Consider the following 54,988-nt stretch of genomic DNA (forward strand, 5'->3'; position numbering starts at 1 on the left):
GGTGGGTTCGACGGCGCTGGCCCCGGTGACGGGCAGCGAGATCCTGTCGACGCCGATCCCGCCCGCGCCCGGCGCCGGGGCCTTCCGCGCCTCGATGGCGACGAGTTCGAACCTGCGCGTCCAGGCCGGCGCCTTCTCCAGCCAGGCCAACGCCCAGCAGGCGGCCCAGCGCCTCGCCGCGGCCGGTTCGGCCTCGATCGAGCCGTTGCAGCGGGCCGACGGGATGACGCTCTACCGGGTGATCCTGCCGGCGCCGGCGGACGAGGCGGGCGCCTACGCCCTGCGCGACCGGGTGGCCGAGTTCGGCTTCGCCGACGCCCGGGTCGTGCGGACCTTCTAGCCCCGCTGGACTTCCGCGCCGAACCGGCCAATTTGGCCCTCGTGGCGCGCGGTCGGTTCATCACGTTCGAAGGCGGCGAGGGGGCCGGGAAGTCCACCCAGGTCCAGCGGCTTGCCGCACGCCTGAAGGCCGGGGGCCGCGAGGTCGTCACGACGCGCGAGCCCGGCGGCTCGCCCGGCGCCGAGAGCATCCGCGACCTGGTGCTTCGCGGGTCGGCCGACCGCTGGAGCCCGGTCACCGAGACGCTGCTGATGTACGCCGCGCGGCGCGATCACATCGAGCGCGTGATCGCCCCGGCGCTGGCGCGCGGCGCCTGGGTGATCTGCGACCGCTTCGCCGACTCCACGCGGGCCTACCAGGGCGGCGCGGGCGACGTGGACGCCGGGCTCATCACGGCGCTGGAGACGCATATCCTCGACGGCGTGCATCCCAACCTGACGCTGGTGTTCGACCTGCCCGTCGACGTGGGGCTGGAGCGGGCGCATGTGCGGGCCGGCGCGGAGATGCGCTTCGAGTCCAAGGGCGCGGCCTTCCACGAGCGGCTGCGCAAGGCGTTCCTCGCCATCGCCGCCCGCGAGCCGGACCGGTGCGCGGTGATCGACGCGACGGGCGCGATGGACGCCGTCGAGGCCGCCGTCTGGGCGGCGGTGGCCGGGCGGCTGGCCGTCCATGGCTGAGATCGAGGTCCCGCACCCGCGCGAGGTGTTCGAACTGCAGGGGCAATACGTCGCCGAGGAGGCGTTCGAGGCGGCCCGCGGACGCGGCCGGCTGCATCACGCCTGGCTGCTGACCGGCCCCGAGGGCGTGGGCAAGGCCACCTTCGCCTATCGCGCCGCGCGCCGCCTGCTGGGCGCGCCGGCCGACCCGGACCTGGGCGTGCTGGGGACCGATCCGGACCATCCCGTGGCCCGCCAGGTCGCCGCGCGCAGCCATCCCGACCTGATGGTGCTGGAGCGCGAGGGGCCGGACGGCAAGGCGCGCAAGGTCATCCCGGTGGACGACGCCCGCAAGCTCGCCGAGTTCTTCTCGAAGTCGCCCGCCAGCGCGCCGCACCGGGTGGCGATCGTCGACGCCGCCGACGACCTCAACGTCAATTCCGCCAACGCCATCCTGAAGACGCTGGAGGAGCCGCCGCCGCGGGGCGTGCTCCTGATGGTCTCGCACGCGCCGGGCCGCCTCCTGCCGACGATCCGCTCGCGGTGCCGCCGGCTCGCCTTCCAGCCGCTGGGCGTTGAGGCCGCCGCCGATTTCGTGCGCGCCCGCACCGGCGCGAACGACGAAGACGCGCTGCGCCTCGCCACCATGGCCGACGGCGCGCCGGGCCGGGCGCTGCAACTCGCCGCCGGACAGGCGCTCGCCATGGACGACGCCGCGCGCGACCTCCTGGCCGACCTGCCGCGCGTGGACGAGACCCGGGCGCTGTCGCTGGCGGAAGGCTTCCGCGGCGGGGAGGGGCCGGCGAAGTTCGCGCTGCTGTTCGAGCGCCTGTCGGACCGCGTGCATGCGCTGGCGCGGGACCGGGCGGCGCAGGGGTTCGGCGCGCTTGATCGATGGGCCGGGGCGTGGGAGACGCTCCAGCGCCTGCCGCGCGAGGTCGAGGCGCTCAACCTCGACCGCGCCGACGCCCTCTTCACCGCGCTCGCCGAGCTCCGCCAGGCCGCAGCTCAGGCGTGACATCCCGCCGATGCTGATCGACAGCCACGTCAACCTGCACGCCCCGCAATTCGACGAGGACCGCGACGCGGTGATCGCCCGCGCCCGCGAGGCCGGCGTCGGACTGATGGTCAACATCTGCGACCGCGTGTCGAACTTCGCCGCCGTGCGCGCGCTCGCCGACCAGCCGGACATCTGGTGTACCGTCGGCACGCACCCCCACGAGGCCAAGGAGGACCCGGACCTCGCGGCCGCGACGCTCGTCCGGCTGGCGGCCGACCCGCGCGTGGTCGGCATCGGCGAGTGCGGCCTCGACTTCCACTACGACCTCAGCCCCCGCGACATCCAGGCCAGCGTCTTCCGCCGGCACGTCCATGCGGCCCGCGAGACGGGCCTGCCGCTCGTCGTCCACACCCGCGAGGCCGACGACGCGATGGCTGAGATTCTGGAGGCGGAGTACGCGGCCGGCCCGTTCCGGCTCCTGATGCACTGCTACACCTCCGGCGCCGACCTCGCGCGGCGCGCGGCGGCGCTGGGCGCCTGGTTCTCGGTCTCGGGCATCGCCACCTTCAAGGCGGCCGAGGACGTGCGCCAGGTGATCCGCGAGATGCCGGCCGACCGGATCATCGTCGAGACCGACTGCCCCTACCTCGCGCCCGTGCCGCACCGGGGCCGCCGCAACGAGCCGGCCTACGTCGGCCACGTGCTGGCCAGGCTGGCCGAGGTGCGCGGCTGGTCGCCCGACGAGGCCGACCGGCGCACGACCGACGCCTTCTTCGCCCTCTTCGAGCGGATTCCGCGGCCATGAGCGGGACGCTGGAGTTCACGATCCTCGGCTGCGGCTCGTCCGGCGGCGTGCCGCGCGCGGACGGCGACTGGGGCATCTGCGACCCGGCCGAGCCGAAGAACTTCCGCACCCGCTGCTCGCTGCTGGTGAGGCGGGTGGGCGAGGGGGCCCAGACGACGGCGCTGGTGGACGCTTCACCCGAGCTGCGCATCCAGACCGCCCGGGCCGGCGTGACGCGCTGCGATGCGGTGCTGCTGACCCACGATCATGCCGACCAGGTGCATGGGCTGGACGACGTGCGCGCCTTCTACCTGCGCCAGCAGGCGCGCATCCCCTGCTGGATGGACGCGGCGACGGACCGGACGATGATGCGCCGGTTCGGCTACATCTTCGAAGGCGAGGGCGGCTATCCGGCGATCTGCGACCGCCACGCCATCCCGGCGCACGGCGTCGACTGGCAGGTGGACGGGCCCTCGGGCGTCATCCCCGTCCGCACCTTCGACCAGGACCACGGCGGCGTGAGGTCCGTCGGATACCGCTTTGGAAACGTGGCCTATTCCAGCGACGTGGTGGGGCTCGACGACGCGGCGTTCGCGGCGCTCGAAGGCCTCGACGTCTGGATCGTGGACGCCCTGCGCCGCCGGCCGCACCCGACGCACGCGCATCTGGACCGCGCGCTGGAGTGGATCGGACGCGCGAAGCCGCGCCGCGCGATCCTCACCAACATGCACATCGACATGGATTTCGCGCAGCTCACGGCGGAACTGCCGGCCGGCGTCGAGCCGGCCTACGACGGCATGACCTTCCGCCACGCGCTCGGGGACGAGAACGCGTGATTTCCCGGGGACTTAAGATCGGTTTCCTCGCGTCCGGGAACGGCTCCAGCGCCGAAGCCATCACGCGGGCCATCGCCGACGGCGGCCTGAACGCCGAAGCGCGGCTGCTGGTCAGCAACAAGAAGGACTGCGCCGCCTTCGCCTGGGCGGCCGCCGCCGGCGTGCCGACCCTCTGCATCCCCACGGCAGCCGATCCCGACGCGGCCGACGCGCGCCTGGAGGCCGCGCTCGCGGACCACGGCGTCGACGTGGTGGTCCTGTCGGGATACCTGCGCCGGCTGGGGCCGAAGACGCTCGCCCGCTACGCCGGGCGGCTGCTCAACATCCATCCGGGCCCCCTGCCGCAGTTCGGCGGGGAGGGCATGTACGGCGCGCGCGTACACCGCGCGGTGATCGCCGCGGGCGTTCCACAAAGCGCCATCGTCGTGCATGCGGTGGACGAGATCTACGACCACGGGCCCGAGCTCGCGCGCACGGCCGTGCCCGTGGCGCCCGGCGACACCGCCGGGACGCTGGAGGCGCGCGTCAAGGCGCTGGAGCCCGCGTTCTTCGTCGCGACGCTCCGCCGGATCGCCGCCGGCGAGCTCGCGCTCCCGTCGCCAGGAGATATGAAGACATGATGGCAAGACGGGGATTCATCGCCGGTTCTGCGGCCATGGCGGCCGGGCCGGCGGGCGCCGCCCAGCCGATGTACGGCCTGATCGGCAAGATGCTGACCAAGCCCGGCCAGCGCGACGCGCTGATCGGGCTGCTGGCCGAGGCGACCGGCGCCATGCCGGGCTGCCTGAGCTACATCGTGGCCGCCGACGCCCAGGACGCCGACGCGATCTGGATCACCGAGGTGTGGGACAGTCCGGCCAGCCACCAGGCCTCGCTGAAGCTCCCCGGCGTGCAGGCCGCCATCGCCAGGGCGAGGCCGCTCATCGCCGGCTTCGGCGAACGCTTCGAGACGATCCCGATGGGCGGCGTGGGCCTGACCCCGAAATCGGCCTAGCATAATTTCCGATAATCTTCCTTAGGCGAAAAACGTCTGTTTAGATTCGCCCAGGCCGCGATCGGCCAGAGGGTCGAGGTCGTGGACTTCCCCGACGGGCGACTGGAGGTCCGCTACAAGGGCCGGAGCATGCCTACCGGACCTTCGACAAGCTGCAGCGCGTCACCGAAACGGCCGTGCTGGAGAACAAGCGGCTCGGAGGCCTCCTCACCCTGATCCGCCAGAGCCAGGAAGCCGAACCGCCAGGTCAACGCACCCGCAAAGGCCCCAGGCGCCGTGATCAGACCGGCCACATGTTCAGCGTTGGGTGAATTGGCTTGGATCGTGAAGCTTCAGCTCACCAAAAGGTTCGATATGTCCGCCCGAGGTCATAAGTTCTGACCAGCTCTGCTGCTGAATCGACTTCGCTTCGCCACCACATTTTGGGCACGAGTAGACCCCGACGGGAGGCTTATAGTTCTTGCGGAACGCTGCAAATGAAAGTCTGGTAGATTGGGCCTTCTGCCACCTGACGACCCTCACAGGTCTTAGGTCGGTTCGCGCCAACGCTGCGGAAATGCGTTCGCAAGCTGCACTGATCCTTTCGGCGTCTTCCAGCTTCCACTCGTGAGCGGACAGCTCCCCAACAACGAGTTCTTTTCGCTCAACGGAGGTGAGCGAGATGAGCCCATCTATCGCCATGTCGGTGTCACCGCTGAAGATGGCATGGGGGAATTTCGATCCGCAGCGCCGGCATTTTAGGGTCAGGACATAACCCTCAACCTTCCGACGATTGCGAAAAGACCCAATCCACTCCTTCGCGAATTCCGCCTGTTGCTCGACCCGAGATGGGATCACATCGGGACCTTGGTCGAAGATCCCGACAAGCTCCGATGCCGGAAGCCCCATCTGCATTTTGTAGGCTGACAGGCCCTGTCCCATGTCCCGCGCCATCCCTGATGGCCAGACGTTGAGGCTCGCGCCGTAGCAGAACGGAATCAGGCCCTTGGGTTCGAGCGCCCGGCGTCGGACAGTGCTCAGAGCTTCGAAAAAATCGCCTTCGTCGGCCGTGAAAGTCTCACCGCGTACTCGGCAGGTAATCCGGCAATTCTGGCCGATATTTTCGGTAACGAGCTGAATTTGCTCGTCATCATCGCTGCCAATCACGAAGACTAAATGTTCCGCCACTGGAACCTCCCGACCGAGAGGCCGCAACTTAGGCGATGTCGCGGACCGAGTGCCAGTTCCGATCGCGCGGCGTCTCTACGTGCCTCGCGCGCCTGCCGGCGCGCATCGGAAAACCCACCGTCATCGTCTTCCGTGCGCCGGCCGGGCGGTCGGCTGCTGCGCTGCGGGAAGGCTGCGCGCCCGCCCTTCGGCCGACCCGAGCCCCCTGCCCTGACATCTCTAACTGGCACCCAACGCGACATCTCTAACCGGTGTAGACAAGCCACGGTTGAAGAGGGCCGCCTTCTCCGTCCCAGCGCCTCAGGATACCGCCCCCACTTCGATCAGGCGCTTCGCCGTCTCCACGACGGTTTCGCGCGCCGGACGCGGTCTCCAGCCCAGGAGGCGCTGGGCCTTGGCGGAATTGAACGCGTGGCGGCGGCCGAGCGTGGGCACGATGCCGCGCAGCGCCGGGTCGCGCCTCGCCGCCAGCCGCACCAGGAAGCTCGGCAGCGTGCGTTTCGGCGTCCGGCTCGCGAACGGCTCCGGCAGGCCGGCGCGCAGCGCCCGGGCCATCTCGGCCATGGTCAGGTACTCGCTGCACGCGATGAACCGCTGGCCCGCGGCCTCCGGCGTCGTCATGGCGCGGATGTGGGCGTCGGCCAGGTCGCGCACGTCGACCACGCTGAAGCCCACCTTCGGCACGCCCGGCATCGTCCCGCCGAACAGCCGGCCCACCACCATCACCGAGCCCGGGTTGTCGGCCGTCAGCACGGGGCCGAAGATCGCGCTGGGCAGCACGGTCACGAACCCGGTCGCGCCGCCGTTCGCGGCCATGAAATCCCAGGCGGCGCGTTCGGCGACGATCTTCGAGCGCCGGTACGGCGTGCCGTCGGGGTCGCCGAGGTCGGTCCACAGCGTCTCGTCGCTGAAGCTGTCGGGACCCTGGAGCCGCGGCGCGCAGGCGGCCGTGGACGAGGTCATCACCACCCGCTTCACGCCGCCCGCCACCGCCGCGCGCAGCACCCGGAGCGTCCCGTCCCGGGCCGGCGGGATCAGGGTCGCGTCGGTGGGTTCGCCCCGCCCCAGCGGCGAGGCCACGTGCAGGACGTGGGCGCAGCCGGCCACGGCGGCGTCCCAGCCGGCGTCGTCGGTGAGGTCGGCGACGGCGAACGTCAGCCGCCCGCCCGGCTCCACCTGGGTCCGCACCGCGGCCCGCACGGCGTCGGCCTTGCCGAGGTCGCGCACCGTCGTGCGCACGTCGTAGCCCCGCTTCAGCAGTTCCACGATCACCCAGCCGGCCACGAAGCCTGTGCCGCCCGTCACCAGGACCGTCTCGGCCATCGCCCGCTCCTTCGTTGCGGGGCCCTGTCTAGCGGCCGCGGGACCGTGCGATAATCCTCAGCAAATCGTTTGGCTTGCTGAGCATATGTGAACAATGACGAGCCCGTCGCTTCCCGAGCTCAGCGCGCTGGCCGCCGTGGCCACGCACCGCAGCTTCCGCGCCGCCGCCGCCGAGCTGGGCGTCTCGTCCTCCTCGCTCAGCCACGCGGTGGCCAGCGTCGAGCGCCGGCTGGGCGTCCGCCTCTTCAACCGCACCACGCGCAGCGTCTCGCTCACCGAAGCCGGCGAGGATTTCCTGGCCCGCATCCGCCCGGCGCTGCGCGACATCGCCGCCGCCGTCGAGACGGTGAACCGCTTCCGCGAGACGCCCACCGGCACGCTGCGCCTCAACGCCTCGCTGGGCGGCGCCGAGCGGATCCTGCCGGCCGTGCTGGGCTTCCTCGACGCCAACCCCGACATGCGCGTGGACCTTGCGGTGGACGGCCGGCTGGTCGACATCGTGGCCGAAGGCTTCGACGCCGGGGTGCGGGGCGGCGGTGCCGTGCCGCAGGACATGGTCGCCCTGCCCTTCGGCCAGACCGAGCGCTACCTGGTGGTGGGCAGCCCCGCCTACTTCGCATCGCACGGGCGGCCGCTGACGCCGGCCGACCTGCTGCGGCACAGTTGCATCCGCGTGCGGATGCCCAGCGGCGTGCTCCTGCCATGGGCGTTCGAGCAGCGCGGCGAGGAGATCAAGATCGAGCCGCCCGGCCGCCTGATCGTCGGCAGCCCCGATCTGGCCGTGCAGGCCGCCGTGGCCGGCGCCGGCGTCGCCTATGCGATCGAGCGCGCCATGACGGCCGAGCTGGAGAGCGGGCGCCTGGAGCCCGTGCTGGAGGCCTGGACGCCGCCCTTCCCCGGCGTCTCGCTCTACTACCCGCGCCAGCGCCTGCCCTCGGCGGGCCTCGCGGCCTTCATCGCGCACTTCAAGGCCACCCGCCGGCGCGCCTAGCCGAACACCGCCGCCGCGATCCAGAAGATGCCGGCCCAGAGGCCGACCGACGCCGTCGCGCCGAGGAGAAGGCCGTAGCCGCGCGGCAGGGGCCGCGTTTCCGTTTCGATCCGGGGCGCGGCCTCGAACGCCCGTCCCCGGTGATACGCTGCTCCGCCCATGGGTCCCTCTCCATGGTAGTGGACAGCCCGAACGCTAGCTGGATTCGCCTCTGACGCGAGTCCGGCGTTCCAGTCCCGCTTGCGTAAGGCGCGAGGAAGGCGGCGGTTCCACTCTTGTGGAATTGCGTCCCGGCGCCCACATGTTACATAATTACTGGATGCTTCCGGAGCCGCCCATGCGCCTCGCCCTCCTCGCTGCAGCCGCCCTGCTCGCCGCCGCGCCGGCCGCCTTCTGCGCGCCCGCGTCGGTGGACGTGAGCCTCTCGCCCGAGATGCAGAAGAAGTTCGACAAGACCTACGGCCAGCGCGAGGCCGACCTGCTCACGGCCGACCTCAAGGCCTCCGTCGAGAAGGCGCTCGCCCGGACCGGCGCCTACGACGGGGCCCGCATCGCACTGACCCTCGTCGGCGCGACGCCGAACCGGCCCACGTTCAAGCAACTGGGCGACACGCCGGGCCTCTCGATGGAGAGCTTCGGCGTCGGCGGCGCGGCCATCGAGGGCCAGATCGTCGCCGCCGACGGCGCGACGACGCCGGTGAGCTACCGCTGGTACGAGACCGACATCCGCCAGGCCCACGCCAACTGGGTGTGGACCGACGCCACCTGGACCTTCGACCGCTTCGCCCGCAAGCTGGCCCGCGGCGAACAGGTCGCCGAGCGCTAGGTCGCGCCTCGTACGCTTGCGCCATCGAGCGGCGCGCGGTCTGATCGAGCTCCCATGACCCGCCCTGCCCCGCCGGCCGACCTGCCGCCCATCGAGCGCCTGCTCGCCATCATGGCGCGCCTGCGCGACCGCGAGGACGGCTGCGAGTGGGACCAGGCGCAGACCTTCGCCACCATCGCGCCCTACACGGTGGAGGAAGCCTACGAGGTCGCCGACGCCATCGAGCGGGGCGACCTCTCCGACCTGAAGGACGAACTGGGCGACCTCCTCCTGCAGGTGGTCTTCCATTCGCGCATGGCCGAGGAACAGGGCGCGTTCGATTTCGAAGACGTGGCGCGTGCGATCAACGACAAGATGGTCCGCCGCCACCCGCACGTGTTCGGCGACGAGAGCTACGAGAGCCTGGAGCACCAGAAGGCGGGCTGGGAGGCGTTGAAGGCGGCCGAGCGCGCCGGGAAGGGCCGCGACGCCAGCCTGCTCGACGACGTGCCCCTGGGCCTGCCGGGCCTCACGCGCGCGGTGAAGCTCTCCAGGCGCGCCGCCAAAGTCGGCTTCGTCTGGCCGACCGTGCAGGACGTCGTGAAGAAGCTGCACGAGGAGGTCGGCGAGATGCTGGCCGAGATCGAGGCCGGCGACCTGGAGAAGGCCCGCCACGAGATCGGCGACGTGCTCTTCGTCGTCGCCAACCTGGCCCGCACGCTCGACGTCGATCCGGAGGAGGCCGTCCGCTATACCAACGCCAAGTTCGTCCGCCGCTTCAAATACGTCGAGGCGGAACTTGCCAAGCGCGGCAAGACCCCCGACCAGTCCGACCTCGCCGAAATGGACGCCCTCTGGGAAGAGGTGAAGGCCAAGGAGCGGGCCGGCCTCACAACCTGAAGGTCACAGGTTCGATTCCTGTTTCCGCACCCAAATCATCACCGCTCATCCCCGCGCATGCGGGGACCCAGACTTTCTTAGCAGCGCCACCGCGGCCGCGGGCTCGCTCAGGACACCCGAGGAAGTGAAGCCTGGGTCCCCGCATGCGCGGGGATGAGCGGAGTGTGGGATGGGACGCTAACGCCCGCCCACCGTCGCCTGGGGGTAGAGCTGTTCGAACTGCCCCAGCGCCTGGGCCGTCAGGCTGACGGAGAGGCGCACGCCGCCGTCTTCGCCCGCTTCACGCTCGATGACGCGGCCGTGGGCGTAGAGCCAGGCGATGGCGGCGCCTTCGCCGGGCGGGGTCACGACGTCCACCGGCGGGGCTTCATCGACCAGGGCGGCGACGGCGGCCAGCAAGGCCTCGCACCCCTCCCCCGTCACCGCCGAGACCACGACGGCCGGCGGATGGGCCCTGCGGGCGTCGCGGCTCACCTCGTCGCGCTCGTCGGCAGGCAACAGGTCGGCCTTGTTCCAGACCTCCAGGATGCGGCGCTCGTCCATGTCGATGCCGAGCTGGCCCAGCACGGCGCGGACGTCCTCGGCCTGCTCGCGGGTCTCGTGGCTGGCGATGTCGCGCACGTGCAGCACCACGTCGGCCTCGCGCACCTCCTCCAGCGTGGCGCGGAAGGCCTCGACCAGTTCGTGCGGCAGGTCGGAGATGAAGCCCACGGTGTCGGACAGCATCGCCGGGCGACCGTCGGGCAGCTTGAGCTGGCGGATGGTGGGATCCAGGGTGGCGAACAGCATGTCCTGCGCCACCACCTCGGCGTGGGTCAGCCGGTTGAAGAGCGTGGACTTGCCGGCGTTGGTGTAGCCGACCAGGGCCACCGCCGGGAACGGAATGCGCCGCCGCGCCGAGCGGGCGAGCGTGCGGGTGCGGCGCACCTCCTCCAACTCGCGCTTCAGCTTGCCGATCTTGTCGGCGATCAGCCGCCGGTCGGTCTCGATCTGGGTTTCGCCCGGGCCACCCATGACGCCGAAGCCGCCGCGCTGGCGCTCCAGGTGGGTCCAGGTGCGCACGAGCCGCGAGCGCTCGTAGGTCAGGCGTGCGAGCTCGACCTGCAACCGGCCTTCGCGGGTGCGGGCGCGGCGGGCGAAGATCTCCAGGATCAGGCCGGTGCGGTCGATGACCTTGGCTTCCCACGCCTTCTCCAGGTTCCGCTGCTGCACCGGCGTCAGCGCGTCGTCGACGATGACGACGTCGGCCTCGGCGGCGCGCACGCGGGCGGCGATCTCCTCGACCTTGCCGGCCCCGAACAGGGTGGCCGGCGTCAGCCTGCGCAGGGTCGCGACGAGGGTCTCGCGGACCTCCAGGTCGAGGGCGAGCGCGAGGCCGGCCGCCTCTTCGAGGCGCGCCTCAGGGTCGCGCGCGCCAGCACGCCCTTCCCGGTCGGGATGGACGACGATGGCGCCCTGGACGGGCGCCTCGCGGTCAACGAATTTGGAAGCGCTCAATCGGCCTCGTCGTCGGCCGGCTCATAAAGCTGCACGGGCTGGGCCGGCATGATGGTGGAGATGGCGTGCTTGTAGACGAGCTGGGATTGCCCGTCCCTGCGCAGCAGGACGCAGAAATTGTCGAACCAGCTCACCACGCCCTGCAACTTGACCCCGTTCACCAGGAAGATGGTGAGGGGGGTCTTGGACTTCCGCACGCTGTTGAGGAAGGTGTCCTGCAGGTTCTGTTTCTTGTCGCTCACGGGCTTTCCGCCTTTTCGTTGTTGTTCGGGCGGCCTTCCGCCCACACACGAGTCCACGCTAGGCGCCAAACGGCGGCGCTTGCAATCGCACTCGCCTCGTCAGATCGCGGTCGCCCTGGCGCGCTCGATATAGAGGCGGCGGAGCTTCGTGGCCACTGGCCCGACGCGTCCGTCGCCCACCGGATGGCCGTCCACCTTCACCACGGGCAGCACGAGCGTGCCCGCGCCGGTGATGAAGGCCTCCTTCGCCTGCGCCGCCTCCTGCGGGGTGAAGGGCCGCTCGTCGACCTTCAGGCCGGCCTCGCGGGCGACGTCGATGAGCGACAGCCGCGTCACGCCGCGCAGGATGTTGGCCTGGGTGTCGCGGGTGCGCAGGGTCCCCTCGGCGTCGAGGATCCAGGCGTTGGACGAGGCGCCCTCGGTGACGAGGCCGAGCTCGTCCACGAACCAGGCCTCGACCGCGCCGGCCTCGCGCGCCTTCTGCTTGGCCAGCGCATTGGGCAGCAGGCCGACCGTCTTGATGTCGCAGCGGCCCCAGCGGTTCTCCGGCGTCGTGATCACGGCCACGCCCGCGGCGGCGCGGGCCTCGGTGGCGGCGCGGTCCACGCGGCTCACCGTCACGATCACGGCCGGCGGCACGGGATCGGTCGGGAAGGCGTGGTCGCGCCTGGCCACGCCGCGGCTGACCTGGAGGTAGACCAGCCCCTCGCGGATGCGGTTCCTCCGCACGGTCTCGCGCAGCACGGCCGTCAGCGCCGCGCGGCTCATCGGCATGTCGATGCGCAGCTCGGACAGGCTGCGTTCCAGGCGGGCGAAGTGCCCCTCCGGATCGGCCAGCTTCCCGTCGAACAGCGCCCAGACCTCGTAGACCGCGTCGGCCAACTGGTAGCCGCGGTCCTCGATGTGGACCACGGCCTGGCTCTTCGGCACGAAGCGGCCGTTCACGTACGCGATGCGGCTCATCTCACCCCTCCCCGCAAGGGCAGGGCAATCGCATATGGATGCGGGCGGCCGAAAGGCCGTCAGTCAAACCGCAGAGATCGCGGAGATACGCGGAGGATTCCGGTGGATCCACGACCCTCTCTGCGTGTCTCTGCGATCTCTGCGGTTCATGAATCGGTCGGACGAGCCGCCCACAGGCCATATGCGATTGCCCTGCCCGCAAGGGAGAGGGGAACGTATTGTGCAGCACAGCACGCCGACGAAGCCGCTTGCCCATCACAGCTCCTCGGATTCGAGCGCGCGGGCGCCGGAAAGGCCCAGCGACTTCAGCTTCCGGTGCAGGGCGGAGCGCTCCATGCCGATGAAGGCCGCGGTGCGCGAGATGTTGCCCGAGAAGCGGAGCATCTGGGCGTTGAGGTACTCGCGCTCGAACACCTCGCGGGCCTCGCGCAGGGGCAGCGCGATGATGCGCTCGGCCCCCATCGCGCCGGCCTGGTCGTTCACCGCGGCTTCCGGCGGCAGCATGTCGGCGGTGATCGGATCGGCCGGCGCGCCGGACGCCAGGATCAGCATCCGCTCCACGTTGTTGCGCAACTGGCGCAGGTTGCCCGGCCAGGCGCGGACCTGAAGCATGGCCAGCGCATCGTCCGACAGCCGCCGCCGCGCCAGCCCCGAGGCCTCGCAGATGCGCTGGATGAAGTCCTCGATCAGCTCCGGGATGTCCTCGCGCCGTTCGGCGAGGCCCGGCACGTTCACCGGCACCACGTTCAGGCGATGGAACAGGTCCTCGCGGAAGCGGCCGGCGGAGATCTCCTCGCGCAGGTCCCGCGACGTCGACGAGATCACGCGGACGTCCACCTGCACGTCCTGGTCGCCGCCCACGCGGCGGAAGCGTTGCTCGACCAGCACCCGCAGGATGCGGCCCTGCGTCTCGCGCGGCATGTCGGCGGCTTCGTCGAGGTAGAGCGTGCCGCCGTGGGCGCGTTCGAACACGCCGATCTTGGCCGGGCGGCCGCCCGCGCCCTCCTCGCCGAACAGTTCGACGTCCATCCGCTCGGGCGTCATGCCGGCGGCGCTGATGGGCACGAACTCGTTGCGGGCGCGGTGGCTCGCGCCATGGATCAGGCGCGCGACCGTTTCCTTGCCCGATCCCGCGGGGCCGGAGATCAGCACGCGGCTGTTGGCGCCGGCCAGCTTGGCGATCATCTGGCGAAGCTGCTGGGCCGCCATCGACTTGCCGATCAGGCCCTCGGGCGTGATCGCCTGGGCGCGCAGGCGGCGGTTCTCGCGGCGAAGGTTCGCCGCCTCCAGCGCGCGCTCGACCACCAGGATCAGGCGGTCCGACTTGAAGGGCTTCTCCAGGAACTCGTAGGCGCCGCGCTTGATGGCGCTGACCGCCGTCTCGATGTTGCCGTGGCCGCTGATCATGATCACCGGCAGGTCGGCGTCGAGCGTCTTGACCAGGTCCAGCAGCTCCAGCCCGTCCATCCCGCCGCCCTGCATCCAGATGTCGAGGATCAGCAGCGCCGGCTTGCGGGCGCGGACCGCCGCCAGCGCGCTCTCCGAATCGTTCGCCGTGCGGACGTCGTAGCCTTCGTCCGTCAGGATGCCCGCGACCAGTTCGCGGATGTCGGCCTCGTCATCGACCACCAGTACGTCAGACGCCATTCTTCACCTCTCTTCCGCGGAGACGGCCGCGGCCGGGGGGGTGGTTGCACGGGCGGCGGGCGCAGCCGGCAGGCGCAGGAGGGCGAGCGCCCCCTGCCCCGTCCGCGCATCGGCCAGCTCCAGCTCGCCGCCGTGGTCTTCCAGGATCCGTTTCACGATCGCGAGGCCCAGGCCGGTGCCCTTCTCGCGGGTCGTCACATAGGGTTCGGTCAGCCGGTCGCGGTCCTTGGCCGGCAGGCCGACGCCGTTGTCCTCGACCTCGATGACGACCGAGGCGTCCTCCACCATCAGCCGCGCCGTGATCCTGCCCTTCAGCTTGGGGGTGCGCGCGCGGCGCCCCTCGATGGCCTCGGCGGCGTTCTTCAGCACGTTGGTCAGCGCCTGGCCGATCATGCGGCCGTCGGCGTAGAGCATCGCATCCGCCGTGGGGTCCTCGAGCACCACCTCGACGTCGGGGCTGGCCACCCGCTGGGCGAAGACCGCGGCGCGCAGCAGCTCGGCGGCCTCCAGCTTGGCGAACTTGGGCGCCGGCATCCGGGCGAAGGCCGAGAACTCGTCCACCATCCGGCCGATGTCGCCCACCTGCCGCACGATGGTGTCGGTGCAGCGGTCGAAGGTCTCCAGTTCCCCCTCGGCGATGTCCTTGCGGTACTTGCGGCGCAGGCGCTCGGCGCTGAGCTGGATGGGCGTCAGCGGGTTCTTGATCTCGTGGGCGATGCGGCGCGCCACGTCGCGCCAGGCGGCGTTGCGCTGGGCGGCGACCAGGCGGGTCACGTCGTCGAAGGTCAGCACCAAGCCGCCCTCGGACTGGCTGGCGCGGACGCGCAGGCGGCGCTGGTCGCGGCCGCGCGCCACGTCGATCTCCTCCTCGGCCTCGCCCGTGCGGGCGGCGGCGGCGAGCTGGGCGAACTCGGGGACCACGTCGGAGAGGCGGCGGCCCCGCCCCTGGTCGCCCGGCAGCGCCAGCAGGATCGCGGCCTGGCGGTTGGCGATCGAGATGCGGCCGTCGGGATCGAGGCCGATCACGCCCGCGCTCACCTCGGTCAGCACCGTCTCGATGAATTGACGCCGCTCCTCGGCCTCGTCGCCGGCGCGCCGCAGCGCCTCCTGCTGCGCCTGGAGGTCGTGGGTCATGCTGTTGAAGGCGCGCGACAGCACGGCGATCTCGTCGGGGTCGGACTCGGCGTCGACGCGCGCCGAGAGGTCGCCGCCGGCCACGCGGCCCGCGGCCTGCACGAGGCGCCCGATCGGGGCCGAGATCGCGTTGGCGGCGCCCAGCCCCAGCCAGACGGCGCCCACCAGCACCAGCATGGCGGTTTCGGCGTAGCTGAGCGCGAAGACGGTCTGGATGCGGGCGCGGTTGCGGGCGACATCGCGGTACGAGGCGAGCTCGGCCTCGGACTCCTTCATGTAGCCCATGATCCCCTGCTGCAGGGGCCGGGTCACATAGAGGTAGACGTCGTTGAAAGCGCGCAGCCTGTAGACGCCGCGCATGACGCCGGTGTCGAAGTTCGGGATGTAGATCTCGCCCTCGTCGGCGGCTTCGTAGGCGGCCTTGGACGGCAGCACGTAGGGCGGCGCGCCCGAGGCCTCGGCGCGGGCGAGGATGCGGCCCTGGCGATCGACGAGGTAGGCGGCGGGGAAGGCGTGGAACGAGGCCAGCGCCTCCAGGTAGTCGCCCGCGCTCTCGGGCTTGGCGACCAGGCTCTGGGCCTCGCGGTTGAGGTCGGCGGCCATCGGGGTCACGTGGTCGCGGATGTAGCCGGTCTGTTCGTCGAGGTAGGACTGGAAGACCGTGGCGGAGTTCTCGACGACGGTCTGCACCCGCTGCGAGAACCACTTCTCGACGCCGCCCGACACGATGAGGCCGTAGAACACCAGCACCACGGCGGCCGGGGCCAGGGCCGCCGCGGCGAACAGGCCCACGAAGCGGACGTGGAGGCGCGCGCCGGCGTCCGAGGAGCGCGCGTCGAGCAGCGCGAAGATCCGCATGCCCACCGAGAGCAGCAGGAAGCCGATCAGGAAGATGTTCAGCACGAGGACGGTCAGGATCACGCCGCTCGCCGGGCCCAGCGGCCCCTTCTCGGGCGGTGAGGCGGCGAGCAGGATGGCGATCCCGGTCAGCGCCGCGGCGAGCCCGTAGCCGACGCCCAGGACCAGCCGCGACTGCAGGACGCTTCGGATGCGACTCAGCAGGGGGTGCCGGAACACGGGATGAGCAAGCAACGCCATCGGCTGGGGAGCCTAGGGGGCTGTGCCTCGAAATCAACACCTATGTTGCCGCTGCGCACGGCGCCGCCTGCGGCTTGACGTCCGGCCGGCGAAGGGCGCGTCTTGCGGCCGATCGAAGTCCGAGCCCCGAGCCTTTCCATGCGTATCCTTCGCGGCCTCCTGGGCTTGCGCAAGCCCCGCGTCCGCCTTCACGCCGCCTCCGCCGCCGAGGTGACGCCGACCCAGGGCCTGATCCAGGTCCACTATGACGTGACGCTCGCCGGCGGCGAGACGGCCGTCCTCGAGGTGTTCGTGGGCGACGGCCCGGAGCCGGCGCTCCGCCGGCCGCTGACCGCGGGCCCCGAGGGATCGATTCGCGACTGGTTCGCCCTCCACGGCCACCTGTTGCCGAACGGCCCCGCGAGCCTGCGCCTGCGGGTGTTGCAGGGCGACCGCGAAGCCGCGGCCGACGCCGTGACGGTGCAGGTGTCGAACGTGGGCGATCTCGCCGCCTGGGTCAGGTCGCGCCTCGAATCGCGCGGGACGCCGCTCATCGTGGCCGACGCCTGCGACAGCACGCTCTACGACTACGCGGACGCCTCCGCGACCGCCTGGTTCGACCGCACGCCGGAAGAGATCGAGGCGCACCTTGCGGCCCTCGCGCGGTCCGGCGCCGCCGACGCGGACGAGATCGCCGGCCTCAGGCGCTTCGCGGAGAACGGCTACGTCGCCCTGCCCGGCGCCATCGCCGACGAGCATCTCGGGCGGCTGAACGCCGCCCTCGACCACGTCGTCGAGAACAGGGTGAAGGGCTACGCCTGGGGCTCGTCCGAGCGGATCGAGAGCCTCCACGAATCATACCCGGCGATCCGCGAACTCTGGACGCACCCCAGGATCCTGCGGATGCTGGAGCTGATCTTCGGCGCGCCCGCGAGGCCGTGCCAGACGCTCAGCTACATCTTCGGCTCGCAGCAGGAGCACCACCAGGACACGATCCACCTGACGCCCTTCCCGGCCGGCCGGATGTGCGGCGTCTGGACCGCCCTGGAGGACGTGCAGGCCGGCTCCGGCGAGCTGATGGTGTTCCCGAAGAGCCACCGCCTGCCGCGCGTCTACATGGCCGACCACGGCGCGCCGAAAGTCACGGACGGCGACTGGAGCACCTTCGGCGAGGTGATCGTTCCCGCCTGGACCCGGATGATCGAGGAGCAGGGCTTCGCGCCCACGCCCTACCGCGCGAAGGCGGGCGACGTCCTCATCTGGCACGAGAACCTCATGCACGCCGGCGCCCCGCGCACCGACATGGAGAAGTCCCGCCGCTCCATCGTCGGCCACTACTTCGCCGAGGGCGCCATCGCCTACTACGACAGCTCCGGTATGCCCGGCACGACACACCAGGTCTGAAATCCGCTCATTCCGGAGAACGACGGTATCCAGATCGAAAACCCGGAGTCGGATTGGATCGACGCCGCGTTCGTCGCAGTCGAACTTGAGTCACTCCACCTGGGTCCCGGCGTTCGCCGGGATGAGCGGGGGTCAGCGACGACCCCGGGCCATCTCGACGCCCAGGTCGTGGATCTTCTTGCGCAGGGTATTGCGGTTGAGGCCGAGGATCTCGGCGGCGCGCACCTGGTTGCCGCGGGTGGCCGCGAGCGTGAGCTGGATCAGCGGCCGCTCCACCTCCTCCAGCACGCGGTCGTAGAGGCCGGCCGGCGGGATGCCGTCGGGCTGGTCGGCGAAATAGCTGGCGAGCTTCTGCTCCACCAGTTGCGCCAGGGTGGCGGGGCCGTCCTGGCCCTGGACCACGGGCTGCTGGTCGGCCAGCTCCTTCTCGATGATCCGCGCGGTGATCAGGTCCTCGCCGTAGAGGGCGCAGACGCGGCGGACGAGGTTCTCCAGCTCGCGCACGTTGCCGGGCCAGGCGTGGCGCTTCAGGCGCTCCAGCGCGCCCGCGTCGATGGTCTTGGCCGGCAGGCCCTCGCGGTTGGCGCGCAGCAGGAAGGCGCGGGCCAGGTCCGGGATGTCCTCGGCGCGGTCGCGCAGCGGCGGCAGGCGCAGCGGGGCGACGTTCAGGCGGAAGAACAGGTCCTCGCGGAACAGCCCCTGCTGGATCAGGGCGCGCAGGTCGCGGTTGGTGGCGGCGATGATGCGCACGTTGGGCCGGCGGCCGGTCTTCGGGTTCAGCGCCGGCTCGGAGCCGTCGATCACCCGCAGCAGGCGCGTCTGGGCGTCCAGCGGCATGTCGCCGATCTCGTCGAGGAACAGCGTGCCGCCGTCGGCCTCGAACAGCTTGCCGAAGTCGCCCTCCTCCTTGCCGAACAGCTCGCTCTCGACCCGTTCGCGCGGCGTGGCGGCCAGGTTGATCACCACGAACTTGCCGTCGCGGCGGCGGCCCATGTCGTGCAGGGCGCGGGCGACCAGCTCCTTGCCGGTGCCGCTCTCGCCGGTGATCAGCACCGTGAGGTCCGCGCCGACCAGGCGGGCGATCGTGCGGTAGACGTCCTGCATCGGCCCCGAGCGGCCGATCAGCGGCAGGCGGTCGTCGCGGACCGCGCGGGCCTGGGCCTTCGAGGCCTCGGCGTCCGCCGGCTTCGACAGCGCGCGCCGGGCGGCCGAGGTCATGTCGTCCAGGTCGAACGGCTTCGGCACATACTCGAACGCGCCCACCTCGGCGGCGTTGACCGCCGTGATGAGGTTGTTCTGCGCGCTCATCACGATGACCGGCAGCTTCGGCCGCTGCTTCCTGATGCGCGGCAGCACGTCGAACACGTTCTCGTCGGGCATGACGACGTCGGTGACCACGAGGTCGCCCTCGCCGTCCGTCACCCACTTCAGCAGCGTCGTGGCGTTGCCGGTCGCCCGCACCTGATAGCCCAGCCGCGTGAACGCCTGGCTGAGCACCAGCCGGATCGACGAGTCGTCGTCCGCGATCAGGATCTTCTTGGAGGCCGCGTTCATTCGGGAAGATCCTGATGGTTGTCGCCCGAGGCGACGGGGAGCAGCACGCGGAAGATCGTGCGCCCGGGCTCGGATTCGAAGTCGATGAGGCCGCCGTGGCCGGCGACCAGCTTGGCCACCAGCGCCAGGCCCAGGCCCGCGCCCGACGGCTTGGTGGTGACGAACGGCTGGAACAGGCTTTCGCGGATGTGCTCCGGGATGCCCGGGCCGTTGTCCTGGATGCGCACCTCGATGGGCGCGCCGCGCAGGGCCTGGCCGCGGGCCGAGCGCACGCGCACGCCATGGCGATAGGCGGTATGGATCGAGACCTCGCCGCGGCCGTCGCCGCGGGCGTGAGCGGCCTCCGACGCGTTCTTCACGAGATTCAGGAACACCTGGATCAACTGGTCCTCGTCGCCGAGCACGGGCGGCAGCGAGGGGTCGTAGAGCTCCTTCAGGCCCAGGCCGTCGGCGACGCCGTTGGCGGCGAGCGCCCGGACCCGATCCAGGATCTGGTGGATGTTGAGCGAATTGAGCGACGGCAGGGCGTCGTCGGAGAACGCCTCCATCCGGTCGACCAGCCGGCGCACGCGGTCGGTCTCGTCGACGATGAGCTGCGCCAGCGGCGCGTCCTCGGCCTTGGCGCCGGATTTCAGGAGCTGGGCGGCGCCGCGGATACCGGCGAGCGGGTTCTTGATCTCGTGCGCCAGCATGCGGCCCAGGCCCACCAGCGAGCGCAGGCCGGCGGCTTCGTGCGCGCCGCGCTCGGTGCCGAGCCCGGCCTTCACCGACAGCGTCAGCAGCACCGAGCCGTCGCCCAGAGGGGCCGCGGCGCCATCGGCCTCGAACGGCGGCAGGCCGAAGAGGCTGATCTGCACGCCGCGCTCGCGGACGCGGCCGTCCTCCTCGACGGCGCGGTTCAGCAGCGACACCAGCGCCGAGCCCGGCGGCAGCGCCGCGCGGAAGCGGCCCCGGGCCAGCAGGCCCAGCCCCTGGCCGAACAGCGCCTCGGCGGCCTCGTTCACGGCCACCAGCGCGCCGTCGGCGCTGACCACCAGGGCGGGGTCGGGCGAGAGTTCGAAGGCCTGCGCCCTCAGCGCGTCGAGGTCGACGCCTTTCGCCTGCAGTCGCGTGGTTCCGCTCATGCCGCCAGTCTCCGGTCGGGCGATGTCCAGAGAGCTTCGAGCCCCCGTTCGACCGATCGGGCGTCCTCCAGGCGGCACAGGGCCGCACGCGCCTCTCGCCGGGCCGCGGGGTCCGCGGGCCAGGGGGCGTTCTCGATGTAGGCGGCCAGGTGCTTGCGGAAGATCCGCAGGCCCAGGCGCTCGCCGTAGAACTCGATGCTCTCGCTCAGGTGGGCGATCGCGATGCCGAGCCGCGCCGCCGCGTCGGGCGCCTGGAACGGCCGCCCGTCCAGCTCGGCCTCGATCTCGGCGGCGATCCAGGGGCGGCCGTAGACGCCGCGGCCGACCATCACCGCATCGGCGCCGGACGCCTCCAGGGCCGCACGCGCCGAGGCGCCGTCGACGATGTCGCCGTTGGCGATCACCGGCACCGACACCGCCTGCTTCACCGCCCGGATGGCGCCCCAGTCGGCGGCGCCCTTGTAGAACTGGCAGCGGGTGCGGCCGTGGACCGTGACGGCGCTGACGCCGATCTCCTCGGCCCGGGCGGCCAGGTCGGGCGCGTTCAGCGCGCCGTGGTCCCAGCCCAGGCGCATCTTCACGGTCACGGGCACGGCGACCGCCTCGACGGCCGCGGCCATCAGCTCGGCCGCCAGCTCGGGCTCGCGCATCAGGGCCGAGCCGCCATGGCCGCCGGTCACCTCGCGGGCCGGACAGCCGAAGTTGAGGTCGACGATCTCGGCGCCCGCCACCTCGGCCAGGCGCGCGCCCTCGGCCATCGCCCCGGGATCGCGGCCCACGAGCTGGACGACCATCAGCGGCAGGCCCTCGCCCACCGCGGCGCGGCGCACGACATCCGGCCGGCCCTTCGCGAACTCGGCGCAGGCGACCATCTCCGTAGAGACGTAGGACGCGCCCAGGCGGCTCGCCGCCCGGCGGAACGGCAGGTCGGACACGCCGGTCATGGGGGCGATCCAGACCCGGCCGCTGACGCGAACCCCGCCGATGTCGAGCGCACTGCTCATTTCTTAATCAATCCCATCGCACTATTTCTAGGCACAATGCTGCAGCGCCGTAAAGCCCGGAAAGCTGGAACAAATCGCCCCGGTTCCCTAAACCTGCGCCATGAGTTTTTCCGCCGTCGTCGTCGCAGCCGGTGAAGGTCTCCGCGCGGGGCCCGGCGAACCCAAGGCGTGGCGCCTCCTGGGCGGCAAGCCCATCGTGCGCTGGTCGGTCGAGGGCCTGCTGGCCGCGGGCGCCCGGGACATCGTGGTCGTGGTGGCCCGCGATCGGTTGGCCGCCGCCGACGAGGCGCTGGCCGGGCTGGAGGGCTGGAAGGCCGTCACCGGCGGCAGGACGCGGGCCGAGTCCGTGCAGGCCGGCCTCGCCGCCATCGGCGCCAAGGCCGCCCAGCCGGTGCTGATCCACGACGCGGCGCGCCCGTTCGTCACCCGCGCCCATGTCGACCGGCTGCTCGCCGCCCTGGACCTCGCCGACGGCGCGATCCCCACCCTGCCCGTGCCCGACACGCTGAAGCGCGGCGAGGGCGTCGTGGACGAGACGGTCTCCCGCGACGGCCTCTGGCGGGCGCAGACGCCCCAGGCGTTCCGGTCGGACATGCTGAAGGCCGCCTACCGCGGCTGGCCCGCCGGCGAGGAGCCCACCGACGACGCCTCGGTGATGGAGCGCGCCGGCGGCCACGTCGCCATGGTCCCCGGCGATCCCATGCTGATGAAGCTCACCTGGCCGGAGGACTTCATGCTGGCCGAGCAGTTGAGCGCGGGCCGCCGGATCGTACGCATGGGCCAGGGGATTGACGCGCACCGGTTCGGCCCCGGCGACGGGGTGTGGCTGTGCGGCGTCCGCATCCCGCACGACCGGGGCCTGATCGGCCACTCCGACGCCGACTGCGGCCTGCACGCCCTGACCGACGCGGTCCTGGGCGCCATCGCGGACGGCGACATCGGCGAGCACTTCCCGCCGTCCGACCCGCAGTGGAAGGGCGCCTCGTCCGACCGCTTCCTGAGGCACGCGGTGAGCCGGGTTGCGGCCCGCGGCGGCCGGCTGCTGAACGCCGACGTCACCCTGATCTGCGAGCGGCCGAAGATCCGTCCGCACCGCGACGCCATGCGCGAGCGCATCGCCGAACTGCTGGGCCTGCCGGTCGACCGCGTCAGCGTGAAGGCGACCACGACCGAGGGCATGGGCTTCACCGGCCGCGAGGAAGGCCTGATGGCCCAGGCCGTGGTGGCCGTGGAGACGCCGCTGTAGGCGATAGGCTGGATCTCACCACCCGCTCATCCCCGCGCATGCGAGGATGAGCGGTATTGAGGACGGACCCTGGCGGCTGGCGATCCGGAGGAAGGGTCAGCGTCGGCGCGAACCTTCGGGCGCGGAGGGGGCGTCAGCGCCGCATGGATTCAACCACGAACCACACGAACGACACGAACGGGTCGTGGGTGTGCTCAGGGGCGGGCTCATGCTGGATTCGTTCGTGTGGTTCGCGTGGTTCGTGGTTCGAAAACAGGGCGCCTGCGGCGTGCCGGGCGGTTCTCGATAGCGCTCATCGCGGGGGAAGGAAGTCCGGGTCCCCGCATGCGCGGGGATGAGCGGCGTTACGGCAACCACGCGTAGCGGCCCTTCAGGTTGCCGTAGAGGGCGCCGGCGAGGTTCGTGTAGTCGTCGGTCCAGGGCCGGGCCCTGAACGGGTTGGCCTCGGTCCACTTGCCGCTGGCCCGGAAGGCCGCCAGCGCCTGCGGATTGCGCGCCACGATCACCGCATCCTCCGACGACTCCCACGTGCCCTCGGGGTCCTTCTCGGGCGCGCGGTACTGCTGGACCAGCGCATGGCCGCCGGCCGCGCGGGCGACCGCCTGGGCCGGGTTCATCAGGTCGAGGTTGCGGTTGGACAGGTGCAGGATCAGCACGCCGTCGGGCTTCAGCTTGGCGAGGTAGCCCTTGACGGCCTCGACGGTCAGCAGGTGCGCCGGCACCGCGTCGGACGAGAAGGCGTCGATCAGCAGGATGTCGAAGCTGTTCGCAGGCTGTTGGGCGACCGTGAGCCGGGCGTCGCCGATCACGTACTCGATCAGGCTTTTCGCGCAGAGGGTCGTGTAGGTGAAGTTGGCGGCGTCGTTCGAGACCCGCACCACCAGCGGGTCGATCTCGAAGAAGGTCAGGTCGTCGCCGGGGCGGACGTAGGCCGCCACCGAGCCCGTGCCCAGGCCCACCGCCCCGATCCGCAGCCCGGGCGAGGCCGCCTGCCTGGCCGTGAACACCTGACCGATGGGCGTGTTCGGCGTGTAGTAGACCATCGGCCGGCACATGTAGCGCGGGTCCTGCGACTGGGCGCCGTGCAGCGTGGTGCCGTGGGCCAGCATCTTCACTTCGCCGATCGAGGGGACCCAGGTCTGCGAGAGCTTCAGGACCCCGAAGAAGCTGCGCCAGCTCTGCCGCGTGTCGGTGCGGTCGGCGGCGGTCTCGGCGGCGTAGGACAGGATCGCCACGATCGCGAACATGAAGAGCGCGTGGCGGCGCACCATGAAGGCGGCGATCACCGCCAGCGCCAGCAGCGCCTTCATCCCCATGTCGAACAGTTCGGCCGGGTCGAAGTGGCCGATGAGGGCGTCGGTCGTCAGGTGGTTGGTCGCGAAGGTGACGGCGACGGGCGTCAGGATCGCCGCGACGACGCCCACGACGAACATCGTCCAGGTCCAGATCGGGATCCTCTGCAGGTCGCCCCAGGGCCGCGCCAGGCACGAGAGCGCCAGCACGATCGGATACTCCCAGACGTCGTTGAAGATCACCGGCGCCACGAAGGCGTTGAACGCCCCGCCCACCACGCCGCCCAGCGACAGGCAGAGGTAGAACTCGGTGAGGTGCGCCGGATCCGGCCTGCGCGCCACGAGGCGCTGGTGGCACATCAGCGCCGTCAGGAAGAACGCGATCAGGTGGAGGAACAGCAGGATCGCGAAGAAGGTCGACCGGAACGGCAGCACCGCCACGCAAGCCGCCAGCGCCGCGCCTTGCAGCGTGAGCGTCAGCGCCGGCGAGATCGCGGGCTTCTCCTGGAAGGCGATGATGAAGGTGGTGAGGTAGAGCGCCAGCGGCAGCACCCAGAGGAACGGGGCCGAGGCGACGTCGGTCGTGATGTAGGTGGTGACGCCCAGCATCAGGCTGGACGGGATGGCGGCCAGGGCGACCCAGGCGGCGCGCTCGCGCCAGGTGGGCGCCGGCGTCGTCGCCCTCACCTCCTCCACGGCCGTCGCCCGGGCGCGGGAGACCGCGATCGCCAGCGTCCCGATGATCAGGATGAAGAGGCCGTAGCCCGCGCTCCAGCCCAGCCGCTGGCCCACGAGCGGGAACGCCGGCTCCACGACGAGCGGATAGGCGAGCAGCGCGATCAGGCTGCCCAGGTTCGAGGCGGCATAGAGGACGTAGGGCTCCTTGCCCTCCGCCGCGCCGAGGGTGCGCGCGTGCCAGGCCTGCACCAGGGGCGCCGTCGCCGAGAGGATCGCGAACGGCGCCCCGATGGAGAGCGTCAGCACCGCCAGCAGCCACAGGTTCGGATGGTCCGACGACGGCGGCCCGGCCAGCGCATTGACCCTGAGCGGCAGCGCGACGGCCGCGATCACCAGCATGGTCACGTGGACGATGGCCTGGCCGCGCACGGACGGGATGCGCTGGAGCAGGTGGGCGTAGAAGTAGCCGGCGAGGAGGGCGAGCTGGAAGAACGCCTGCGAGGTGTTCCAGACCGAGGGGCTCCCGCCCAGCAGCGGCAGCACCAGCTTGGCCACCATCGGCTGCACCAGGAACACCAGCGCCGCGCTGGAGAAGACCGTCAGCGCGAAGAGCGCCGCCGGCGCCTGCCGGGACCCCGTCGAGGGAGAGGGCGACACGGCGCTGGGCGTGGTCATGGGTCTCGAATCGCCTTGAACGGAACGGCCGGTCGATGCTCTGTGCTGGGGGCCGCGCGGTAAAGGGACGAAGAGACCGATGTTCAACCTGGAGATCGTGACCCTCGCGCGCCTGCTCATCGAGGATTGCCGCGAACGGTCTCTGCGGATCGTGACGGCCGAAAGCTGCACCGGCGGCCTGGTGGCCGGCGCGATCTGCTCGGTCGCGGGCTCGTCCGACGTGTTCGAACGCGGCTTCGTGACCTACTCCAACCGCGCCAAGCAGGAGCTCCTGGGCGTGCCGGGCGACCTGATCGCCGACCTGGGCGCGGTGTCCGAGCCGGTGGCGCGGATGATGGCGGAGGGCGCGCTCGAGGCGTCGAACGCCCACCTCGCGGTGGCGATCACGGGCGTCGCCGGCCCCGGCGGCGGCACGCGGCTGAAGCCGGTGGGCACGGTCCACATCGCGACGGCGCGCACCAACCAGCGGCTCATGCACGAGGAGCACTTCTTCGAGGAGGAGACCCGCGAGGGCGTGCAGCTCGCCGCCGTCCAGGCCGCGCTGCAGATGATGCGAGACCGGCTCGTTTGAGCGAGCCCGCCGCAGAATCCGAGCTCCTGCGCGCGCTCCGGCGTCGCGACATCATCGGGCTCCTGCTGAACGTGATGCTGGGCGCCGGCATGCTGACCGCGCCGGCCAAGGTCTATGGCGCGGTCGACGGATGGGGCCTGCTGGTGCTGGCCGCCAGCGCCGCGGCGATGCTGCCGCTCTTCCTGTGCTTCGCCGAGCTCGGCAGCCGGTTCTCGGGCACGGGCGGGCCCTACCTCTACGCCCGCGCCGCGCTGCCGCCCTGGCTGGCGTTCTCCAGCGGCTGGATGCTGTGGGTGGCGCAGGCGCTGGGCGCGGCGACGCTCTCGAACCTGTTCGTAACCTACCTCGCGGGTTTCGCGCCGGCGCTCGGCGAAGGATGGCCGCGGCTCGCGGCCCTGGCCGCCCTGGGCGTGATCACGACCTCGATCACCCTGATCGGCATCCGCCAGTCCGCCGCCGCCAGCAACCTGCTGATCGCCACCAAGCTGGTGTTCATCGCGGGCTTCATCGCCGCGGTGCTGCCGTTCGTCGAGCTCGATCGGCTGACGCCGACGCAGGCCCTGCCGCCGCCGGTCACCTTCGCCGAGGCGATGCTGATCTTCATCTTCGGCTTCTCGGGTTTCGAGCGCGGCGCGATGGTGGCGGGCGAGGCGAAGGACCCGCGCCGCGACGTGCCGGTCGCGCTCCTCTTCAGCCTCGGCCTGGTGACGCTCGTGTTCGGCCTCGCCTTCACCGCCTGCGTCGGCGTCCTCGACGCCCCGGCCGCCAACGACCGTCCCTTCGCCGAGGCCGGCCGCGCGCTCTACGGCTCTGCGGGCGCCGTCGCCGTCTCGCTCGGCGCGATGGCCGTCACCTTCGGCACCCTGCTGGTCATCGTCGTCTCGATGCCGCGCAACCTGCTGGCCCTGGCCGAGCACGGCGAACTTCCGGCCGTCTTCGCCCGCATCCACCCGCGCTGGCGCACGCCGCAGGTGGCGATCCTCACCTCCAGCATCGTGGGCTTCGCCGCCGCCATGGCCAGCGACCTCCTGGGCGCGCTCACCATGTCCACGGCCGCGCGGCTGATCTCCTACGTGCTGTGCTGCCTCGCCCTGGTCCGCCTGGCGAACCGCGCCGACGCCCCCGCGCCGGCCTTCCGCCTGCCCTTCGTGGCGCCGGTCGCGGCCTTCACGGCGCTGATCTTCGTCGGCGTCATGCTGCTGGGCGCGACCAAGGAACTGCCCGCGCTGGCGGGCGTCCTCGTCGTCGGCCTCGTGATCCTCATGGCGTCGCGCCGTACAGCGCCCTCGCCCGGTCCTCGAAGCAGCCCATGAGCCGTTCGACGGCGTGATGGAAGTTGACGGCCAGCAGGCCCTCCAGCAGCTTCGCCTTGAACTGGAAGTCGATGTCGAACTCGATCCGGGTCCCCGCCTCGTCCGGGTGGAAGCGCCAGCGGTTCGTCAGCTTGCGGAACGGCCCCGAGAGCAGGTTCACATCGATCTGCCGTGCGTTGGCGTCGCGATGCACCCGCGTGGCGAATCGCTCCTTCAGGAACGAGAAGCCCACGCCCGCCTCGGCGTCGACCTGGTCCACGCCCTCGCCCGCCTGGCGCCGGTTCCAGGTGCGCATGGCGGTGATCCACGGCACGAACTCGGGATAGCGCTCGACGTCGCCCACCAGCGCGAAGAGCTGGTCGGGCGTGTAGGGCAGCACGCGCGAGACGTGGTGGTGCAACGGACCTAAGCCGCCGCTTCCCTGGCCCGCCGCGCGGCCTGCAGGCGCGCGAAGTCCTCGTCGGCGTGGTGCGACGAGCGGGTCAGCGGGCTCGCCGACACCACCAGGAAGCCCTTGGCCCTGGCGATCTCCTCGTAGGCCCTGAATTCGTCGGGGTGGACGAACCGGTCGATCGGCGCGTGGCGGCGGGTGGGCTGGAGGTACTGGCCGATGGTGATGAAGTCGACGCCGGCCGAGCGCATGTCGTCCATCACCTGCATCACCTCCTCCTTCGCCTCGCCCAGCCCGACCATGATGCCGGACTTGGTGAACTGCCCGGGGTCGCGCTCCTTCACCCGCTCCAGCAGGCGCAGCGAGTTGTAGTAGCGGGCGCCGGGCCGGATCGGCAGGTAGAGCCGGGGCACGGTTTCGAGGTTGTGGTTGAAGACGTCGGGCCGGGCGTCGATCACCGCGTGGACGGCCTCGACGGGCTTCCTCAGGAAGTCCGGCGTCAGGATCTCCACCGTCGTGCCCGGCGAGGCCGCGCGGATGGCGCGCACCACGGCGGCGAAGTGCGCCGCGCCGCCGTCGGCCAGGTCGTCGCGGTCGACCGAGGTGATGACCACATGCTTCAGGCCCATCTTCGCCACCGCGTCGGCGACGCGCGCGGGCTCGGTGGGATCGAGGGCGTTGGGCTTGCCCGTCGCCACGTTGCAGAAGGCGCAGGCCCGCGTGCAGATCTCGCCCATGATCATCATGGTGGCGTGGCTCTTGGACCAGCACTCGCCGATGTTCGGGCAGGCCGCCTCCTCGCAGACGGTGACGAGCCCGTTCCCCTTCACGATGTCGCGGGTGGCGTTGTAGCCGGGCGAGCCCGGCGCGCGCACCCGCAGCCACTCGGGCTTGCGCAGGATCGGCGTCTCGGGACGATTCTGCTTCTCGGGGTGCCGCGGACGCGCGGCCCTCCCGGATACGGTGTCGATGACCACGGCCATGGCCCCTAGATCGTCCGTCCGGGCCGCGGGATCAAGCTCGGGCCCGGCTGGCCGGCAGATCACGGCCTGTAACCGAGCTTTTCAGGCGGAACCGGCGTCTATAGGCTCGCCCGCAACGATAATGACGGGGAGCGATCGCCCTTGAGCGCGTTCGACAGCGCCGCGGCGCAGTCCACCATCTTCGACGCCCTGGTTGCGTCGGCGCGGAAGTACGGCGCGAAGAAGCCGATCCTGGAGGACCAGGAGCGCACGCCCCTCACCTACCTCGACCTGATCCGCGCCGCCTTCGCCCTGGGCCGCAAGATCGCCGGCTTCACGGCAAAGGGCGAGCGCGTGGGCGTGATGCTGCCGTCCAGCTCGGGCGGCGTGGTGACCTTCTTCGCCCTGCACGCCTTCGGCCGCGTGCCGACGATGCTGAATTTCACCTCGGGCATCCGCAACCTGAAGGCCGCCTGCGAGCTGGCGGGCGTCAGGACCGTGCTCACGTCCCACCGCTTCGTCGAGCAGGGCAAGCTGCACGACCTGATCGACGCGCTCGAGACGATGACGAAGGTGGTCTACCTCGAGGACGTGCGGAAGACCGTGGGGTTGCCGGACCGCCTGTTCGCCGCGGCGGCCGGCGCGCTGCCCAAACAGTTCCGCGTGCCCACACGGCCTGGCGACCCCGGCGTGATCCTCTTCACCTCGGGCAGTTTCGGCACGCCCAAGGGCGTCGTGCTGAGCCAGGCGAACCTGGTCGCCAACGCCAGGCAGATCGCCGCGCACATCCGGCTGGACCCCGACTGGGTGTTCTTCAACCCGTTGCCGATCTTCCACTGCTTCGGCCTGACCGGCGGCGCCCTGCTGCCGATCCTCGAGGGCATGAAGGCGTTCCAGTACCCCTCGCCGCTGCACATCAAGCAGATCCCGCCGCTGGTGAAGGACACCGGCGCGGCCGTGCTGTTCGCCACCGACACCTTCCTCAACCAGTACGCCCGCTCGGCCGAGCGCGACGAGCTGGCGGGCCTGACCTTCGTGGTCTGCGGCGCGGAGAAGGTGCGCGACGAGACGCACAACCTGATCGCCGAGAAGTTCGGGCCGATCCCGATCCTGGAGGGCTACGGCGCCACCGAGGCCTCGCCCGTGATCGCGGTGAACCTGCCGCAGGACAATCGCCGGGGCACGGTCGGCAAGCTGCTGCCCGGCGTCGAGACGCGCCTGGAGCCCGTCGAGGGCATCCCGGGGGGCGGCCGGCTGCTGGTGCGCGGGCCCAACGTCATGGCCGGCTACCTCAACGCGCAGGGCGGGATCGACGCGCCCTCGGGCGGTTGGCACGACACCGGCGATGTCGTGGCGATGAGCGACGACGACTGGATCAGGATCCTGGGCCGCGTGAAGCGCTTCGCCAAGATCGGCGGCGAGATGGTCTCGCTCACCGCCGCCGAGGACCTCGCGACGGCGGTCTGGCCCGACAGCCGACACGCCGTGATCGCCCTGCCCGATCCGAAGAAGGGCGAGCGCCTGATCCTGGTGACGGACCGTCGCGACGCCGAGCCCGGCCCCCTGGTCGCCCATGCCCAGCAGATCGGGGCGCCCGAGCTGGCGGTGCCGCGCAAGATCATCAAGGTGCCCGAGATCCCCGTGCTCGGGACCGGCAAGACCGACTATCCCGCCATCCAACGCATCGTCGACGCCGAACTTCAGCGCGTCGCCTAGGAGAGGAGACCAAGAGATGCCGCAACTGGCCGCCTGGGCGCCGCGCATTCTCAGCGTCCTGCGCATCATCGCCGCCCTTCTCTTCATGGAGCACGGGCTGATGAAGCTGTTCGCCTTCCCCGGGGCGCAGCCGGGCGTTCCCGACCCGCTGCCGGCGATCCTGCTCGCGGCGGCGTGGATCGAGGTGGTCGGCGGCGGGCTGATCGCACTCGGCCTCTTCACCCGCGCGGCCGCGTTCCTCTGTTCGGGCCAGATGGCGGTCGCCTACTTCATGGCCCACGGCAGCAAGGGCTTCTGGCCCGGCCTGAACGGCGGCGACGCGGCCATCCTCTTCTGCTTCGTCTTCCTCTACCTCGTCTTCGCCGGGCCTGGCCCCTGGAGCCTGGACGCAGTGGCGAGGAAGCGGACGTAGACCGCAATCCCTCCCTTAGGGCCGGGTCATCGCATATGGCTTGTGGGCGGCTCGTCCGCCCGATTCATGAACCGCAGAGATCGCGGAGATGCGCAGAGAAGCTCGCGGATCCACCGGAATCCTCCGCGTATCTCGGCGATCTCTGCGGTTTGACTGACGGCCTTTCGGCCGCCCGCATCCTTATGCGATGGCCCTGCCCTCAGGGGTGCAACTTCAGATGTGCAGCGCCTTGCCGTAGGCGTCCAGGGCGGACTCGTGCATCGCCTCGCTCATGGTCGGGTGCGGGAAGACGGTGGCCTGGAGTTCGGCCTCGGTGGCCTCCAGCGTCATGGCGATGGCGAAGCCCTGCACCATCTCGGTCACCTCGTGGCCGATCATGTGGGCGCCGATCAGGGCGCCGGTCCTGCCGTCGAACACGGTCTTGATGAAGCCGTCCGTCTCGCCCGCCGCGATCGCCTTGCCGTTCACCCGGAACGGGAAGCGGCCGACCTTCGGGTCCAGCCCCTGCTCCTTCGCCTGCGCCTCGGTCAGGCCCACCGAGGCCACCTGGGGCGTCGTGTAGGTGCAGCCGGGGATCGGCGAGGTCAGGTTCGTGGGCTTCAGGCCGGCGATGTGCTCGACGCAGTGGACGCCCTCGTGGCTGGCCTTGTGCGCGAGCCAGGGCGGCCCCGCCACGTCGCCGATGGCGTAGAGGCCCGGCACGCCCGTGCCGCCGTGGCTGTCGGTGACGATGTGCGTGCGGTCGATCTTCACGCCCAGGGCCTCCAGGCCCATGTCCTCGACGTTGCCGACGATGCCCACGGCCACGATGCAGACGTCGGCTTCCAGGGTCTCGGCCTTGCCCGCGGCCTCGATCTCCAGCGCCACGCCCTTCGCGGTCTTGGACAGCTTCTTCACGCTGGCCGGCACGCGGAACCTGATGCCGCGCTTCTCGAAACTCTTGTGGGCGGCCTTGGAGACCTCCTCGTCCTCGACGGGCAGGATGCGCGGCATCATCTCGACGACGGTCACCTCCGAGCCCAGGGCCCGGTAGAAGCTCGCGAACTCCATGCCGATGGCGCCCGAGCCGATCACCACCAGGGTCTTCGGCGCCGCCTTCGGAACCAGCGCCTCGCGGTACGTCCAGATGCGCTCGCCGTCCGGCTCCAGGCCGATGGCGGGGATCGTGCGGGCGCGCGCGCCGGTGGCCACGATCACGTGCTTGGCGGTGAGCTTGCGGTCGCCCACCACGACGGTCGGCGCCGGCGAGCCCTTCTCCAGCTTCGCGAAGCCCTCGACCACCTCGATCTTGTGCTTCTTCATCAGGAAGGCGACGCCCGAGTTTAACTGGGCCGCCACCTTGCGAGAGCGTTTGACGACCGCGTCGAAGTCGAAGGCCTTCTTCTCGACCGCCAGGCCGTAGTCCTTCAGGTGGTCGAGCTGTTCGTAGACCTCGCCCGACTTCAGGAGCGCCTTGGTCGGGATGCAGCCCCAGTTCAGGCAGATGCCGCCCAGCTCGGAGCGCTCCACGATGGCGGTCCTGAGGCCGAGCTGGCTGGCGCGGATGGCGGTCACATAGCCGCCCGGGCCCGAGCCGATCACGATGACGTCGAAGGCGTCGGCCATCAGAGGAGCCTCTCGATCGCGCCTTCCAGCGCCTTGGGTTCAACGGTGGGCGCGAAGCGGCCGGCGACCTTGCCGGAGCGGTCCACGAGGAACTTGGTGAAGTTCCACTTGACGCCCTCGGCGCCGAGGACGCCCCTCTTCTCTTTCTTCAGCCACGCATAGAGCGGGTGCGCCCCCGGGCCGTTCACGTCGATCTTCCGCATCATCGGGAAATCCACGTCGTAGGTCAGCGAGCAGAAGGCCTTGATCTCGTCGGCGTCGCCCGGCTCCTGCGCCCCGAACTGGTTGCAGGGGAAGCCCAGCACCACGAGGCCCCTGTCGCGGAACTTGCGATAGAGCGCCTCCAGGCCGGCGTACTGCCTGGTGAAGCCGCACTGGCTGGCGGTGTTCACGATCAGGATCACCTTGTCGCGATAGTCGCCGAGCGGCGCGGGGGCGCCGTCGATGGTCTCGGCCGTGAAGTCGTAGATGCTCGCCATGCCCCGACTCCCCTAGACGATCATCCGCAGCGGCTCTTCCAGCATCTCCTTGAACGCGGCCAGGAAGCGGGCGCCGACCGCGCCGTCGACCACGCGGTGGTCGCAGGTCAGCGTGACGCTCATCACGTTGGCGATGACGATCTGGTCGCCCTTCACCACGGGCCGCTTCTCGCCGGCGCCCACCGACAGGATGCAGCCCTGCGGCTCGTTGAGGATCGAGGCGAAGGTCCTGATGCCGAACATGCCGAGGTTCGAGACGCTGAAGGTGCCGCCCTGGAATTCCTCGGGCTTCAGCTTCTTGTCGCGGGCGCGGGCCGCCAGGTCCTTGGCCTCGGTGGCGATCTGCGCCAGGCCCTTGGTCTCGGCCTTGCGGATGATCGGGGTGATCAGGCCGCCGGGGATGGCGACCGCCATGGCGATGTCGGCGTGATGGTGCATCGCGATGCCTTCCGGCGAGTACGACGCATTGGCCTCGGGGACCTTCATCAGGGCCACGGCGCAGGCCTTCATGACGATGTCGTTGACGCTGACCTTCACGCCCGTCTTCTCGAGCAGGCCGTTGATCTTCGCGCGCGCCGCCAAGAGCTCGTCGATCTCGATGTCGATGGTCAGCGGGAAGTGCGGCACGTCGCGGAAGCTGTCGGTCATCCGCCGCGCCACGGTCTTGCGCATGCCGTCCAGCGGGATCAGGTCGTAGCTGCCGGGCGCGATGCCCATCTGCTCCAGCGACTTGTGCTCGCGCGGCGCGGCGGCGGCCGCAGGCGCGGAAGCAGGCGCTGCGGCGGCGGCCTTGGCCTGCGGCGAAGCCGGCTGGGCCTTGTCGACGTCGGCCTTGATGATGCGGCCATGCGGGCCGGACCCCGTCACCGCGCCGAGGTCGATCCCCTTCTGCTCGGCCAGCCTTCGCGCCAGCGGCGAGGCGAAGATGCGCGAACCTCCCCCGCTGGCGCGGGGGAGGTTCCTGATGCCTCGGCCTTCGGAGCCTCCGCCTTCGGCGCGGGCGCAGGCTCGCCCTCCCCGCCCAGGCGTGCGATCGGCGTGTTCACCTTCACGCCCTCGGTCCCCTCGGCGACCAGGATGTCCTCGACCACGCCCTCGTCGACCGCCTCCACCTCCATCGTGGCCTTGTCGGTCTCGATCTCGGCGATCACGTCGCCCGACCGGATCGTGTCGCCCTTCTTCACGTGCCACTTGGCGAGCGTCCCCTCCTCCATGGTGGGCGACAGGGCGGGCATCAGGACGTCGATGGGCATGTCGTCTCCGGGCTCTCAGCTCGGTTGCAGTTGCATCAGGTCGACCGGCGACCATCGGGCCTTGCGCCGGGCCGCCCGCGCCTGCGGCGTCTCGTCGTCGAAGACCCAGGGTTCGGGCGTCCGGCCCTCAAAGCCGGGCAGGTCGACGCCGGTGATGTTCACGATGGCGTAGCGAGCGCCCTCGATCTCGACCGCGGCGCCCACGCAGCATCCGCATTCGGCGCAGAACATGTAGTCCGACTGCCGGTGGCCGAAGCGGTAGTTGTGCAGCCGACCCCCGATGAAGGTCACGTCCGCCTGAGGATGGCTGGTCCAGACCGCCCCGTGGCGACGGCAGAAGCCGCACTGACAGGCTCGAAGCGGCAGGTCTGCAGCCTCGATTCCCTCGATCGCGACGCGCACCGCGCCGCAGTGGCATTGCCCGTGCAGCCGCTTCATGCGTGCTCCTTCGACAGGTGCGAGAGCGTGTGGGCGTTGGCTTCCCAGTTCTTGCCGTCGAACGCCTCGATCACGACCTCCAGGTCGTCAGCGTCGTCCAGGCAGCGCGCGTTGACGCTCCAGCCGTCCGGGTTGGACCGCGGACGGTAGAAGGCCTTCACGCCGCACTCCGAGCAGAACAGGTGCTTCGCCACGCGCGTGTTGAACGTGTACTCGCTGAGCCGCTCCGCGCCCCGGGTCAGCCGGAACCGGCTCTCGGGCACGATCACATGCACGAACCCCGTCTTGGCGCACATCGAGCAGTTGCAGCTCTGCGCCTCGACCACGTCCGGCACGGCCACCTCGAAGCGGACGCCGCCGCAGTGGCATCCGCCCGCCCGCCAGGTGAACGGGCTCTGGCTCATGACCTCGCCTCCCCCGCGCAGCGGCGGGAGGGGGACCGACCGCCGCTTCGCGGGGGAGGCGAGAAAGGCGCAGATGGGTGGGACGAGGTCACTTGTAGCTCACCGCCTTGGCCGCCGCGACGATCCGCTCGACCGAGGGCATGGAGAGCAGTTCCAGGTTCGCCGCATAGGGCAGCGGCACGTCCTCCTGGTGGACCCGCACCGGCGGCGCGTCCAGGTAGTCGAAGGCGAGCTCGGTGACCTTGGCGGCGATCTCGGCGCCGACGCCCATCGGGCCCCAGCCTTCCTCGACGGTAACCAGCCGGTTGGTCTTCCTCACGCTCTCGACGATGGTCTCGACGTCCATCGGCCGGATGGTGCGCAGGTCGACCACCTCGGCCTCGATGCCGTCCTTGGCCAGCTCCTCGGCCGCCTGCAGGCAGAAGCCCACCATCCGCGAATAGGCCACCAGCGTGACGCCGGTTCCCTCGCGACGGACCTTGGCCTTGCCGATCGGCACGACCCAGTCGATCCCTTCCGGCACGTCGAACTCCTGGCCGTAGAGCATCTCGTGCTCCAGGAAGACCACAGGGTTCGGGTCGCGGATGGCGGCCTTGAGCAGGCCCTTGGCGTCGGCGCTGTCGTAAGGCGCCAGCACCTTCAGCCCCGGTACGTGGCCGTACCAGGCGCCGTAGTCCTGGCTGTGCTGGGCGCCGACGCGCGCGGCCGCGCCGTTCGGGCCGCGGAAGACGATCGACGTCCTGATCTGGCCGCCCGACATGTACAGCGTCTTCGCGGCCGAATTGATGATGTGGTCGATGGCCTGCATGGCGAAGTTGAACGTCATGAACTCGACGATCGGCTTCAGCCCGGCCATGCCTGCGCCCACGCCGATGCCGGCGAAGCCGTGCTCGGTGATCGGGGTGTCGACGACGCGCTTCGGGCCGAACTCGTCCAGCAGCCCGCGGCTCACCTTGTAGGCGCCCTGGTACTGCGCGACCTCCTCGCCCATCAGGAACACGTCGGGGTCGCGGCGCATCTCCTCGGCCATGGCGTCGCGCAGGGCGTCGCGGACGGTCACCTTCACCAGGTTCACGCCCTCGGGCAGCTCCGGGTCCTTCAGCGCGGACACGGGCGCCGGCGCGGCCGGCGCGGACGTGCGGGCCGGGTCGCCCTTGGCCTCCGCGCGGCTGGCGGGCTGCGGGTCCGGGTGGGCCGGAACGGCCGGGACCGGCTCCGTGGGCGCGTCGGCCGGCTTGGTCGCCGCCCCGTCGCCCTCCAGCCGCGCGATGACCGTGTTGACCTTCACCTCTTCCGTGCCTTCGGGCACCACGAGTTCGGCGACGACGCCCTCGTCGACGGCCTCGACTTCCATCGTGGCCTTGTCGGTCTCGATCTCGGCGATCACGTCGCCCGAGCGGATGGCGTCGCCCACCTTCACGTGCCACTTGGCGAGCGTGCCCTCTTCCATCGTGGGCGAGAGCGCCGGCATCAGGATGTCGGTCACGGCTCAGGCCCCCGTCGCGATATAGACATCGGTGTAGAGCTCGGCGGGCTCCGGCTCGGGGCTGGTGCGGGCGAATTCCGCGGCGTCGGCGACGATCTTCTTCACCTCGGCGTCGATGGCCTTCAGCGCCGCCTCGTCGGCCCAGCCGTTCTTCTCCAGCAGTTCCTCGACGTGGTCGATCGGGTCGCGGGTCTTGCGCACCTCGTCGACCTCCTCCCGGGTGCGGTACTTCGCCGGGTCGCTCATCGAGTGGCCGCGGTAGCGGTAGGTCTTGAGCTCCAGGATGTAGGGCCCCTTGCCCGCGCGGCAGTGCTCGCAGGCCCGCTCGGCGGCGGCCTTCACGGCCAGCACGTCCATCCCGTCCACTTCCTCGCCCGGGATGTTGAACGAGATGCCGCGCCTGAAGAGCTTGGTCTCGGAGGACGAGCGGTCGATGGCGGTGCCCATCGCGTACTCGTTGTTCTCGATGCAGTAGACGACCGGCAGCTTCCAGACCTGGGCCATGTTGAAGCTCTCGTAGACCTGGCCCTGGTTCGCCGCGCCGTCGCCGTAGTAGGCGAAGCAGACCTTGCCGTCGCCGCGGTAGGCGTTGGCGAAGGCCAGGCCCGTGCCCAGCGACACCTGCGCGCCCACGATCCCGTGGCCGCCGTAGAAGGCCGCCTCGGTCGAGAACATGTGCATCGACCCGCCCTTGCCCTTGGACGAGCCGCCGGAGCGCCCGGTCAGCTCGGCCATGACCTCCCTGGGGTCCATGCCGCAGACCAGCATGTGGCCGTGGTCGCGATAGCCGGTGATCATCTGGTCGCCGGGCTTCTTGGCGGCCTCGCAGCCGACGGCGATCGCCTCCTGGCCGATGTAGAGGTGGCAGAAGCCCCCGATCAGGCCCATGCCGTACAACTGGCCCGCCCGCTCCTCGAAGCGGCGGATGAGCAGCATCTGGCGATAATATTTGAGAAGCTCGTCCTTGCCGGCCGCGGGCTTCTCAGCCCCGCCCGGCTTCCGTCGACCGGCCGCAGCCGTCGCCTGACGCGCCATGCATCACCCCGTGATCGTTCGATGTCGAAAGATCGTCCTGCGACGATCCGTCACTTCATCCTGATCACATAGTCCCTTGGGTCCGCGAAGCCTAGCAGGGACCGCGCTCTTTCCTCCAGGAGGTCGGCCGACAGGCTCTCGTCGCGCAGAAGCTGGGCGCGGACCTCGAGATCGTGCCGCTGGGCGGCGAGGAGCCGCAGTTCCTGGGTCTTGGCGATCAGCGTCGCGTCGCGCTTGTCGGACTGCAGCAGCCCGGCGTCGCCCGTGAACGCGTGGAATCCGAAGTAGAAGATCAGCAGCGCCAGGAAGGCGGTCGAAAGGTACGGGCGCAGACTTGCGAGCACGGCGATTCCCAACGGGCGTTTGGCCTTTGTCGCGCCGAATTCCCTAACGGCGCGCTAACCATGCCGGCCGCCTCACTTCGGCGCGGCGAAGCCCTCGCCGTAGGTCACCTTCGCCGCGCCGTCGAGCCTCTTCACGAGGGTGTCCAGCGCCTGGCCGCGGCGCCTGTCGCGCAGCATCCCCTGGGCCAGGCCGACGGCGGCGTCGCCGGTGACCGGCTGGACCTTGGAGGCGCGGACGCGGTTGATCGTCAGCCCCTGCCGGGCGGGCAGCACGAACAGCTCCCCCGGCGCCAGGCCGGCGACCTTCCGGACCAGCTCGGGCGGCGCGCTCAGGCTGTCGAGCTCGGCCGTGCCCCGCCGATAGGGCGAATTGTACTGCTTCAGCACCGCTTCCACGGCCTCGAGCGTGTTGGCCGGCTCGAGCGCCCGGGCGACCGCCTCCGGCGGCTGTCCGGGCAGGACGAGCTGGTCCACGAGGTAGGCGGTGCGGCCGGCGAAGAGCTCGGGGTGCGCCGCCATGTAGGCCTTCGCCTCTTCCGGCGTCGGGTCGGGCCCGGCGACCGCCCGGGCCTGGGCCAGGCTCGCCTCCCAGGTCTCGACCGCGGCCGCCTTCAGCAGCGCCGCGCCGGGGGCGTCGGTCAGCTTCTGCTCACGGGCCGACTGCGCGAGGAGCTTGCGGGCGACGATCCGTTGCAGGGCGGCGTTGCGCACCTTCGGGTCGGTCGCGTTCGGCGTCTCGGACGCCTTCAGCTCGGCGTCGAGCTGGCTCACCGTGATCGCCTCGCCGTTGACGGTCGCGGCCACGGGTCCGCTCGGCGCGGCCCCGATCTTGTTGCAGCCGGCCGCGATCAGGACGGCCAGGCCCGCGGCGACCGCCGCCTTGGTGACGTGCAAGGATTCCTCCCTCGGGTGCGGCGCAAACAGAAACGGCGCCGGCGGAGGTTGTCCGCCGGCGCCGCCCGGGATTCAACCCGCGATCAGGCCCAGGCCGCCGCCGTGCGGCGACGCGACCGCAGGGCCGCGCCGACAGCGCCGAAGCCCAGGATCAGCATCGTCCAGGTCGCCGGCTCAGGCACGCCGCCCGTGTCGAAGGTCACCGGCGTCTGCAGGATCGAGATCTGCGTCGGCCCGTTCGCCACCGCGAAGGTGAGGCCGGTGACGAACGCCTGGCTGTAGTTCGGATCGAGCGCGATGTCCGGGTCGATGCCGCGGAGACGGAAGCCGCTCACCCCGCCGGCGCCGAAGTTGAACACGTTGCCGCCGAAGACCGAGCCCAGGAAATCGCCGTTCAGCGCGTACAGGAGGTAGGGGTCCGACTGCCCGGACAGGATGGGGAACAGCGCGCTCAGGATGTTGGGCCCGCTGAGCAGTTCGTAGTCGTAGCCGATGGCCACCAGGGGGTCGATGAAGATCCGCTGGTTCTCCGCGACCATGAAGTCGAACTGGTAGCCGCCGCTGTCGGTGACGACCGTCGGCACCAGCGCCGTCTCGGGCGTCGCGCCGTCGGCCAGCGCGCCGTTCCGGATGTTGAAGAACCAGAGCCCGGGGGTCTCGCCGCTCACGTTGCTGGTGTCGGCGAGCTTCACCACGTCTTCGGTGAACGAGCCCGGCAGCTTGAAGTAGTTCTCGCCGTCGCCCGCATCGTAGCCGGCCTGCGCCGGCACGCCGCCGCTGACGTCACCCGTCGTCCACTGGAGACGGTTGTAGCGGAACTCGATGTCGAAGTTCCCCTCGCCCGTGTCGCTGCGGTCGAAGATGGTGAGCTGGAAGTCGTTGGTCAGGTCGGAGTGCTGGCTGTAGTAGCCCACGTCGTGCCAGGTCACCGAGAACTGGTTCGGCCCGGCCGAACCCGAATAGGCGAGCCCGCAGGTGTCGCAGCGCGTGTCCACGTCGGCCCAGAACGGCGCGATCATCGGCTGGTTGGTCACCGGGAACGAGACCGGCGTATAGCTGCCCAGCGAGCTCGTGAACGTGATGTTGCCGTTGTTGTTCAGATAGAAGTGATCGTAGGTCTGCCCGAAGAAGTTGATCGAGAACGGCATCGGCAACGGCCCCGCGGAGCCGTCGTCGTTCCGGGCCAGACCTTCCCCGTACCCCGCGTCGCCGCCCATCGCGGCGCGCAGCTCGATCGCACTGGCGCTGGTCGCCACCAGCGTTCCGGCCATCGCGATGGCCATCCATATCGACTTTCGCAAGACAAGCCCTCCAGCCCCTGACTATCGGCCCCCCGCCTCGACGGTCGGCCGCAGCACGAAGTAAGGTTAAGGGATCCTCACCACGTCAAACCAGTTCCCCCCTGGGGAGAAATCAAGGGGGGCAGGCAACGAAGGCGCGAGCGGTCCCGGCCGCCGCCGCGCCCGTGCAACTTCGTGCAACCGATTGCGCGCCGACGCCCCTTCCCGCACCCGCCGCGCCGGGCTTCCTCCAGGGCGGTTCGATCCTGTTTGGGGGTAAGTCATGTTTTCCAGAACGCTGCAGGCCGTGCTTCTCGGGTCTGCGCTGATCGCCGGACCCGCGGCCGCGCAGGCCGTCAACGAGGTCGGCGACGCCGGCCAATCGCTCGCGACGGCCCAGGTCACGAGCGGCTACGTGGCCACGATCAACGGCTATCTCGGCAATCTGGCCACGGACGGGACCTTCGTCCCGGACACCGACATGTACCGGATCACGATCACCAACCCGGCGCTGTTCTCGGCGAGCGCCACCACCCACGACCTGTTCGAGGACTTCGACGGGGACACCTTCCCGCACGACGACACCGAACTCTTCCTGTTCGACGCCGCCGGGATCCTGGTCGGGTACAGCGACGACTACGACGGCTTCAACCCCCGGTTCGCCCTGGGCGATTTCGCCGGGCTGGCGGCGGGCGACTACTTCCTCGCCTTCAACCTGTTCTCGATCCACCCGACGTTCGCCGACGGGCCCTTCGACCATCAGCCGACGGGCGGCCTCGAAGGGCCGCTGACAGGCTGGTTCGGCTACAGCCAGCACCGGACGGGCGCCTACACGATCACGTTGACCGGCGTCGGTTCGCGCACCCAGGCCGAGATCGACCTCCCGCCGGCCACCGTGCCCGAGCCCGCCGCCTGGGCGCTGCTGATCCTGGGCTTCGGCGCCGCAGGCTCCGCCCTGCGCCGCGCTCAGAGCCGCCGCAGCGCGCCCTTGCCCGCATAGACCGCCTGGTCGCCCAGTTCCTCCTCGATGCGCAGGAGCTGGTTGTACTTGGCCGTGCGGTCCGAGCGGGCCAGCGAGCCCGTCTTGATCTGCCCGCAGTTGGTGGCCACCGCCAGGTCGGCGATCGTGGAATCCTCGGTCTCGCCCGAGCGGTGGCTCATCACGGCCGTGTAGCTGTTGCGCTGCGCCATATCGACGGCGTCCAGCGTCTCGCTGAGGGTGCCGATCTGGTTCACCTTCACCAGGATCGAGTTGGCCAGGCCCTTGCCGATGCCCATCGACAGGCGCTCGGGGTTGGTGACGAAGAGGTCGTCGCCCACCAGTTGCACCTTGCCGCCCAGCCTGTCGGTGAGCAGCTTCCAGCCTTCGAAGTCGTCCTCGCCGCAGCCGTCCTCGATGCTGACGATCGGGAACTTCGCCACCAGGTCCGCCAGGTAGTCGACCATGCCAGCCGGATCGACCGTCTTGCCCTCGCCTTCCATGACGTATCGGCCGTCCTTGAAGAACTCGGTGGAGGCCACGTCGAGGCCGAGCTGGAAGTCCTGGCCCACCTTGTAGCCAGCGCTCTCGCCCGCCTTGACGATGAACTCCAGCGCCGCCTCGGCCGAGCCGATGTTGGGGGCGAAGCCGCCTTCGTCGCCCACGTTGGTGTTGTGGCCGGCCGCCTTCAACTGCGCCTTCAGCGCATGGAAGATCTCGGCGCCGGTGCGCAGGCCCTCGGCGAAGGTCGCCGCGCCGGTCGGCAGGATCATGAACTCCTGGATGTCGATGGGGTTATCCGCATGCGCGCCGCCGTTGATGATGTTCATCATCGGCACCGGCAGGACGCGGGCCGAGACGCCGCCAACGTACTTGTAGAGCGGCAGCGCCGCCGAGCTCGCCGCCGCCTTCGCCGTCGCCAGGCTGACCCCCAGGATGGCGTTGGCGCCCAGGCGGGCCTTGTTCTTCGTGCCGTCGAGGTCGATCAGCATGCGGTCGATCCGGCGCTGGTCCTCGGCGTCGCTGCCCGACAGCGCGTCGTAGATCTCGCCGTTCACCGCCTCGACGGCCTGGAGCACGCCCTTGCCGCCGTAGCGGCCCTTGTCGCCGTCGCGCTTCTCGACCGCCTCGTGCGCGCCGGTCGACGCGCCGGACGGCACCGCGGCGCGGCCCATCGAGCCGTCCTCGAGGATCACGTCCACCTCGACCGTGGGGTTGCCCCGGCTGTCCAGGATCTCGCGGGCGGTGATGTCGACGATCTCGGTCATGGGGTCCTCTCGGCGGCTGGGCGGGCCGGACCCTTAGCCAGCTTCGATGACAGGGGCAATGTCGCCGGCTTGACTGCCGTGGCGCGACCGGGCCCATGCGCGCCCGAGAAGGAGTTCCCCATGCTGCTGGTCGAGAAGCCGTCCGAGGGCGTCGCCGTCGTCACCCTGAACCGTCCCGAGGCGATGAACGCGCTGTCGAAGGCCCTGCGCGCCGAACTCCAGCGCGCCATCCAGGCGCTGGACGCCGACGACTCGGTGAAGGTCATCGTGCTGACCGGCGCGGGCGACCGCGCCTTTACCGCCGGCCTCGACCTGAAGGAGCTGTCCACCGATCCCCTGGGCATGGGCGCGGCCAACGCCACCGACCCGGCCGAGAACCCCGCGCGCGCGGTGCTCTCGTGCTCCAAGCCGATCATCGGGGCGATCAACGGCGTCGCCATCACCGGCGGCTTCGAGGTGGCGCTGGCCTGCGACGTGCTCATCTGCTCCGAGAACGCCCGCTTCGCCGACACCCACGCCCGCGTCGGCATCACGCCCGGCTGGGGGCTGTCGCAGAAGCTCAGCCGCGCCATCGGCCCCTATCGCGCCAAGGAGCTGTCGCTGACCGGCAACTTCCTGTCGGCCCGGCAGGCCTACGACTGGGGCCTCGTGAACCGCGTCGTGCCCGCAGGCGACCTGATGCCTGCCGCCCTCCAGCTCGCTTCAGAGATGGCCTCGATCGAGGCCGACATGCTGGTGACCTACAAGGCCATGATCGACGACGGCTACGCCACCACCCTCGGCGAGGGCCTGGAGCTGGAGCACCAGCGCTCGGTCGTCCACAACCGCGAGGTCACCCCCGAGATGGTCGCCGCCCGCCGCGAGAAGGTCCAGGCCCGCGGCCGGACGCAGTAGCGCCCTCCCCCCGCTTCGCGGGAGGCCGTAACGCAAAACGCCGGCCTTGTGGCCGGCGCTTCGGAAGTCGTCGGACGACGCCTGTCGCGGCGTCAGTCTTCCTTCGGCGTCAGGACCTGGCGGCCCTTGTACATGCCGGTCTTCAGGTCGACGTGGTGCGGACGCTTCAGCTCGCCCGTTTCCTTGTCTTCGTGGAAGGTGTTGGGGCCGAGCGCGTGGTGCGACCGGCGCATGTTACGCCGCGACGGCGAAGTTTTGCGTTTAGGAACAGCCATCGGAGGTCTCTACGGCGTGAAAATGTTTGCGGCGGCCGGATGGGCCGCCTGCGTGAGCGGGGGCTTATGCATGAAACCCCGTGCATGATCAACCCGCCGGGATTATGCTTTACGCCGTAAGCGAGACGGAGGGGGCGCCATGCCGCAGGAACTGATCTTCGCACCGATGGGGGCCCTGGCGCTCCTGACCTTCCTCGTGCTCGGACTGATCCCCGTGCGCCGCTTCCGCGCCGCCTTCGCCGGCCGCGTGACGCGCGACGACTTCAGGTTCGGCGAATCGCCCGCAGTGCCCGGCGACGTCTCGATCCCGAACCGCAACCTCATGAACCTGCTCGAGCTGCCGGTGCTCTTCTACGTGGCCGGGCTGATGTACTTCGTGGCCGGGCGGCTGGACCAGGCGGCCCTGGTCCTGGCCTGGGCCTACGTCGCCCTGCGCGTCGTCCACTCCGCGGTCCACCTCACCTACAACAACGTCCTGCACCGGCTGATCGTCTACGCGGTCTCGAACGGCGTCCTGATGGCCTTCTGGCTCCTGTTCTTCGCCTAGACCAGCCGGCTCCGGTCGCGGGCCGCGGCGATGAAGCTCGCGAACAGGGGGTGCGGGTCGAACGGGCGGCTCTTGAGCTCGGGATGGTACTGCACGCCCACGAACCAGGGGTGGTCCTGGCGCTCGCAGAGCTCGGGCAGCACGCCGTCGGGCGAGAGGCCCGTGAACTTCAGCCCCGTCCTCTCGATGGCGTCGCGATAGGCGATGTTCACCTCGTAGCGGTGGCGGTGCCGCTCCGAGATGTTCGACGCGCCGTAGATGTCGGCCACCCGGCTGCCCGGGGTCAGGATGGCCTCATAGGCGCCGCAGCGCATGGTGCCGCCCAGCTCGCCGCCCTCGTTGCGGGTCTCCTTTTCGTTGCCCTTCACCCACTCGGTCATCAGGCCGACGATCGGCTCCGAGGTGGGCCCGAACTCGGTGGACGAGGCCTGGCGCAGGCCGGCCAGGTTCCGCGCCGCCTCGATCATCGCCATCTGCATGCCGAAGCAGATGCCGAAGTACGGCACCGCGTGCTCGCGGGCGAACTGCACCGAGCGGATCATGCCCTCCGAGCCGCGCTCGCCGAACGCGCCGGGCACCAGCACGCCGTGGACGCTGTTCAGCCGCTCGGCGATCAGCGCCTCCTCCTTCTCGAAGACCTCGCCCTCGATCCAGTCGAACTTGACCCGGACGTTGTTCGCCACGCCGCCGTGGACCAGGGCCTCGATCAGCGACTTGTAGGCGTCGGTCAGCGCCGTGTACTTGCCGACGATGGCGATGTTCACCTCGCCGTCCGGGTGGCGCAGCCGGTGGTCGATCTGTTCCCACTTCGTCAGGTCCGGCGCCGGCGCGTCGCGCAGGCCGAAGACGTCCAGCACCTCGGTGTCCAGGCCCTCGCGGTGATAGTCCAGCGGGACCGAGTAGATGCTGGCCGAGTCCATCGCCTGGATGACGGCGCTGGGGCGCACGTTGCAGAACAGGCCCAGCTTCCTGCGCTCGCCCTCCGGGATCGGCATCTCGCAGCGGCAGAGCAGGATGTCGGGCTGGATGCCGATCGAGCGCAGCTCCTTCACCGAGTGCTGCGTCGGCTTCGTCTTCATCTCGCCGGCGGTCTTGATGTAGGGCAGCAGCGTCAGGTGGATGAAGCAGGCGTGGCCGCGCGGCAGTTCCTGGCCGAGCTGGCGGATGGCCTCGAAGAACGGCAGGCCCTCGATGTCGCCGACCGTGCCGCCCACCTCGACGAGCACGAAGTCCACGCCTTCGCCCGGATCGGAGAGGACGAAGTCCTTGATCTCGCCGGTGACGTGCGGGATCACCTGCACCGTCGCGCCCAGGTAGTCGCCCCGCCGCTCCTTCTCGATGATCTTCTTGTAGATCTGGCCGGTGGTGATGTTGTCGTTCTTGGTGGCGTTGACGCCCGTGAACCGCTCGTAGTGGCCGAGGTCTAGGTCGGTCTCGGCGCCGTCGTCGGTGACGAACACCTCGCCGTGCTGGGTGGGGCTCATCGTGCCCGGATCCACATTCAGATACGGGTCGAGCTTGCGGAGGCGGACCTTGTAGCCCCGCGCCTGCAAAAGGGCGCCGAGCGCGGCTGACGCGAGACCCTTGCCAAGTGAGGAGACCACGCCGCCGGTGATGAAAATGTACCGGGCCATGGGCGTTCAGGTTAGCCGCGATTCGCGCGCGGCGGACTCCGTGATTCCCGTTGTCCCCAGCCTCTTGCGGAGACGCACTACTTCTTGGCGGGCTGAGCCGGGGCCGGCTCGGCCGACGGCAGCGCGCCGAACGGGCTGTTGATGCTGGGCGCCGGCGCGGTCAGCGGGCCGGGCGCGGTGGGGGCCGGCGTGGCGGACGGCGCGGGCGCGCCGCCGGCCGGCTGCTGCGGCATCGACTTGTTGAGCTCGGCCGGGTTGATCGCGTTGACCTTCATCCGGTCGACGACCGAGGCCGCGCCGCGCTCGCGTCCGGCCACGATGGTCAAGAGCAGGCCCAGCACGAAGAAGACCGTGCCCAGGATCCACGTCGTGCGGGTGAGCAGGTCGCCCGCGCCGCGGACCGACATCAGCGAACCCGTGCCGCCCGAGACGAAGCCGCCGCCCTCGGAGCGCTGCAACAGCACCACGACCACGAGGAAGAAGGCGACGATGACCTCGATCACCAGCAGCAGGTTCAGCAGCATCAGGTTCGACTTTCCGCGGGCCGGGTGCGTTTCAAGCGGACACACCCCGCCGAAATGAAGCGCGCGCTCTATCACCGCGCCCGGCTGAACGCCATAGCTAGTGCGTCACGCCTCATGATCCAATGGCGCGGGCGGGGCTGGAATGATTCTCGATCCGACGCGTCTGCCGATCCTGGAGACCGAGCGGTTGCGGCTCGCGCCGCTGCTCGCCTCCGACGCCGGCCATCTCTTCCCGATCATGGGCGATCCGGAGGTCATGGCCTACTGGGACGTCTCCGAGATCGACGACCCCGACATCGTGGCCCGGATCGTGGAGAGCCAGGTCCTGGGCATGGACGAGGGCAGGTCGATCTACTGGGCGATGCGCACCCTGGCCGACGGCGCCTTCCTCGGCAGTTGCGACCTCTCCGACATCGACCGCTGGCACCGCCGCGCCGAGGTGGGCTTCATGCTCGGCCGCGAGGCCTGGGGCCAGGGCTATGCGCTGGAGGCCATGCAGGCGGTCGTGGCCTTCGCCGGCGTGGGCGGCGTCCGCAAGCTGGTCGCCCGCACCCACCTGGGCAATCGCCGCTCCGAGGCCCTGCTCACCCGCCTGGGCTTCGCCGAAGAAGGCCTGCTGCGCGGCCACGTCCTGCGCGACGGCGAACGCCGCGACTGCCGCCTCTACGGCCTCCTGCTGTAGAAGCACGGTCCGCGCGCCCCTCTCCTCCCCCGTTATGAACGTCATGGCCGGGCCTGTCCCGGCCATCCAGAGACACCGATCCCGAACAGTTCGCAGGGGCGCGCACCCCGGGGGCCTTTCCCCACGTCGGCGCGTCTGGATGGCCGGGACAGGCCCGGCCATGACGTTCGAGGGGGGAGGCAAAACCTAGATCGCCCGGATGATCCCCAGGAAGTCGTCGGCCTTCAGGGAGGCGCCGCCGACCAGGGCGCCGCCGACTTCGTCCGCGTGCAGGATCTCGGCGGCGTTCGAGGGCTTCACCGAGCCGCCGTAGAGGATCGGAACCCCGCGGCCCGCCTCGCCGAACAGCTCGACCAGCGTCGCGCGGATCGCCCGGTGGACATCCTCGATCTCCGGCGTCGTGGGCGTGAGCCCCGTGCCGATGGCCCAGACCGGCTCGTACGCCACCGAGAACGCCTTCCCTGCGAGTTCGGCGGGCAGGGAGCCTCTCACCTGCCCGGTCACCACCGCCAGCGTGTCGCCCGCCTTGCGCTGCGCCAGCGTCTCGCCGACGCAGACGATGGGCTCCAGCCCGGCCCTGAGCGACGCCAGCGTCTTCGCCGCCACGACGGCGTCCGTCTCGCCATGGTCGGCCCGCCGCTCGGAGTGGCCGACGATCACCAGCTTCGCGCCGGCGTCCGCCAGTTGCTCGGCCGCCACGTCGCCGGTGTGGGCGCCCGAGGCGTCCGGGTGGCAGTCCTGCCCGCCCACCAGCACGGCGCTGTCCTTCAGCGCCCACGCCATCTGGGCGACCAGAGTGGCCGACGGGCAGAGCGCCACCCGGGCCGTCGTGGCGCCGATCCCCGCGGCCACCGCCTTCGCCTCCGCGAGCGAGGCCGCCAGGCCGTTCATCTTCCAGTTCCCAGCGATCAGCGGCCGCGGCGCAGTCATTCCATACCCTCGCGTGACATGAAGCCGCGCGGTTAAGCCATGCCGGCCCCGCTGTCACGCGCTTGCCCCGGCGAAGGCGTCTCCCCTATACCGGCGCGCTAGCCCGTTCCCGAGGACCACCACCCTATGCTCGCCGGTATCCGAAACTTCGCGAAGTCCTGGCCCGCCAAGATCCTGATGGGCGTCCTCGCGATCAGCTTCGTCGCCTGGGGCGGCAACCAGGTCGGCATGAACGCCGTGGCCGGCGACTGGGTGATCAAGGTCGGCTCGCGCACCGTCGATTCGCAGGCGTTCAAGCGCGAGTACGACAACCAGAAGAAGCGCATCGAGCAGCAGCAGGGCCAGCCGATCACGCCCGAGATGGCCGAGCAGAACAAGCTCGACACCATGGTCCTGCAGGGCGTCGCGACCCGCGAGGCCTTCTCCGCCCTGCTGCAGAAGGCCGGCGTCCGCCCCTCGGACAAGCTGGTCCTGGAGCAGATCGAGAAGATCCCCGCCTTCTTCGACCCGATCTCGGGCCGCTTCGACAAGAAGACCTTCCAGCAGCGCCTGGGCGAGAACGGCCTGCGCCCGCACGAGTTCGACGCCGTGCTCCGCGACGAGATGGCGACCCAGCACTGGGCCGTCTCGGTCCAGAACGGCCTGGCCGCGCCGCGCAGCTATGGCGCGCTGGCCGCGGTGTTCGCCCTGGAGAGCCGCGACCTCTCCTACTTCGTGCTGACTCCCGGCAATGTGCCGGCGCCGCCCAAGCCCACCGACGCGCAGCTTCAGGCCTTCATCAACGAGAACAAGCAGGCGCTCACGGTGCCCGAGACCCGGGTCATCACCGTCGTGCCGTTCACGCCCCAGGGCGCGCAGGCCGCGACGACCGCGCCGATCGACGCGGCCGAACTCGACAAGCGCTACCAGTTCCGCAAGGACACGCTCTCCAAGCCCGAGACCCGCACCCTGGTGCAGATCCCGGTGAAGGACCAGGCCGCCGCCCAGGCCACGGTCGCGCGGCTGCAGAAGGGCGAGGCGCCCGCCGCCATCGCCAAGTCGCTGGGCGTCGACGCCATCACCTACGACGAGAAGCCCCTGACCGCCGTCGCCGACCGCAAGGTGGGCCAGGCCGCGTTCAGGATGCAGGCCGGCCAGGTGTCCGCCGTCCAGGGCGACCTGGGCCTCGCCGTCGTGAAGGTGGCCACCGTCACCCCGGGCCGCGAGGTCACCCTCGAGGAGGCCCGCCCGATGCTCGAGGCCGAGATCCGCAAGGACATGGTCGCCGAGAAGGTCTACGCCCAGACCCAGGCCTATGACGACGCCCACCAGGGCGGCGCGTCGATGGCGGACGCCGCCGCCAAGGCCGGCGTGACCGTGCAGACGATCGGCCCGATCAGCGCCCAGGGCGTCGACGACCAGGGCCGCCAGCTCCAGGGCTTCCCGCCCAAGATCCTGGAAACCGCGTTCGGCCTGCCGCCCGGCGGCGAAAGCGAGATCACCGACCTGGGCGAAGGCGCCTACTTCGCGGTGAAGGTCGACCGGATCGTCCCGCCCCACGTGCGCCCGCTGGAGGAGATCCGGAGCGAGCTCACCCAGGCGTGGACCCAGCGAGAGATCGTCAAGGCGCTCGAAGCCAAGGCCAACGACCTGGAGGCCCGGATCAAGAAGGGCGAGAGCCTCGAGGCCGCCGCCGCCTCGGCCGGCGTGTCGGTCACCCGCGTCGCGGGCCTCACCCGCCAGACGGCCCAGTCGCACCCGGAGCTCGGCCGCGAGATCCTCGCCCGCGCGTTCGCGTCCAAGCCCGGCGAGGCCTGGGTCGGCCGCGCGCCGAACGGCATCGCCATCGGCCAGGTCGGAAACGTCCACATGGACGCCGGCCCCACCGCCGCCCAGATCGCCGAACAGCAGCGCGGCGAACTCACCCAGGCGCTGTTCCGCGAGATGGCCGAGTCGGCCCAGGCCTATGCCCGCACCAAGATGAAGGTGAAGGTCGACCCGGCCCGCGCCCGCGCCGCCGCCGGCTTCGAGCCGCTGGCGAAGAAGGGCGCGGCGGAGAAGAAGAAGTGAAGCTGGAGCCGCCGTTCGAGGCCTTTCGATCGACCTACGACGGCGGCGCCCCCCAGGTCGTCTGGACGCGCCTGATCGACGACCTGGAGACCCCGGTCTCGGCCTTCCTGAAGATCGGCCACGGCAAGCCGTACGCCTTCCTCTTCGAGTCGGTCGAGGGCGGCGCCTTCCGGGCGCGCTACTCCGCCATCGCGCTGAACCCGGACCTCGTCTGGCGCTGCAACGGCGACCAGGCCGAGATCGCCACGGGCGCCGACATCGCCGCCGGCCGCTTTGCGCCCCAGGCCGGCGGGGCGCTCGACTCGCTACGCGACCTGCTGGCTGGCGCCCGCATCGCCATGCCGGCCGGCCTGCCGCCGATGGCCGCCGGCGTCTTCGGTGCCCTGGGCTACGACACCATCCGGCTCGCCGAGCGCCTGCCGAACGTCAACCCCGACCCGCTGGGCCTGCCCGACGGCGTGCTCACCCGCCCGTCGATCGTCGCGATCTTCGACGCCATCGCCCAGGAGATCCTGGTCGTGACCCCGGTGCGCCCAAACGGCGCGACCGCCGAGGCCGCCTACGAGGCCGCCCGCGCCCGCATCCAGGCCATCGCCGACGACCTCAGGACGCCCGCGCCGCCGCTCAGGGGCGACGCCACGCCCGAGCCAGACCGCTTCACCACGCCGGTCGGCCGCGAGGCCTACCGGGGCATCGTCGAGAAGGCGAAGGCGTACATCCGCGCCGGCGACATCTTCCAGGTGGTGCCCAGCCACCGCTTCCGCGCCCCCTTCACCCGTGATCCGTTCGCGCTCTACCGGTCGCTGCGCCGCTCGAACCCCTCGCCGTTCCTGTTCTTCCTCGACTTCGGCGACTTCCACGTCGCGGGCTCCAGCCCCGAGATCCTGGTCCGCCTGCGCGACGGCAAGATCACCATCCGCCCGATCGCCGGCACCCGCCCGCGCGGCGCGACGCCGGAGGAGGACCGCCGCCTCGAACAGGAGCTGATCGCCGACCCCAAGGAGCGGGCCGAGCACCTCATGCTGCTCGACCTCGGCCGCAACGACGTGGGCCGCGTCGCCATGCTGAAGCAGGCCGGCGCCAACGAGCCGCAGCCGCTCGCCAAGGGCCCCCGCGTCCGCGTCACCGACAGCTTCTTCGTCGAGCGCTACGCCCGGGTGATGCACCTGGTCTCCAACGTCGAGGGCGACGCGCCCGATGGCCTCGACCCGGTCGACGTGGTGATGGCCGCCCTCCCCGCCGGCACGCTGTCGGGCGCGCCCAAGGTGCGGGCCATGGAGATCATCGACGAGCTGGAGATCGAGAAGCGCGGCATCGCCTACGCCGGCGCGGTCGGCTACTTCGGCGCCGACGGCAGCGTCGACACCTGCATCGTGCTGCGCACCGCGCTCTTCAAGGACGGCGTCATGTACGTCCAGGCCGGCGGCGGCGTGGTGGCCGACAGCGACCCCGACGCCGAATACGACGAGACCCTGCACAAGGCCCGAGCCCTCCGCGACGCCGCCGAGGAGAGCTGGCGGTTCGTCTGAAGCTGGTTGACTAGAGAAGTTACGATCGTAATTTCTTCGACATGCTCCGTCAAATCGTCCGGTCCGTCCTCGTCGCCCTCGCGATCGCCGTTCCGGCCCGCGCCGCGCCGGATGCCGACGGCCTGGCCCGCGTCTACGTCGAGGCGATCAACAGCGCCGATCCCGCCGCCGTCGAACGCTTCCAGGCGCAGATGACGCCCGAGTTCGCCGCGTCGGTCCCACTGCCCGTCCTCATCGACTACTTCGCCGATCAGCGGCGGATCAGCGGCGGCGGCGTCGACCTCGTGGGCGCGCGGGTCCGGCCCGGCGCCGCGCCCACTCTCGAAGTCGCGCTGCGCAACCGCGTCTACGGCGGCGTACAGGGCGCGACCCTGCCGCTCGTCGGCGACAAGGCTCCCCGCTTCTCGAACCTCGATCTCGTCCCGGCGCCGGCCTGGGTCCCAGCGAGCGGCCCACCCCTCTCTCAGGGGCAATTCGCCGCTCGGGTGGCGGAGCTCGCCGACCGTGGCTGTGCGGCGGGCGTCTTCTCCGGCGCCGTGCTGCTGGCGGCCGGCGACAAAGTCCTGGCCACCCACGCCTGCGGCGAAGCCAGCCGCCGCTACCGCGTCGCCAACACGCCCGACACGCGCTTCAACCTCGGTTCGATGGACAAGATGTTCACCGCCGTGGCGGCCGCGCAGCTCATCGAGACCGGCAAGCTGGACCCGGCCGCCACCATCGACCGCTACCTCGACGCAGGTTGGATCGACCCCGCCGTCGCCCGGCGCGTCACCGTCTGGCAGCTCATGACCCATACGTCGGGCCTGGAGCCCGACTTCCTGACCGCGATGAAGGACAAGGCCCGCACGGGCTTCCGCGAACTGGCCGACTACAAGCCTCTGACCCGCCTCGCCCACACCACCTTCGAGCCCGGGACGAAGTACGAGTACAGCAACACCGGCGTGCTGATCCTGGGCGCCGTCGTCGCCTCGGCGTCGGGCGAGGACTACTTCGCTTACGTCCGCGACCATGTCTTCCGGCCGGCTGGGATGACGGCCAGCGGCGCCTTCGCCGCCGATGATCCGGAGCCCGGCCTCGCTGTCGGCTACTACCGAGCGCAAGGCAGCGCCTACGGCTGGCGCGAGAACACCCTCGACTTCCCGTTGCGCGGCAGCCCGGCGGGCGGCGGCTACGCCACCGTGGGCGACCTGCACCGCTTCCTGCGCGCGGTGCAGACCGGACGGCTCGTCTCACCGGCCTCGCGGGCGAAGCTCTGGACCCGCGCAGCCGGCGGCGACTACGGCGCGGGCTTCGAGACCGTGGACGGCGCGGTGGGCCGCACCGTCGGCCACTCGGGCTTCTACAAGGGGATCAGCACCAAGGCCCGCATCTACCTGGACCGCGGCTACATCGCCGTCGTGCTGTCGAACATCGACCGCGGGGCCGTCCCGCTGCTCGACGCCATCGAGGGCGAGATGTTGCGCGCGCCGAAGGCTGACTGACCCCTATTCGGCCAGGAACGCCTCGGTCGTCTTCATGAACGCGTCCAGGCGGTCGTGATGCACCCAGTGCCCCGCGCCGTCAAAGTTCGCCAGGCGGGCGTTCTTGAAGTGCTGGATGCGCCCGTCCACCACCGGGTCCGACGCCCAGGATTCCGCCCCGCGCACCAGTAGCACCGGCGCTTCGATGCGGCTCCACAGCCGGTGCTGGTCGGCGTGCGAAAGGCCGCCCACGCCGCCGCCCCAGCGGGCGTGGTTGTCGAACTTCCAGGAGTAGGTGCCGTCCTCGTTCTGGTGCGCGCCGTAGACGGTGAGGTGCCGCGCCTGCGCCTCGTTGAGGTGCGGGTTCTCGCTGGCCATGCGCGCCACCGCGTCATCCAGGGTCGCATAGCGGCGCGGCGCGCGGCCCGAGTTCTCACGGCGATCGGTCACCTGCGCGCGGATACGGTCCTCGACCTGCGACTTCGCGAGTTCCGACATTACGGCGGGCGACGGGCCCAGCCCCTCGATCGCGACCAGCTTGCGGACGTTTTCCGGATAGGTCCCGCAGTAGTTCAGCGCGATGCCCGCCCCCAGCGAGTGGGCGATGATGGTCGTCGGCGCCATGCCCTTCTGATGCACGATCTGGGCAAGGTCGTAGATATACGCAGCCATGTCGTAGCCGCCGCCAATGGCCCAGGCGCTGTCGCCATGCCCGCGCAGGTCGGGGGCGATCACGTGGTAGCGGTCGCGCAGCCGTTCGGCCACCCAGTCCCAGTTGCGGCAATGGTCTCGCCCGCCGTGCACCAGCAGGAGCGGCGGCGCATCGGGATTGCCCCAGTCGACGTAGTGCAGCCTCAGACGCTGCGAGAAGTAGAAATGGGAAGTCGGGCCTTCCATGGCGGTCTCCGGCGCAAGTCGGCCTCACCTACCACCTCTGCGGCCGGTGGGTAGACCGTCGGCTATTCCGGCGCGCCCTGCGCCGTGTGCTGGGTCGTCACCGGCGGGGCCAGCACCATGATGGCGGCGAAGGCGACGGAGGCCAGGGCCAGCGCCGTGGCCGCCACCAGGGCCGGCCACATCGGATCGCGCCGCGCCGGGGGCTCGAGCAACGCCCGGGCGCGCGCCACCTCCGAGGGGTCCAGGGCCGAATCGCGCAACGCCATCGGGGCAGCATCCCGCTTGGCGCGCGCCGCGGCAAAGCCTATGGAGCGTCCATGATCCTCGTCGTCGATAACTACGACAGCTTCACCTACAACCTCGTTCACTACCTGAACGAGCTGGGGGCCGAGACGGTCGTGCATCGCAATGATGCGATCACCGTCGACGAGGCGCTGGGCCTTCGGCCCGACGCGGTGCTGCTCAGCCCCGGGCCCTGCACCCCCAACGAAGCCGGCATCTGCCTCCGGCTCATCGGCGAAGCGCCGGAATCCCTGCCGATCCTCGGCGTCTGCCTCGGCCACCAGGCGATCGGGCAGGCGTTCGGCGGCGCGGTCGTCCGCGCGCGCGCCTTGATGCATGGGAAAACGAGCCTGATCCGTCACGACGACACCGGTGTGTTCAGGGCGCTGAAGAATCCGTTCACGGCGACCCGCTACCACTCGCTTTCGGTGGAAAAGGACCTTCTGCCGCAGGTCCTGGAGGCCAACGCCTGGACCGAGGACGGCGAGATCATGGGCGTGCGTCACAGGACCCGCCCGATCCACGGCGTGCAGTTCCACCCGGAATCGATCGCCACCGAATGCGGCCACGAGCTGCTGGCCAACTTCCTCGACCTCGCCGGCGTGAAGCGCGTCGCGCAGGTCTGACGCCGCCTCCCGCCGAGCCGATCATGTCCGACGCCTTCAAGCCGCTGCTGATGCGCCTCGCCGACGGCGCGACCCTCTCCGAGGACGACGCCGAGGCGTTCTTCGCCGCCTGCCTGCGCGGCGAGCCCACGGCGGCCCAGGTCGGCGCGGCGCTCACCGCCATGCGCATGCGCGGCGAGACCCTGGGCGAGATCGCCGCCTGCGCCCGCGCCATGCGCAAGGCCGCGATCCACCTGGAGCCGCCCTATCCCACCATCGACGTCTGCGGCACCGGCGGCGACGGCCTGCACACGCTGAACATCTCGACCGCCGTGGGCTTCGTGGCGGCCGGCGGGGGCCTGAAGGTCGCCAAGCACGGCAACCGGGCGCTCTCGTCGAAGTCGGGCGGCGCCGACGTGCTCTCCGAACTGGGCGTGGCGATCGACGCGGGGCTGGAGCGCCAGCAGAAGGCGCTGGACGAGGCGGGCATCTGCTTCCTGTTCGCCCCGGCCCACCA

General features: G+C 70.6%; 55 protein-coding genes and 1 pseudogene (1 of these 56 cut by a window edge). 25 read left to right on the forward strand and 31 right to left on the reverse strand.

The window, feature by feature from the left end; all coding sequences use genetic code 11:
- From KF737_RS01285 to KF737_RS01315, 7 genes are all read left to right on the forward strand, one after another.
- Nucleotides 1–340, forward strand: a 340-nt coding sequence (locus KF737_RS01285; RefSeq protein WP_296449521.1) for an SPOR domain-containing protein, incomplete at its 5' end; no start/stop codon positions are given.
- A gap of 41 nt (nt 341–381) precedes the next feature.
- A complete protein-coding gene (tmk, locus tag KF737_RS01290; protein WP_296449524.1) occupies nt 382–1,017 on the forward strand; it encodes a dTMP kinase in 636 nt (211 codons plus the stop codon).
- Nucleotides 1,010–2,014, forward strand: a complete 1,005-nt coding sequence (locus KF737_RS01295) for a DNA polymerase III subunit delta' (protein WP_296449527.1) — start codon at nt 1,010–1,012, stop codon at nt 2,012–2,014. The genes tmk and KF737_RS01295 overlap by 8 nt, the downstream gene beginning before the upstream one ends.
- A gap of 1 nt (nt 2,015) precedes the next feature.
- On the forward strand, nt 2,016–2,801 hold the full coding sequence (locus KF737_RS01300; protein WP_296450007.1) for a TatD family hydrolase: 786 nt from the start codon (nt 2,016–2,018) through the stop codon (nt 2,799–2,801).
- On the forward strand, nt 2,798–3,616 hold the full coding sequence (locus KF737_RS01305; protein ID WP_296449530.1) for an MBL fold metallo-hydrolase: 819 nt from the start codon (nt 2,798–2,800) through the stop codon (nt 3,614–3,616). Before KF737_RS01300 ends, KF737_RS01305 begins: the two co-directional genes overlap by 4 nt.
- Nucleotides 3,613–4,236, forward strand: a complete 624-nt coding sequence (locus tag KF737_RS01310) for a formyltransferase family protein (RefSeq protein ID WP_296449534.1) — start codon at nt 3,613–3,615, stop codon at nt 4,234–4,236. Before KF737_RS01305 ends, KF737_RS01310 begins: the two co-directional genes overlap by 4 nt.
- On the forward strand, nt 4,236–4,610 hold the full coding sequence (locus KF737_RS01315) for a putative quinol monooxygenase (protein WP_296449536.1): 375 nt from the start codon (nt 4,236–4,238) through the stop codon (nt 4,608–4,610). Before KF737_RS01310 ends, KF737_RS01315 begins: the two co-directional genes overlap by 1 nt.
- A 297-nt stretch (nt 4,611–4,907) precedes the next feature.
- Here the strand turns inward: KF737_RS01315 and KF737_RS01320 are convergent, their stop codons facing one another.
- The gene (locus KF737_RS01320) at nt 4,908–5,777 is read right to left on the reverse strand and encodes a hypothetical protein (protein ID WP_296449539.1); all 870 of its coding nucleotides are present in this window, start codon (nt 5,775–5,777) and stop codon (nt 4,908–4,910) included.
- Nucleotides 5,778–6,077: 300 nt separating this feature from the next.
- Nucleotides 6,078–7,100, reverse strand: a complete 1,023-nt coding sequence (locus KF737_RS01325; RefSeq protein WP_296449541.1) for an aldehyde reductase — start codon at nt 7,098–7,100, stop codon at nt 6,078–6,080.
- Between the two features lie 94 nt (nt 7,101–7,194).
- On the opposite strand from KF737_RS01325, the gene KF737_RS01330 reads away from it, so the two are divergent.
- Nucleotides 7,195–8,091: a LysR family transcriptional regulator gene (locus KF737_RS01330; RefSeq protein WP_296449545.1), complete on the forward strand. Its 897-nt coding sequence runs from the start codon at nt 7,195–7,197 to the stop codon at nt 8,089–8,091.
- Here KF737_RS01330 and KF737_RS01335 read toward each other — a convergent pair.
- Entirely contained in the window at nt 8,088–8,252 is a 165-nt protein-coding gene (locus tag KF737_RS01335) for a hypothetical protein (RefSeq protein ID WP_296449547.1), read from the reverse strand. The two genes, KF737_RS01330 and KF737_RS01335, sit on opposite strands and share 4 nt — an antisense overlap.
- 176 nt (nt 8,253–8,428) lie before the next feature.
- Here KF737_RS01335 and KF737_RS01340 point away from each other — a divergent pair, with 176 nt between their 5' ends.
- Together KF737_RS01340 and mazG are read left to right on the forward strand one after the other, a co-directional pair.
- On the forward strand, nt 8,429–8,917 hold the full coding sequence (locus tag KF737_RS01340; protein WP_296449550.1) for a hypothetical protein: 489 nt from the start codon (nt 8,429–8,431) through the stop codon (nt 8,915–8,917).
- Nucleotides 8,918–8,971: 54 nt separating this feature from the next.
- A complete protein-coding gene (mazG, locus tag KF737_RS01345; protein ID WP_296449554.1) occupies nt 8,972–9,796 on the forward strand; it encodes a nucleoside triphosphate pyrophosphohydrolase in 825 nt (274 codons plus the stop codon).
- A gap of 177 nt (nt 9,797–9,973) precedes the next feature.
- On the opposite strand, the gene hflX is transcribed toward mazG, so the two are convergent.
- The 5 genes from hflX to KF737_RS01370 form a co-directional block, all read right to left on the reverse strand.
- Nucleotides 9,974–11,293 (reverse strand): GTPase HflX, encoded by a 1,320-nt coding sequence (gene hflX, locus KF737_RS01350; RefSeq protein ID WP_296449556.1) that lies wholly within the window; start codon nt 11,291–11,293, stop codon nt 9,974–9,976.
- Nucleotides 11,290–11,535 (reverse strand): RNA chaperone Hfq, encoded by a 246-nt coding sequence (gene hfq / locus KF737_RS01355; protein ID WP_111274395.1) that lies wholly within the window; start codon nt 11,533–11,535, stop codon nt 11,290–11,292. Before hfq ends, hflX begins: the two co-directional genes overlap by 4 nt.
- Before the next feature lie 99 nt (nt 11,536–11,634).
- Nucleotides 11,635–12,498, reverse strand: a complete 864-nt coding sequence (locus KF737_RS01360; protein ID WP_296449559.1) for a D-amino-acid transaminase — start codon at nt 12,496–12,498, stop codon at nt 11,635–11,637.
- A 255-nt stretch (nt 12,499–12,753) separates the two neighbouring features.
- Entirely contained in the window at nt 12,754–14,145 is a 1,392-nt protein-coding gene (locus KF737_RS01365; protein WP_296449563.1) for a sigma-54 dependent transcriptional regulator, read from the reverse strand.
- Nucleotides 14,146–14,148: 3 nt separating this feature from the next.
- Nucleotides 14,149–16,377, reverse strand: a complete 2,229-nt coding sequence (locus KF737_RS01370; protein WP_296449566.1) for a PAS domain-containing sensor histidine kinase — start codon at nt 16,375–16,377, stop codon at nt 14,149–14,151.
- A gap of 138 nt (nt 16,378–16,515) precedes the next feature.
- Here KF737_RS01370 and KF737_RS01375 point away from each other — a divergent pair, with 138 nt between their 5' ends.
- Complete coding sequence (locus KF737_RS01375; RefSeq protein ID WP_296449568.1) at nt 16,516–17,760, forward strand: phytanoyl-CoA dioxygenase family protein; 1,245 nt, start codon at nt 16,516–16,518, stop codon at nt 17,758–17,760.
- 132 nt (nt 17,761–17,892) lie between these two features.
- Here the strand turns inward: KF737_RS01375 and ntrC are convergent, their stop codons facing one another.
- The 3 genes from ntrC to dusB are packed head-to-tail and all read right to left on the reverse strand — an operon-like array spanning nt 17,893 to nt 21,442.
- Nucleotides 17,893–19,314 (reverse strand): nitrogen regulation protein NR(I), encoded by a 1,422-nt coding sequence (ntrC, locus tag KF737_RS01380; protein ID WP_296449570.1) that lies wholly within the window; start codon nt 19,312–19,314, stop codon nt 17,893–17,895.
- Entirely contained in the window at nt 19,311–20,438 is a 1,128-nt protein-coding gene (locus tag KF737_RS01385; protein WP_296449573.1) for an ATP-binding protein, read from the reverse strand. The genes ntrC and KF737_RS01385 overlap by 4 nt, the downstream gene beginning before the upstream one ends.
- Complete coding sequence (gene dusB, locus KF737_RS01390) at nt 20,435–21,442, reverse strand: tRNA dihydrouridine synthase DusB (RefSeq protein ID WP_296449576.1); 1,008 nt, start codon at nt 21,440–21,442, stop codon at nt 20,435–20,437. The genes KF737_RS01385 and dusB overlap by 4 nt, the downstream gene beginning before the upstream one ends.
- Nucleotides 21,443–21,542: 100 nt before the next feature.
- Between dusB and KF737_RS01395 the strand changes: the two genes are divergently transcribed.
- Nucleotides 21,543–22,688, forward strand: a complete 1,146-nt coding sequence (locus KF737_RS01395) for a bifunctional 2-C-methyl-D-erythritol 4-phosphate cytidylyltransferase/2-C-methyl-D-erythritol 2,4-cyclodiphosphate synthase (RefSeq protein ID WP_296449578.1) — start codon at nt 21,543–21,545, stop codon at nt 22,686–22,688.
- 344 nt (nt 22,689–23,032) lie between these two features.
- Here KF737_RS01395 and KF737_RS01400 read toward each other — a convergent pair whose 3' ends face one another.
- Complete coding sequence (locus KF737_RS01400) at nt 23,033–25,333, reverse strand: fused MFS/spermidine synthase (RefSeq protein ID WP_296449581.1); 2,301 nt, start codon at nt 25,331–25,333, stop codon at nt 23,033–23,035.
- Between the two features lie 79 nt (nt 25,334–25,412).
- Here KF737_RS01400 and KF737_RS01405 point away from each other — a divergent pair, with 79 nt between their 5' ends.
- Nucleotides 25,413–25,904 carry a CinA family protein gene (locus KF737_RS01405; RefSeq protein WP_296449584.1) on the forward strand — a complete coding sequence of 164 codons (492 nt, stop codon included), beginning with the start codon at nt 25,413–25,415 and terminating at the stop codon, nt 25,902–25,904.
- Entirely contained in the window at nt 25,901–27,217 is a 1,317-nt protein-coding gene (locus tag KF737_RS01410) for an APC family permease (RefSeq protein ID WP_296449586.1), read from the forward strand. Before KF737_RS01405 ends, KF737_RS01410 begins: the two co-directional genes overlap by 4 nt.
- Here the strand turns inward: KF737_RS01410 and KF737_RS01415 are convergent.
- Both KF737_RS01415 and lipA read right to left on the reverse strand, forming a co-directional pair.
- A complete protein-coding gene (locus tag KF737_RS01415) occupies nt 27,165–27,617 on the reverse strand; it encodes a type II toxin-antitoxin system RatA family toxin (protein WP_296449588.1) in 453 nt (150 codons plus the stop codon). The genes KF737_RS01410 and KF737_RS01415 overlap by 53 nt on opposite strands.
- A 5-nt stretch (nt 27,618–27,622) precedes the next feature.
- Complete coding sequence (gene lipA / locus KF737_RS01420; protein WP_296449591.1) at nt 27,623–28,591, reverse strand: lipoyl synthase; 969 nt, start codon at nt 28,589–28,591, stop codon at nt 27,623–27,625.
- A 141-nt stretch (nt 28,592–28,732) separates the two neighbouring features.
- Between lipA and KF737_RS01425 the strand changes: the two genes are divergently transcribed.
- Nucleotides 28,733–30,286, forward strand: coding sequence for an AMP-binding protein (locus KF737_RS01425; protein ID WP_296449594.1), 1,554 nt, complete (start codon nt 28,733–28,735; stop codon nt 30,284–30,286).
- A gap of 16 nt (nt 30,287–30,302) precedes the next feature.
- Nucleotides 30,303–30,698 carry a DoxX family protein gene (locus KF737_RS01430; protein WP_296449596.1) on the forward strand — a complete coding sequence of 132 codons (396 nt, stop codon included), beginning with the start codon at nt 30,303–30,305 and terminating at the stop codon, nt 30,696–30,698.
- A 213-nt stretch (nt 30,699–30,911) separates the two neighbouring features.
- Here KF737_RS01430 and lpdA read toward each other — a convergent pair whose 3' ends face one another.
- The 10 genes and pseudogenes from lpdA to KF737_RS01480 all read right to left on the reverse strand — a co-directional run bounded on the left by lpdA (nt 30,912) and on the right by KF737_RS01480 (nt 39,919).
- A complete protein-coding gene (gene lpdA / locus KF737_RS01435) occupies nt 30,912–32,303 on the reverse strand; it encodes a dihydrolipoyl dehydrogenase (RefSeq protein WP_296449599.1) in 1,392 nt (463 codons plus the stop codon).
- Nucleotides 32,303–32,782 (reverse strand): glutathione peroxidase, encoded by a 480-nt coding sequence (locus tag KF737_RS01440; protein ID WP_296449602.1) that lies wholly within the window; start codon nt 32,780–32,782, stop codon nt 32,303–32,305. The genes lpdA and KF737_RS01440 overlap by 1 nt, the downstream gene beginning before the upstream one ends.
- 12 nt (nt 32,783–32,794) lie before the next feature.
- A pseudogene (locus KF737_RS01445) lies at nt 32,795–34,035 on the reverse strand (2-oxo acid dehydrogenase subunit E2).
- Between the two features lie 15 nt (nt 34,036–34,050).
- The gene (locus KF737_RS01450; RefSeq protein WP_296449605.1) at nt 34,051–34,473 is read right to left on the reverse strand and encodes a GFA family protein; all 423 of its coding nucleotides are present in this window, start codon (nt 34,471–34,473) and stop codon (nt 34,051–34,053) included.
- Nucleotides 34,470–34,877 carry a GFA family protein gene (locus KF737_RS01455; protein WP_296449608.1) on the reverse strand — a complete coding sequence of 136 codons (408 nt, stop codon included), beginning with the start codon at nt 34,875–34,877 and terminating at the stop codon, nt 34,470–34,472. Before KF737_RS01455 ends, KF737_RS01450 begins: the two co-directional genes overlap by 4 nt.
- A gap of 88 nt (nt 34,878–34,965) precedes the next feature.
- On the reverse strand, nt 34,966–36,363 hold the full coding sequence (locus KF737_RS01460) for a pyruvate dehydrogenase complex E1 component subunit beta (protein ID WP_296449611.1): 1,398 nt from the start codon (nt 36,361–36,363) through the stop codon (nt 34,966–34,968).
- 3 nt (nt 36,364–36,366) lie between these two features.
- Nucleotides 36,367–37,398 (reverse strand): pyruvate dehydrogenase (acetyl-transferring) E1 component subunit alpha, encoded by a 1,032-nt coding sequence (gene pdhA, locus KF737_RS01465; protein ID WP_296449614.1) that lies wholly within the window; start codon nt 37,396–37,398, stop codon nt 36,367–36,369.
- A gap of 50 nt (nt 37,399–37,448) precedes the next feature.
- Nucleotides 37,449–37,742 carry a septum formation initiator family protein gene (locus KF737_RS01470; RefSeq protein WP_296449617.1) on the reverse strand — a complete coding sequence of 98 codons (294 nt, stop codon included), beginning with the start codon at nt 37,740–37,742 and terminating at the stop codon, nt 37,449–37,451.
- Between the two features lie 72 nt (nt 37,743–37,814).
- Nucleotides 37,815–38,636, reverse strand: coding sequence for a peptidyl-prolyl cis-trans isomerase (locus KF737_RS01475; RefSeq protein WP_296449622.1), 822 nt, complete (start codon nt 38,634–38,636; stop codon nt 37,815–37,817).
- 83 nt (nt 38,637–38,719) lie between these two features.
- Nucleotides 38,720–39,919 carry a nidogen-like domain-containing protein gene (locus tag KF737_RS01480; protein WP_296449625.1) on the reverse strand — a complete coding sequence of 400 codons (1,200 nt, stop codon included), beginning with the start codon at nt 39,917–39,919 and terminating at the stop codon, nt 38,720–38,722.
- Nucleotides 39,920–40,199: 280 nt separating this feature from the next.
- On the opposite strand from KF737_RS01480, the gene KF737_RS01485 reads away from it, so the two are divergent.
- Nucleotides 40,200–40,916 carry a PEPxxWA-CTERM sorting domain-containing protein gene (locus KF737_RS01485; RefSeq protein WP_296449628.1) on the forward strand — a complete coding sequence of 239 codons (717 nt, stop codon included), beginning with the start codon at nt 40,200–40,202 and terminating at the stop codon, nt 40,914–40,916.
- Here the strand turns inward: KF737_RS01485 and eno are convergent.
- Nucleotides 40,883–42,163: a phosphopyruvate hydratase gene (eno, locus tag KF737_RS01490; RefSeq protein WP_296449631.1), complete on the reverse strand. Its 1,281-nt coding sequence runs from the start codon at nt 42,161–42,163 to the stop codon at nt 40,883–40,885. The genes KF737_RS01485 and eno overlap by 34 nt on opposite strands.
- A gap of 120 nt (nt 42,164–42,283) precedes the next feature.
- On the opposite strand from eno, the gene KF737_RS01495 reads away from it, so the two are divergent.
- Nucleotides 42,284–43,057, forward strand: a complete 774-nt coding sequence (locus KF737_RS01495) for an enoyl-CoA hydratase (protein WP_296449634.1) — start codon at nt 42,284–42,286, stop codon at nt 43,055–43,057.
- Between the two features lie 92 nt (nt 43,058–43,149).
- Here the strand turns inward: KF737_RS01495 and rpmF are convergent, their stop codons facing one another.
- The gene (gene rpmF, locus KF737_RS01500) at nt 43,150–43,332 is read right to left on the reverse strand and encodes a 50S ribosomal protein L32 (protein ID WP_293359783.1); all 183 of its coding nucleotides are present in this window, start codon (nt 43,330–43,332) and stop codon (nt 43,150–43,152) included.
- 139 nt (nt 43,333–43,471) lie between these two features.
- Here rpmF and KF737_RS01505 point away from each other — a divergent pair, with 139 nt between their 5' ends.
- On the forward strand, nt 43,472–43,879 hold the full coding sequence (locus KF737_RS01505; protein WP_296449637.1) for an MAPEG family protein: 408 nt from the start codon (nt 43,472–43,474) through the stop codon (nt 43,877–43,879).
- Here the strand turns inward: KF737_RS01505 and KF737_RS01510 are convergent.
- The gene (locus KF737_RS01510) at nt 43,876–45,513 is read right to left on the reverse strand and encodes a CTP synthase (protein WP_296449640.1); all 1,638 of its coding nucleotides are present in this window, start codon (nt 45,511–45,513) and stop codon (nt 43,876–43,878) included. The genes KF737_RS01505 and KF737_RS01510 overlap by 4 nt on opposite strands.
- 77 nt (nt 45,514–45,590) lie before the next feature.
- Entirely contained in the window at nt 45,591–46,082 is a 492-nt protein-coding gene (gene secG, locus KF737_RS01515) for a preprotein translocase subunit SecG (RefSeq protein ID WP_296449643.1), read from the reverse strand.
- A gap of 97 nt (nt 46,083–46,179) precedes the next feature.
- Here secG and KF737_RS01520 point away from each other — a divergent pair, with 97 nt between their 5' ends.
- Nucleotides 46,180–46,719 carry a GNAT family N-acetyltransferase gene (locus KF737_RS01520; RefSeq protein WP_296449646.1) on the forward strand — a complete coding sequence of 180 codons (540 nt, stop codon included), beginning with the start codon at nt 46,180–46,182 and terminating at the stop codon, nt 46,717–46,719.
- Nucleotides 46,720–46,905: 186 nt separating this feature from the next.
- Here KF737_RS01520 and tpiA read toward each other — a convergent pair whose 3' ends face one another.
- Nucleotides 46,906–47,649, reverse strand: coding sequence for a triose-phosphate isomerase (gene tpiA, locus KF737_RS01525; protein ID WP_296449649.1), 744 nt, complete (start codon nt 47,647–47,649; stop codon nt 46,906–46,908).
- Between the two features lie 126 nt (nt 47,650–47,775).
- Here tpiA and KF737_RS01530 point away from each other — a divergent pair, with 126 nt between their 5' ends.
- Genes KF737_RS01530 through KF737_RS01540 form a run of 3 tightly spaced genes read left to right on the forward strand, consistent with a single transcriptional unit; the run spans nt 47,776 to nt 52,708 of the window.
- Complete coding sequence (locus KF737_RS01530) at nt 47,776–49,698, forward strand: peptidylprolyl isomerase (RefSeq protein WP_296449651.1); 1,923 nt, start codon at nt 47,776–47,778, stop codon at nt 49,696–49,698.
- Entirely contained in the window at nt 49,695–51,227 is a 1,533-nt protein-coding gene (gene trpE / locus KF737_RS01535; RefSeq protein ID WP_296449654.1) for an anthranilate synthase component I, read from the forward strand. The genes KF737_RS01530 and trpE overlap by 4 nt, the downstream gene beginning before the upstream one ends.
- 41 nt (nt 51,228–51,268) lie before the next feature.
- On the forward strand, nt 51,269–52,708 hold the full coding sequence (locus tag KF737_RS01540; protein ID WP_296449657.1) for a serine hydrolase: 1,440 nt from the start codon (nt 51,269–51,271) through the stop codon (nt 52,706–52,708).
- A 3-nt stretch (nt 52,709–52,711) separates the two neighbouring features.
- Here the strand turns inward: KF737_RS01540 and KF737_RS01545 are convergent, their stop codons facing one another.
- Complete coding sequence (locus tag KF737_RS01545) at nt 52,712–53,584, reverse strand: alpha/beta hydrolase (RefSeq protein WP_296449660.1); 873 nt, start codon at nt 53,582–53,584, stop codon at nt 52,712–52,714.
- 62 nt (nt 53,585–53,646) lie between these two features.
- Nucleotides 53,647–53,850 (reverse strand): hypothetical protein, encoded by a 204-nt coding sequence (locus KF737_RS01550; protein WP_296449662.1) that lies wholly within the window; start codon nt 53,848–53,850, stop codon nt 53,647–53,649.
- Between the two features lie 51 nt (nt 53,851–53,901).
- On the opposite strand from KF737_RS01550, the gene KF737_RS01555 reads away from it, so the two are divergent.
- Both KF737_RS01555 and trpD read left to right on the forward strand, forming a co-directional pair.
- Entirely contained in the window at nt 53,902–54,492 is a 591-nt protein-coding gene (locus KF737_RS01555; protein ID WP_296449665.1) for an aminodeoxychorismate/anthranilate synthase component II, read from the forward strand.
- A gap of 23 nt (nt 54,493–54,515) precedes the next feature.
- On the forward strand, nt 54,516–54,988 hold the 5' end (the start) of the coding sequence (gene trpD, locus KF737_RS01560; protein ID WP_296449668.1) for an anthranilate phosphoribosyltransferase. Its footprint extends 556 nt past the window's final position; 473 of the gene's 1,029 nt are visible here — the first part of the coding sequence; its start codon is at nt 54,516–54,518; its stop codon lies off the right edge, out of view.

Origin of the sequence: Phenylobacterium sp. (assembly GCF_019636135.1) — a bacterium.
GTDB lineage: Bacteria > Pseudomonadota > Alphaproteobacteria > Caulobacterales > Caulobacteraceae > Phenylobacterium.

What these genes read in the sequence shown, in the direction of transcription:
- KF737_RS01550 (WP_296449662.1), bottom strand. Translation starts at nt 53,850, where the DNA reads ATGGCGTTGCGCGATTCGGCCCTGGACCCCTCGGAGGTGGCGCGCGCC.
- KF737_RS01340 (WP_296449550.1), top strand. Translation starts at nt 8,429, where the DNA reads ATGCGCCTCGCCCTCCTCGCTGCAGCCGCCCTGCTCGCCGCCGCGCCG.
- KF737_RS01305 (WP_296449530.1), top strand. Translation starts at nt 2,798, where the DNA reads ATGAGCGGGACGCTGGAGTTCACGATCCTCGGCTGCGGCTCGTCCGGC.
- ntrC (WP_296449570.1), bottom strand. Translation starts at nt 19,314, where the DNA reads ATGAACGCGGCCTCCAAGAAGATCCTGATCGCGGACGACGACTCGTCG.
- KF737_RS01335 (WP_296449547.1), bottom strand. Translation starts at nt 8,252, where the DNA reads ATGGGCGGAGCAGCGTATCACCGGGGACGGGCGTTCGAGGCCGCGCCC.
- dusB (WP_296449576.1), bottom strand. Translation starts at nt 21,442, where the DNA reads ATGAGCAGTGCGCTCGACATCGGCGGGGTTCGCGTCAGCGGCCGGGTC.
- pdhA (WP_296449614.1), bottom strand. Translation starts at nt 37,398, where the DNA reads ATGGCGCGTCAGGCGACGGCTGCGGCCGGTCGACGGAAGCCGGGCGGG.
- KF737_RS01495 (WP_296449634.1), top strand. Translation starts at nt 42,284, where the DNA reads ATGCTGCTGGTCGAGAAGCCGTCCGAGGGCGTCGCCGTCGTCACCCTG.
- KF737_RS01555 (WP_296449665.1), top strand. Translation starts at nt 53,902, where the DNA reads ATGATCCTCGTCGTCGATAACTACGACAGCTTCACCTACAACCTCGTT.
- KF737_RS01370 (WP_296449566.1), bottom strand. Translation starts at nt 16,377, where the DNA reads ATGGCGTTGCTTGCTCATCCCGTGTTCCGGCACCCCCTGCTGAGTCGC.
- KF737_RS01430 (WP_296449596.1), top strand. Translation starts at nt 30,303, where the DNA reads ATGCCGCAACTGGCCGCCTGGGCGCCGCGCATTCTCAGCGTCCTGCGC.
- KF737_RS01485 (WP_296449628.1), top strand. Translation starts at nt 40,200, where the DNA reads ATGTTTTCCAGAACGCTGCAGGCCGTGCTTCTCGGGTCTGCGCTGATC.
- rpmF (WP_293359783.1), bottom strand. Translation starts at nt 43,332, where the DNA reads ATGGCTGTTCCTAAACGCAAAACTTCGCCGTCGCGGCGTAACATGCGC.
- KF737_RS01480 (WP_296449625.1), bottom strand. Translation starts at nt 39,919, where the DNA reads ATGGCCATCGCGATGGCCGGAACGCTGGTGGCGACCAGCGCCAGTGCG.
- tpiA (WP_296449649.1), bottom strand. Translation starts at nt 47,649, where the DNA reads ATGACTGCGCCGCGGCCGCTGATCGCTGGGAACTGGAAGATGAACGGC.
- KF737_RS01325 (WP_296449541.1), bottom strand. Translation starts at nt 7,100, where the DNA reads ATGGCCGAGACGGTCCTGGTGACGGGCGGCACAGGCTTCGTGGCCGGC.
- KF737_RS01375 (WP_296449568.1), top strand. Translation starts at nt 16,516, where the DNA reads ATGCGTATCCTTCGCGGCCTCCTGGGCTTGCGCAAGCCCCGCGTCCGC.
- lpdA (WP_296449599.1), bottom strand. Translation starts at nt 32,303, where the DNA reads ATGGCCGACGCCTTCGACGTCATCGTGATCGGCTCGGGCCCGGGCGGC.
- KF737_RS01315 (WP_296449536.1), top strand. Translation starts at nt 4,236, where the DNA reads ATGGCAAGACGGGGATTCATCGCCGGTTCTGCGGCCATGGCGGCCGGG.
- KF737_RS01450 (WP_296449605.1), bottom strand. Translation starts at nt 34,473, where the DNA reads ATGAAGCGGCTGCACGGGCAATGCCACTGCGGCGCGGTGCGCGTCGCG.
- KF737_RS01360 (WP_296449559.1), bottom strand. Translation starts at nt 12,498, where the DNA reads ATGAGCCGCATCGCGTACGTGAACGGCCGCTTCGTGCCGAAGAGCCAG.
- lipA (WP_296449591.1), bottom strand. Translation starts at nt 28,591, where the DNA reads ATGGCCGTGGTCATCGACACCGTATCCGGGAGGGCCGCGCGTCCGCGG.
- KF737_RS01440 (WP_296449602.1), bottom strand. Translation starts at nt 32,782, where the DNA reads ATGGCGAGCATCTACGACTTCACGGCCGAGACCATCGACGGCGCCCCC.
- KF737_RS01505 (WP_296449637.1), top strand. Translation starts at nt 43,472, where the DNA reads ATGCCGCAGGAACTGATCTTCGCACCGATGGGGGCCCTGGCGCTCCTG.
- KF737_RS01365 (WP_296449563.1), bottom strand. Translation starts at nt 14,145, where the DNA reads ATGGCGTCTGACGTACTGGTGGTCGATGACGAGGCCGACATCCGCGAA.
- KF737_RS01530 (WP_296449651.1), top strand. Translation starts at nt 47,776, where the DNA reads ATGCTCGCCGGTATCCGAAACTTCGCGAAGTCCTGGCCCGCCAAGATC.
- KF737_RS01385 (WP_296449573.1), bottom strand. Translation starts at nt 20,438, where the DNA reads ATGAGCGGAACCACGCGACTGCAGGCGAAAGGCGTCGACCTCGACGCG.
- KF737_RS01295 (WP_296449527.1), top strand. Translation starts at nt 1,010, where the DNA reads ATGGCTGAGATCGAGGTCCCGCACCCGCGCGAGGTGTTCGAACTGCAG.
- KF737_RS01455 (WP_296449608.1), bottom strand. Translation starts at nt 34,877, where the DNA reads ATGAGCCAGAGCCCGTTCACCTGGCGGGCGGGCGGATGCCACTGCGGC.
- KF737_RS01400 (WP_296449581.1), bottom strand. Translation starts at nt 25,333, where the DNA reads ATGACCACGCCCAGCGCCGTGTCGCCCTCTCCCTCGACGGGGTCCCGG.
- KF737_RS01330 (WP_296449545.1), top strand. Translation starts at nt 7,195, where the DNA reads ATGACGAGCCCGTCGCTTCCCGAGCTCAGCGCGCTGGCCGCCGTGGCC.
- KF737_RS01520 (WP_296449646.1), top strand. Translation starts at nt 46,180, where the DNA reads ATGATTCTCGATCCGACGCGTCTGCCGATCCTGGAGACCGAGCGGTTG.
- KF737_RS01510 (WP_296449640.1), bottom strand. Translation starts at nt 45,513, where the DNA reads ATGGCCCGGTACATTTTCATCACCGGCGGCGTGGTCTCCTCACTTGGC.
- KF737_RS01540 (WP_296449657.1), top strand. Translation starts at nt 51,269, where the DNA reads ATGCTCCGTCAAATCGTCCGGTCCGTCCTCGTCGCCCTCGCGATCGCC.
- mazG (WP_296449554.1), top strand. Translation starts at nt 8,972, where the DNA reads ATGACCCGCCCTGCCCCGCCGGCCGACCTGCCGCCCATCGAGCGCCTG.
- KF737_RS01545 (WP_296449660.1), bottom strand. Translation starts at nt 53,584, where the DNA reads ATGGAAGGCCCGACTTCCCATTTCTACTTCTCGCAGCGTCTGAGGCTG.
- eno (WP_296449631.1), bottom strand. Translation starts at nt 42,163, where the DNA reads ATGACCGAGATCGTCGACATCACCGCCCGCGAGATCCTGGACAGCCGG.
- KF737_RS01405 (WP_296449584.1), top strand. Translation starts at nt 25,413, where the DNA reads ATGTTCAACCTGGAGATCGTGACCCTCGCGCGCCTGCTCATCGAGGAT.
- KF737_RS01395 (WP_296449578.1), top strand. Translation starts at nt 21,543, where the DNA reads ATGAGTTTTTCCGCCGTCGTCGTCGCAGCCGGTGAAGGTCTCCGCGCG.